Annotated in this window: 60 protein-coding genes (2 of these 60 cut by a window edge); 43 read left to right on the top strand and 17 right to left on the bottom strand. The window is 44.8% G+C overall.

What is annotated here, in order from left to right; all coding sequences use genetic code 11:
- From BCU75_RS12300 to BCU75_RS12245, 12 genes are all read right to left on the bottom strand, one after another.
- Positions 1-1,029 carry the 5' portion of an MMPL family transporter gene (locus tag BCU75_RS12300; protein WP_102474019.1) on the bottom strand. It extends 1,344 nt beyond the left edge of the window, so the window shows 1,029 of its 2,373 coding nt (coding positions 1-1,029); it begins with the start codon at positions 1,027-1,029; the stop codon falls past the left edge of the window.
- Complete coding sequence (locus BCU75_RS12295; RefSeq protein WP_102474018.1) at positions 1,001-1,699, bottom strand: LolA family protein; 699 nt, start codon at positions 1,697-1,699, stop codon at positions 1,001-1,003. Before BCU75_RS12295 ends, BCU75_RS12300 begins: the two co-directional genes overlap by 29 nt.
- Positions 1,686-2,216, bottom strand: a complete 531-nt coding sequence (locus tag BCU75_RS12290) for an acyl-CoA thioesterase (protein ID WP_102474017.1) — start codon at positions 2,214-2,216, stop codon at positions 1,686-1,688. Before BCU75_RS12290 ends, BCU75_RS12295 begins: the two co-directional genes overlap by 14 nt.
- Positions 2,217-2,289: 73 nt before the next feature.
- Positions 2,290-3,837 (bottom strand): HAL/PAL/TAL family ammonia-lyase, encoded by a 1,548-nt coding sequence (locus BCU75_RS12285; RefSeq protein ID WP_102474016.1) that lies wholly within the window; start codon positions 3,835-3,837, stop codon positions 2,290-2,292.
- Entirely contained in the window at positions 3,815-5,614 is a 1,800-nt protein-coding gene (locus tag BCU75_RS12280; protein ID WP_102474015.1) for a glycosyltransferase family 2 protein, read from the bottom strand. The genes BCU75_RS12285 and BCU75_RS12280 overlap by 23 nt, the downstream gene beginning before the upstream one ends.
- On the bottom strand, positions 5,607-5,969 hold the full coding sequence (locus BCU75_RS12275) for a 3-hydroxyacyl-ACP dehydratase (RefSeq protein WP_102311799.1): 363 nt from the start codon (positions 5,967-5,969) through the stop codon (positions 5,607-5,609). The genes BCU75_RS12280 and BCU75_RS12275 overlap by 8 nt, the downstream gene beginning before the upstream one ends.
- A gap of 89 nt (positions 5,970-6,058) precedes the next feature.
- Positions 6,059-7,441 (bottom strand): AMP-binding protein, encoded by a 1,383-nt coding sequence (locus tag BCU75_RS12270; protein ID WP_102474014.1) that lies wholly within the window; start codon positions 7,439-7,441, stop codon positions 6,059-6,061.
- Between the two features lie 6 nt (positions 7,442-7,447).
- The gene (locus BCU75_RS12265) at positions 7,448-8,005 is read right to left on the bottom strand and encodes a septation protein IspZ (RefSeq protein WP_017110150.1); all 558 of its coding nucleotides are present in this window, start codon (positions 8,003-8,005) and stop codon (positions 7,448-7,450) included.
- A complete protein-coding gene (locus BCU75_RS12260) occupies positions 8,005-8,262 on the bottom strand; it encodes an acyl carrier protein (RefSeq protein ID WP_004739745.1) in 258 nt (85 codons plus the stop codon). The genes BCU75_RS12265 and BCU75_RS12260 overlap by 1 nt, the downstream gene beginning before the upstream one ends.
- 10 nt (positions 8,263-8,272) lie before the next feature.
- Positions 8,273-8,533 (bottom strand): phosphopantetheine-binding protein, encoded by a 261-nt coding sequence (locus BCU75_RS12255; protein ID WP_017106334.1) that lies wholly within the window; start codon positions 8,531-8,533, stop codon positions 8,273-8,275.
- A gap of 104 nt (positions 8,534-8,637) precedes the next feature.
- Positions 8,638-9,408 (bottom strand): lysophospholipid acyltransferase family protein, encoded by a 771-nt coding sequence (locus BCU75_RS12250; RefSeq protein ID WP_102474013.1) that lies wholly within the window; start codon positions 9,406-9,408, stop codon positions 8,638-8,640.
- Positions 9,405-10,133 (bottom strand): beta-ketoacyl synthase chain length factor, encoded by a 729-nt coding sequence (locus BCU75_RS12245; protein WP_102474012.1) that lies wholly within the window; start codon positions 10,131-10,133, stop codon positions 9,405-9,407. The genes BCU75_RS12250 and BCU75_RS12245 overlap by 4 nt, the downstream gene beginning before the upstream one ends.
- Before the next feature lie 93 nt (positions 10,134-10,226).
- On the opposite strand from BCU75_RS12245, the gene BCU75_RS12240 reads away from it, so the two are divergent.
- The 3 genes from BCU75_RS12240 to BCU75_RS12230 are packed head-to-tail and all read left to right on the top strand — an operon-like array spanning position 10,227 to position 12,986.
- Positions 10,227-10,616, top strand: a complete 390-nt coding sequence (locus BCU75_RS12240; protein ID WP_019824137.1) for a hypothetical protein — start codon at positions 10,227-10,229, stop codon at positions 10,614-10,616.
- Positions 10,617-10,645: 29 nt separating this feature from the next.
- Complete coding sequence (locus tag BCU75_RS12235) at positions 10,646-11,719, top strand: methyltransferase (RefSeq protein WP_102474011.1); 1,074 nt, start codon at positions 10,646-10,648, stop codon at positions 11,717-11,719.
- 25 nt (positions 11,720-11,744) lie between these two features.
- Positions 11,745-12,986, top strand: coding sequence for an NAD(P)/FAD-dependent oxidoreductase (locus tag BCU75_RS12230; RefSeq protein ID WP_102474010.1), 1,242 nt, complete (start codon positions 11,745-11,747; stop codon positions 12,984-12,986).
- Positions 12,987-13,127: 141 nt separating this feature from the next.
- Here BCU75_RS12230 and BCU75_RS12225 read toward each other — a convergent pair whose 3' ends face one another.
- Positions 13,128-13,634 (bottom strand): hypothetical protein, encoded by a 507-nt coding sequence (locus BCU75_RS12225; RefSeq protein ID WP_004736164.1) that lies wholly within the window; start codon positions 13,632-13,634, stop codon positions 13,128-13,130.
- 139 nt (positions 13,635-13,773) lie between these two features.
- A complete protein-coding gene (locus tag BCU75_RS12220) occupies positions 13,774-14,907 on the bottom strand; it encodes a flagellar assembly protein FlgT (RefSeq protein ID WP_102474009.1) in 1,134 nt (377 codons plus the stop codon).
- Positions 14,908-15,099: 192 nt separating this feature from the next.
- Between BCU75_RS12220 and BCU75_RS12215 the strand changes: the two genes are divergently transcribed.
- Together BCU75_RS12215 and flgP are read left to right on the top strand one after the other, a co-directional pair.
- Positions 15,100-15,735 (top strand): FlgO family outer membrane protein, encoded by a 636-nt coding sequence (locus tag BCU75_RS12215; RefSeq protein ID WP_004736167.1) that lies wholly within the window; start codon positions 15,100-15,102, stop codon positions 15,733-15,735.
- 9 nt (positions 15,736-15,744) lie between these two features.
- On the top strand, positions 15,745-16,176 hold the full coding sequence (gene flgP / locus BCU75_RS12210) for a flagellar assembly lipoprotein FlgP (protein ID WP_004736169.1): 432 nt from the start codon (positions 15,745-15,747) through the stop codon (positions 16,174-16,176).
- A gap of 284 nt (positions 16,177-16,460) precedes the next feature.
- Here the strand turns inward: flgP and BCU75_RS12205 are convergent, their stop codons facing one another.
- From BCU75_RS12205 to flgA, 3 genes are all read right to left on the bottom strand, one after another.
- On the bottom strand, positions 16,461-16,886 hold the full coding sequence (locus tag BCU75_RS12205; protein WP_102474008.1) for a flagella synthesis protein FlgN: 426 nt from the start codon (positions 16,884-16,886) through the stop codon (positions 16,461-16,463).
- A 65-nt stretch (positions 16,887-16,951) separates the two neighbouring features.
- Positions 16,952-17,269: a flagellar biosynthesis anti-sigma factor FlgM gene (gene flgM / locus BCU75_RS12200; RefSeq protein ID WP_102465505.1), complete on the bottom strand. Its 318-nt coding sequence runs from the start codon at positions 17,267-17,269 to the stop codon at positions 16,952-16,954.
- Between the two features lie 178 nt (positions 17,270-17,447).
- Complete coding sequence (gene flgA, locus BCU75_RS12195; protein ID WP_102474007.1) at positions 17,448-18,194, bottom strand: flagellar basal body P-ring formation chaperone FlgA; 747 nt, start codon at positions 18,192-18,194, stop codon at positions 17,448-17,450.
- A gap of 77 nt (positions 18,195-18,271) precedes the next feature.
- Here flgA and BCU75_RS12190 point away from each other — a divergent pair, with 77 nt between their 5' ends.
- From BCU75_RS12190 to flhB, 38 genes are all read left to right on the top strand, one after another.
- Entirely contained in the window at positions 18,272-19,198 is a 927-nt protein-coding gene (locus tag BCU75_RS12190; RefSeq protein WP_004736173.1) for a chemotaxis protein CheV, read from the top strand.
- A gap of 11 nt (positions 19,199-19,209) precedes the next feature.
- Positions 19,210-20,037 (top strand): protein-glutamate O-methyltransferase, encoded by an 828-nt coding sequence (locus tag BCU75_RS12185; protein WP_004736174.1) that lies wholly within the window; start codon positions 19,210-19,212, stop codon positions 20,035-20,037.
- A gap of 255 nt (positions 20,038-20,292) precedes the next feature.
- A complete protein-coding gene (gene flgB / locus BCU75_RS12180; RefSeq protein WP_004736175.1) occupies positions 20,293-20,688 on the top strand; it encodes a flagellar basal body rod protein FlgB in 396 nt (131 codons plus the stop codon).
- A gap of 4 nt (positions 20,689-20,692) precedes the next feature.
- A complete protein-coding gene (flgC, locus tag BCU75_RS12175; RefSeq protein WP_004736176.1) occupies positions 20,693-21,106 on the top strand; it encodes a flagellar basal body rod protein FlgC in 414 nt (137 codons plus the stop codon).
- A 17-nt stretch (positions 21,107-21,123) separates the two neighbouring features.
- On the top strand, positions 21,124-21,837 hold the full coding sequence (flgD, locus tag BCU75_RS12170; protein ID WP_004736177.1) for a flagellar hook assembly protein FlgD: 714 nt from the start codon (positions 21,124-21,126) through the stop codon (positions 21,835-21,837).
- Between the two features lie 49 nt (positions 21,838-21,886).
- Positions 21,887-23,191, top strand: coding sequence for a flagellar hook protein FlgE (flgE, locus tag BCU75_RS12165; RefSeq protein WP_076678112.1), 1,305 nt, complete (start codon positions 21,887-21,889; stop codon positions 23,189-23,191).
- A gap of 271 nt (positions 23,192-23,462) precedes the next feature.
- On the top strand, positions 23,463-24,212 hold the full coding sequence (locus tag BCU75_RS12160; protein ID WP_004736179.1) for a flagellar basal body rod protein FlgF: 750 nt from the start codon (positions 23,463-23,465) through the stop codon (positions 24,210-24,212).
- A gap of 21 nt (positions 24,213-24,233) precedes the next feature.
- Entirely contained in the window at positions 24,234-25,022 is a 789-nt protein-coding gene (gene flgG / locus BCU75_RS12155) for a flagellar basal-body rod protein FlgG (protein WP_004736180.1), read from the top strand.
- A gap of 108 nt (positions 25,023-25,130) precedes the next feature.
- Positions 25,131-25,907, top strand: coding sequence for a flagellar basal body L-ring protein FlgH (gene flgH / locus BCU75_RS12150; RefSeq protein ID WP_102474006.1), 777 nt, complete (start codon positions 25,131-25,133; stop codon positions 25,905-25,907).
- Between the two features lie 94 nt (positions 25,908-26,001).
- Positions 26,002-27,093 (top strand): flagellar basal body P-ring protein FlgI, encoded by a 1,092-nt coding sequence (locus BCU75_RS12145; protein WP_017106350.1) that lies wholly within the window; start codon positions 26,002-26,004, stop codon positions 27,091-27,093.
- 10 nt (positions 27,094-27,103) lie between these two features.
- On the top strand, positions 27,104-28,021 hold the full coding sequence (gene flgJ, locus BCU75_RS12140) for a flagellar assembly peptidoglycan hydrolase FlgJ (RefSeq protein ID WP_102474005.1): 918 nt from the start codon (positions 27,104-27,106) through the stop codon (positions 28,019-28,021).
- A 220-nt stretch (positions 28,022-28,241) separates the two neighbouring features.
- Positions 28,242-30,122 carry a flagellar hook-associated protein FlgK gene (flgK, locus tag BCU75_RS12135; protein WP_076678108.1) on the top strand — a complete coding sequence of 627 codons (1,881 nt, stop codon included), beginning with the start codon at positions 28,242-28,244 and terminating at the stop codon, positions 30,120-30,122.
- Positions 30,123-30,131: 9 nt separating this feature from the next.
- Positions 30,132-31,322, top strand: coding sequence for a flagellar hook-associated protein FlgL (gene flgL / locus BCU75_RS12130; RefSeq protein WP_076678107.1), 1,191 nt, complete (start codon positions 30,132-30,134; stop codon positions 31,320-31,322).
- Positions 31,323-31,745: 423 nt separating this feature from the next.
- A complete protein-coding gene (locus tag BCU75_RS12125) occupies positions 31,746-32,882 on the top strand; it encodes a flagellin (RefSeq protein ID WP_102474004.1) in 1,137 nt (378 codons plus the stop codon).
- Between the two features lie 700 nt (positions 32,883-33,582).
- Positions 33,583-34,716 carry a flagellin gene (locus BCU75_RS12115; RefSeq protein ID WP_004736189.1) on the top strand — a complete coding sequence of 378 codons (1,134 nt, stop codon included), beginning with the start codon at positions 33,583-33,585 and terminating at the stop codon, positions 34,714-34,716.
- Between the two features lie 618 nt (positions 34,717-35,334).
- Entirely contained in the window at positions 35,335-36,465 is a 1,131-nt protein-coding gene (locus tag BCU75_RS12110; protein ID WP_004736190.1) for a flagellin, read from the top strand.
- A gap of 80 nt (positions 36,466-36,545) precedes the next feature.
- On the top strand, positions 36,546-36,971 hold the full coding sequence (gene flaG / locus BCU75_RS12105) for a flagellar protein FlaG (RefSeq protein ID WP_004736191.1): 426 nt from the start codon (positions 36,546-36,548) through the stop codon (positions 36,969-36,971).
- Positions 36,972-36,993: 22 nt separating this feature from the next.
- Positions 36,994-39,021: a flagellar filament capping protein FliD gene (fliD, locus tag BCU75_RS12100; protein ID WP_102474002.1), complete on the top strand. Its 2,028-nt coding sequence runs from the start codon at positions 36,994-36,996 to the stop codon at positions 39,019-39,021.
- Between the two features lie 3 nt (positions 39,022-39,024).
- Positions 39,025-39,330, top strand: coding sequence for a flagellar protein FliT (locus BCU75_RS12095; RefSeq protein WP_102474001.1), 306 nt, complete (start codon positions 39,025-39,027; stop codon positions 39,328-39,330).
- 12 nt (positions 39,331-39,342) lie between these two features.
- A complete protein-coding gene (fliS, locus tag BCU75_RS12090; RefSeq protein ID WP_004736194.1) occupies positions 39,343-39,753 on the top strand; it encodes a flagellar export chaperone FliS in 411 nt (136 codons plus the stop codon).
- A 228-nt stretch (positions 39,754-39,981) separates the two neighbouring features.
- Positions 39,982-41,448: a sigma-54 dependent transcriptional regulator gene (locus tag BCU75_RS12085; RefSeq protein ID WP_102474000.1), complete on the top strand. Its 1,467-nt coding sequence runs from the start codon at positions 39,982-39,984 to the stop codon at positions 41,446-41,448.
- Between the two features lie 185 nt (positions 41,449-41,633).
- Positions 41,634-42,665 carry a sensor histidine kinase gene (locus BCU75_RS12080; RefSeq protein WP_198592583.1) on the top strand — a complete coding sequence of 344 codons (1,032 nt, stop codon included), beginning with the start codon at positions 41,634-41,636 and terminating at the stop codon, positions 42,663-42,665.
- 32 nt (positions 42,666-42,697) lie between these two features.
- Positions 42,698-44,107, top strand: coding sequence for a sigma-54-dependent transcriptional regulator (locus tag BCU75_RS12075; RefSeq protein ID WP_102473999.1), 1,410 nt, complete (start codon positions 42,698-42,700; stop codon positions 44,105-44,107).
- 132 nt (positions 44,108-44,239) lie between these two features.
- On the top strand, positions 44,240-44,551 hold the full coding sequence (gene fliE, locus BCU75_RS12070) for a flagellar hook-basal body complex protein FliE (RefSeq protein ID WP_004736198.1): 312 nt from the start codon (positions 44,240-44,242) through the stop codon (positions 44,549-44,551).
- 16 nt (positions 44,552-44,567) lie between these two features.
- Positions 44,568-46,310, top strand: a complete 1,743-nt coding sequence (gene fliF / locus BCU75_RS12065; protein WP_102473998.1) for a flagellar basal-body MS-ring/collar protein FliF — start codon at positions 44,568-44,570, stop codon at positions 46,308-46,310.
- Positions 46,303-47,364 (top strand): flagellar motor switch protein FliG, encoded by a 1,062-nt coding sequence (gene fliG / locus BCU75_RS12060; protein ID WP_076678098.1) that lies wholly within the window; start codon positions 46,303-46,305, stop codon positions 47,362-47,364. Before fliF ends, fliG begins: the two co-directional genes overlap by 8 nt.
- A 124-nt stretch (positions 47,365-47,488) precedes the next feature.
- On the top strand, positions 47,489-48,289 hold the full coding sequence (gene fliH / locus BCU75_RS12055) for a flagellar assembly protein FliH (protein ID WP_102473997.1): 801 nt from the start codon (positions 47,489-47,491) through the stop codon (positions 48,287-48,289).
- Positions 48,289-49,608 (top strand): flagellar protein export ATPase FliI, encoded by a 1,320-nt coding sequence (gene fliI / locus BCU75_RS12050; protein ID WP_010439337.1) that lies wholly within the window; start codon positions 48,289-48,291, stop codon positions 49,606-49,608. Before fliH ends, fliI begins: the two co-directional genes overlap by 1 nt.
- Positions 49,609-49,627: 19 nt before the next feature.
- Positions 49,628-50,065 (top strand): flagellar export protein FliJ, encoded by a 438-nt coding sequence (gene fliJ / locus BCU75_RS12045; RefSeq protein WP_017076818.1) that lies wholly within the window; start codon positions 49,628-49,630, stop codon positions 50,063-50,065.
- Between the two features lie 182 nt (positions 50,066-50,247).
- Entirely contained in the window at positions 50,248-52,383 is a 2,136-nt protein-coding gene (locus BCU75_RS12040; RefSeq protein ID WP_102473996.1) for a flagellar hook-length control protein FliK, read from the top strand.
- 53 nt (positions 52,384-52,436) lie between these two features.
- Positions 52,437-52,925 (top strand): flagellar basal body-associated protein FliL, encoded by a 489-nt coding sequence (gene fliL, locus BCU75_RS12035; RefSeq protein ID WP_102473995.1) that lies wholly within the window; start codon positions 52,437-52,439, stop codon positions 52,923-52,925.
- Between the two features lie 7 nt (positions 52,926-52,932).
- The gene (gene fliM / locus BCU75_RS12030; protein ID WP_076678095.1) at positions 52,933-53,976 is read left to right on the top strand and encodes a flagellar motor switch protein FliM; all 1,044 of its coding nucleotides are present in this window, start codon (positions 52,933-52,935) and stop codon (positions 53,974-53,976) included.
- Positions 53,977-54,005: 29 nt separating this feature from the next.
- Positions 54,006-54,416, top strand: a complete 411-nt coding sequence (fliN, locus tag BCU75_RS12025) for a flagellar motor switch protein FliN (protein WP_004736208.1) — start codon at positions 54,006-54,008, stop codon at positions 54,414-54,416.
- Positions 54,416-54,874, top strand: a complete 459-nt coding sequence (fliO, locus tag BCU75_RS12020) for a flagellar biosynthetic protein FliO (RefSeq protein ID WP_102473994.1) — start codon at positions 54,416-54,418, stop codon at positions 54,872-54,874. Before fliN ends, fliO begins: the two co-directional genes overlap by 1 nt.
- Entirely contained in the window at positions 54,861-55,790 is a 930-nt protein-coding gene (gene fliP / locus BCU75_RS12015; RefSeq protein WP_198593421.1) for a flagellar type III secretion system pore protein FliP, read from the top strand. Before fliO ends, fliP begins: the two co-directional genes overlap by 14 nt.
- Before the next feature lie 12 nt (positions 55,791-55,802).
- Positions 55,803-56,072 (top strand): flagellar biosynthesis protein FliQ, encoded by a 270-nt coding sequence (fliQ, locus tag BCU75_RS12010; protein ID WP_004736211.1) that lies wholly within the window; start codon positions 55,803-55,805, stop codon positions 56,070-56,072.
- A 6-nt stretch (positions 56,073-56,078) separates the two neighbouring features.
- Positions 56,079-56,861: a flagellar biosynthetic protein FliR gene (gene fliR / locus BCU75_RS12005; RefSeq protein WP_004736212.1), complete on the top strand. Its 783-nt coding sequence runs from the start codon at positions 56,079-56,081 to the stop codon at positions 56,859-56,861.
- Between the two features lie 9 nt (positions 56,862-56,870).
- Positions 56,871-57,671, top strand: the 5' portion of a protein-coding gene (gene flhB, locus BCU75_RS12000) for a flagellar biosynthesis protein FlhB (protein ID WP_102465754.1). It continues 330 nt past the right edge of the window; the window shows 801 of its 1,131 coding nt (coding positions 1-801); its start codon is at positions 56,871-56,873; its stop codon lies off the right edge, out of view.

The following is a 57,671-nucleotide window of genomic DNA, read 5'->3' as shown; positions in this document are numbered from 1 at the left end:
ACCAGCCGCCAAACGATCGGTTAGGTAATGAAAAGAGTAGTCGATGGATACGCCAATTAAGCTGGCACCGAACACCAAACTAAACAGGTGAACCTTGCCGAAGATAGCGACGGTGCTTGCCAGCGCAACCAATAATCCAGTACTGATTGAAAGTAGTGATAAAGCAAGTGGTAGGGCGCTACGAAATGTCAGCCACACCAATAAAATAACACCTGCCAGTGAGCCCAAACCAATGGTACTGATTTCTGATTTCGCGCTTTCGGTTCCGTAATTGGCGTAGAACACCACACCGGTATGTTGCACTTTGACACCAAACTGCTTTTCGATCTGGCGCTCAATTGAATCAAGATCTGGAAGCTGCTCTTGAATCGCTAAACTATAAGGTGAACCTGCCAGAGTCGCCGTCACCAAAATATGAGTTTGTTCATTAGATTGAGCGGTGAGGTATCCCTCTTTTAGAACAAAGTTGCTTGATTGAACGCCAACAGCACTGATGTAGTCGCGAAACAGTAAAAATGGATCCATCGACAGTTCGGCTGCAGTGACGCCTGAAAACGGATTGTACAGAGACTGAATGACATACTGAGCTCGCGAATCCGGCGAGTGGGTCAGCGTCTCTTTTTGTTGCTGGGTCAGAAGTTGAGCTCGGTGACGAAAATAGAAATCACTCCACTGGCTTTGAGTGTTGGCGTTGATTCTGCCTTGAACTTGCTTAAATAGAACATGCTGACTTGAGAAGGCTCTTTGGTTGAGTTTTTTTTCAAAAGCGTCGGTCGCAATCATGGCTTGGTCGATGTCGGGGGCGCTGATGATAAACACCACTTGTTCACTCATCGAGCTGGATATCTGCTGAAAGGCTTGCTCGACCATGGGATCTTGCTGGTTTTCTGGCAGCAATTTCATGATGTTGCTTTCAATAGGTACCGACGAAGAAAAAGCGAATTGTTTGATCAACAATCCGCTAAATAGCATGACGACAACAAGCCAAGCAAGGGCTAGGCTAGAATTGGAATTGTTGCGCTTCAGCATCTGATAATACTTCCGGTCGATGGTTTAATTGGCTAAATTCGATCACCGTGCTGTCTCCACGAATCTCTCTCAACTCAATACGTTCAATATCATTTTTACCTTGCAGCGTAATGGCTTCAAACACCGCGTTCATCGGCGCACTTTTCGGCTTTAGAGTGAGTATCCATCGTGTGTCATCTGAACTTGCGTTTGCACTTTCATCAGTGTTTGTAGCGGTCGCAGACTCAAAATCAAGTGAGAACTGTTCTTGAAGTTTTTGCGTATCCCCGTGGAACACCGACAAGAAGATATGGCTGAAATAAAACGCCATCGGGTTTTCTTTGTCGGTAATGATCTTAGCGGGTTGATCGGCAAACCTTTGGCTCAGTTTGTTATCCGTAAGCACCAAGCTCACAGGAAAGGGGGTAGCTTGTTTCCAAAGCAAACCATTCGACTTGTCTAACAGGAACGTACCTTGTGATGTTAAAGGTTGAGCGAACATTTCCATATTACGTGTTTGAGTGAACTCACCACGCACTATGTTGTTTGCGCTTAATACTGTTTGCAGATCTGAAATAGAGCCAACCGGAGCTGTACTTTCATTAGCAATAACAAAGCTACTCGCCATCATTGAAGCAAGCCCTAGTAGTGCGATGCTGATTTGTTTACGCCCGCGCTTAAACAGACTCATGTTTCACCTTCTGCTGTGTGTTAGATACTTGAGGTTGCTCTGATTGGTGGTCGCTTGATTGCTGCTCAGTTGATTGGGGTAAGGAGCCAAATTGGTGCCAGTGTTCGACTTTATCGATAAACACTTTCGGCGAAGCAAAACACATCTCTTGCTCTTCAATGGTCACCGCAACCTGCATTGTGTGAGCGCGAGTCATACGAGCACCTGTGTTGGCATCGTGAATTTCGTAGTCAACACGCAAGCGGTTTTCCCATTCAGTTAACTTAGCGAATACCTTGATCTGATGATTAAATGGTATCGCTTTGATGTACTTTACGCGCGTGTCGATGATCGGCCACATGTAGCCAGAATCCTTCATCTCATGGTAGTTGTACTCAATCTTATCCATCATGATGCGCCTAACTTCTTCAAAAAATCGGAAGTAGTTGCCGTGATAGATCACGCCCATTGGGTCGGCATCTTGGAATGAGGTGATAAGTGTCACCTCAGATTGTAATGGATGAAGGATTTTAGACATAAATCGCTCTCAACAATATTGCGTAAAGGGTTGGCTACTTTATGAAGTTAACCACTTTATGAGGTTAGCTACTCTATGAGTAAAGTGACCAGTGCTGACTTTGAATACGAGCAATGAAGTGACGTAGATCGCCTTCAAGCGGTCGATCTTCAACAATAAACTCAAACTCTTTGAGTACTTCGTCGCGAATGTGCTTTAGGTTTTCACTCATGTGGTGCTCATCAAGCTCATTGTGGCGCTTACGAAGTTCAAGCGCTTGTGTACCCGCGAGAAGTGATGCTGCCGCTACTTGTTCAGTCAGTTCAAGAACGCGTAAGCAGTCACGAGCCGCAATGGTCCCCATGCTGACTTTATCTTGGTTGTGACACTCGGTTGAACGAGAGAACACGCTTGCTGGCATGGTGTGTTTCAATGCTTCTGCTGTCCAAGCTGAAACGCCAATCTGTACCGCTTTAAAACCGTGGTTGATTGGTTTACGTTCGCCTTCAGCGCCCGTTAGGTTAAATGGCAAGCCGTTGTTGAACTTGTAATCCATCAACTGTGCCATTTGTCGATCAAGTAGGTCTGCAAGGTTGGCTACCGCTGTTTTTAGTGTATCCATTGCCATTGCGATATGACCACCATAGAAGTGTCCACCATGCAGTACGCGCTCATTATCACCATCGATAATCGGGTTGTCGTTGGCACTGTTTAGTTCGTTCTCGATCATCTGGCGAAGCCAAGGCAGAGAGTCTTGAACGACACCGATAACGTGCGGTGCACAACGCAGAGAGTAACGATCTTGCAAGCGGTCACTGTTGCGAGGTGGGCGATCCGCTTGTAGGTCATCACGTAACCACGCTGCAATTTGCTGTTGGCCCGGGTGAGGTTTCACTGCGAAAAGTGCTTCATCGAAGTGGAAGTCATTACCTTGCATACCCACAGACACCATTGCAGTGATCTTAGTCGACAGCTGAGCTAGGTATTCCGCACGTTTGTAGGCGATACAAGCCAGAGCCGTCATTACTGATGTACCATTCATCAATGCTAAGCCTTCTTTTGGCTTAAGCTTGATAGGGTTAAGCCCTAGCTCTTTGTAAACGTCACTAGTAGGGCGAACTTCGCCTTTGTAGATAACATCGCGCTCACCAATCAGTGTGGCCGCCAGATAAGACAGCGGTGTTAAATCACCACTGGCACCAACCGAACCTTCTTGAGGAATACGCGGTGAGATATCTTGGTTGATCAGAGTAACGATCTGGTTGAGCAAATCATGAGTCACACCAGAGACACCTTGTGACAGAGAACACAGGCGCGTTGCTAATACTGCACGAGATTGTTCGTGAGACAGTATTTCGCCTAAACCACAGCCGTGAAAACGTGTTAAATGCAGTGGTAGCTCGTCAACTAGGTTTGGCGGAATTGCAACGGTACATGAGTCGCCGTAACCGGTTGTCACACCATAAATCACGCCTTCTTCTTTCAACAGACGTTCTAAGAAAGCGACACCACGGTCGATTTTCGACGTGAACGCTTCACTTGAGTTCATCGAGGCTTTTGCGCCTTGTGAGATCGCGACAACATCCTCAATCGTGAGGCGTTCGGCACCAAAGGTGATGCTATTTGGATTCTTTTTCGTCATGGTGCTTGCTCAATGTCCAAAAATTAAAAAAGTTGTACCACTGAAGCGGTGCTTTCAGTGTGTAGTGCTCAAGTCGATTTGCGTATTTTTGCACGACTTGCTGTAAAGATTGTTCGCGAGTCTTTCTTGGCAGCTCGATCTTGTCGCTAAAATGCTCGAAATAGACATTAAAGTGCGGCTTAGATTGTGAGTCGTCACGTAGCCCAAATAATAGGAATACTGGCGCTTTGAGAATCGAGGCTAACATAAATGGCCCTTGAGGGAAGGGGGCTTCCTTACCCAAGAACTCAGCCCATACTGAACGGCTCTCTTTGCTGGTGGAAGTTCTATCACCAACAATCACAATCCATTCGCCTTGCTCCAGCTTCTGTTGCAACAAGATGGCGGTGTCTGGCCCCATTGAAGTTACTTGAATCAGGTTTAAATCAGACAGCGGGTTGACCGCTTTCATCACTGAATTAAAACGTTCAGCGTGCTCTGTGAATACCAGCGCATTGATTTTGATGTTCGAGTGTCTGCGACCTAAAGCGCGGCACAGTTCGATATTGCCAAGGTGAGACCCTAGAATCAGCACACCTTGTTGGTTTTCCACCATGCTTTCGAATTGGTCTTGGCCATGAATCGTCAGGTTATCTACCGAGAAATCGCCTTTCCATGCCGCTAACTTATCTAGCATCGTATGACCAAACGAAAGAAGATGGTTATAACTGGTTAATTCAGCTGGTAACTCAATATTCTGTTGCTCAGCGTATGCCTTAAGCTGAAATAGGTACTGTTCTGAGGCGTTTCGCGCACGCTTACCCGTTAGATGGTAGTAACGCATCACACCGCGCAAAATAAGATTAAATACGCCTCGGCCTAACAGGGTGTAAACGGCCAATAACAGTTTGATGCCTAATACTGTGCCGCGCTCTTGAGTGCGAGACCAATGGGGTTGTTCTGACTCGTTCTTGTGTGGTTCAGCCAAGGAATCTTGGTTTTGCCCACTTTTAACAGAATCGGATTTGAAATGACGAGCGATCAGTTTTGGTGCTCTTGGCAGCATGCCGAAGAACAGTCTTGTGTGCATCCAACTGATTTTTACGTTGTCCCACAGTGCATCGAAATGAGAGATACCATTTTCTGGGTAGATAACACGCGTTTCAACGAAGTCGATATCGCAGCCTTCCCAATACAGGCGAACCAGAATCTCGATATCAAAGTCCATTCTCGAACCGACATCGTATTTATTCAGTACGGTTTGCGTCTTATCGATTGGATACGCTCTAAAGCCACACATGCTGTCTTTAATCGAGAGAGATAGGGTTTCTATCCATACCCAGATATGTGTCGCGTAGCGTCCGTAGAGCCTTGCCTTAGGCACGCTCTCATCATAGACAGGCTGACCAGAGATAAGGTGCAGGGGCTTAGTTTGTGAAGCTTGGATTAATGCGGGTAGGGCGTCTAGGTCATGCTGCCCATCAGCATCAATCTGAATGGCATGACTAAAGCCGAGCTCTTGCGCTCGCTTAATGCCCGCTTTTACCGCGCCGCCTTTGCCTTGGTTGTGATCAAGTGTTACCAAAGTCACGCTTGGGCTATCGGCAAGTGGAGTCAGAAACTGTTTGGTCGCGAGTTCACTGCCATCATCAACAATAATGATAGGAAGTTTGAAATTAAGAAGTGATGAGACCACAGTTGGCATGGTTGCACCGTGGTTAAAGCACGGAATTAGGAAGCAAGCCTTGTAGTTGCTTTCTTCAAGTGCGTGTTGAGAAACAGCCTCAGCGCTATTCACTTTTCTCTCCCAGCTTCATTTTGCCTGAAGAGTGAATCTGTTCGCCGTTGTTTGAGGTGTAACTAAAGCTAAGTTTGTCTTTGTCAGCGTCCCACTTGAGTGACAACTGTATGGTCGAGTCTGGCAGGATCGGTTCTTGGAATTTGATGACTTCCATGCCTTTAAAAAAACCAGGGACACTCAGTTCTTGGACTGCGTAGTGAAGTGCCCAATCAATCTGTGTAACACCAGGAAGAATAGGAAAGCTCTTGAAGTGCCCCTTAAAATCGGTGATGTCTCCAGTAATATGGAGTGTCAGGGTCGATTCTTTCTCTGCAGTGTCAACAGCAATGACGTTTGGTTTTCTCTTATCCATAGCGTGTGCTTAGAATCCTTGGGCTGAAAATGGGTGTTGTGACAAAAATATAAAAAGATAACCTCAGTGTAAAATACGATCAGCGGTTTCTATGATTTTACGAGCTGTTCGATATGAGAGGTTAGTCGCTTACCTTGGCTGTTGAGTGGAATCTCATCAACAATGCGATATTTTCTTGGGATAGCGATCGGTTCTAACCATTTTCTAAGTTCTGAACGCAGCATCAACCAGAATTTACCTTTACTCATGGTGGAGAGAGTCGCTTGGCCTTCCTCTGATAATACCAAAACCGACGCCAAGATTAAGCGCTCCGGTTCTTCAAATGGAATGACGACACATTCACTTATCCAAGGCAGTTGCTCAAGTCGCTTTTCGACTTCAACCAGTGATACTCGTTTTTCTTCTATCTTGATCACTCGGTCGGTTCGGCCTTTCAATATAAATTGATTCTCCGAGACCATTTCGCACTCATCGGCGGTTTGATACCAGTTATTGTTATCAATGTAGGGCGACAATAACTTAATGCAATTCTCACTGTTGAGACTTGCCTCAATACAGTCGAAAAGTTGCCAAGGTGTTTGAGCGCTCTCTTGCTGGCGAAATGCGATGCCACCAGTTTCTGTGCTGCCAAAAACCTCAATAGGTAAATGACCAAGCAGATTCTGTGATTGGTGAGCCGATTCAGTGGGTAACGGGCCACCTGAAGAGAACACACCAGCAAGCTGCGCGGTATTGGTCTCATGCTTTAATCGTTTGAGTAGAGCTGGGCTACTGATCAGCACGCTCTGTTTGTTAGCGTGAGATAGGATTTGTTCAGGGTACTCAAGATTGTGTCGAGCAAATGGAACGCCAGAGCATAGCGGCCATAAGATTCTAAACAACAAACCATAGATATGTTGGTGCGAGACGGTGCTGTGAACTCGATTACCTCTGAGCAATTCTCCCCAGTTCTTATCTAGCTGAGCTGTTTCAATATCTAGGTGTTCTAGTGTTTTATGGATTGCCTTCGGTGTACCGCTTGAACCTGAAGTAAATAGGGTCAATTGGATTGCTGCTAAATCAATGGCGGGAAGATTATAGGTTAGAGGCTCTCGTGTTTCGGTGTCTAATAAGGTTTGGATATTGCGAACGTCACTCACCTCAACTTCGCCAATCGAGTCATCAACTAGCAGGCAATCAAACTGTTCACTTAACTCAGCAAGTGCACAAGGTTGGTAGTTACCCGGTAAGATGATGTGTTTGTTAGCTGCTGCACACGCCAAAAATGCTATCGAAAATAGGTAGCCGTCTTGGGTACAAATCGCGACTCGTTGAAAAGGGGGTGAAGATAAAAGGTGTACGAGTCGAGATAAGTCGTCGTTAAATGTTTGCCACGTAATCTCGCTATTGTCGTCAAAGCAGACAATAGAATCAGGCGATCTGTTCTGACTGAGAAGTTCAGACAAGGAAGTGTAAGAGACGGTTTGGGTCATAACAATTTAACTCTGACGAATGCGCTGTCTTACTACCCACTCTCCTGCAAAAAGTAATCCGGCGAATACATAGCTGAGTAAGCCATTGTATAGGGTCCATATTTCAAGAGGTTGGAAGCAGGTGTAAAGAGCGATAGAGCCATTGATAACAAAGAACAGGCACCAAACTTTGGTGACTTTTCGTGTGTAATCAACGCCACTTTGTGGAAGTTCAGGTTCTTGGAGACGAGCAAGACGCTCGATAATTGTTTGAGGTTGCCATAGGCTTGAAGCGAATACAGCCAACATACAAACATTAACGATGACGGGATAATAGGTTAACCAGCCATGCTGCTTGAAGGTTAATCCTAGTGCCAGCAGAACAATTCCGGCACTTCCACTGATCCAAGCTAAGTGTTTTAGCTCTTTGATTTTAGCCTGACCGCCGGTGAAAATACGGACAGCAAAGATAGCGGCTAAGACGATACCAACGGTTTGTAGGCCAAACTTGTTGAGTCCAAAGTAAACCGCTATTGGATAAGTGAAAAGTATGATTGCCGACAGTAAAGTCAGCAGAGGACGCATTATGCGTCCTTCAATAGTTCAACCACAGACTCCACAACGTCATTAACGGTGCGTACTGCTTTGAACTCTTCAGGCTTGATCTTCTTACCTGTGACGTTCTGTAAGTGAACGACCAAATCAACGGCATCAATGCTGTCTAGGTCTAGATCGAGATAAAGGTGTGCTTCAGGAGTGATATCTTCAGCATCAAGCTCAAACAGCTCAATAAGCGCATCTTTAACCTGGTTGTATACTTCTTGTTGGTTAGCTTGTGTCATAAAGATCTGTCTAGTTGTTCGTTTGAGAAGAGATGTAATTCGCTAGATTTTCAACCGACGAGAAGTGCTGTCGAGTGTTTGAATCATCGGCATCGATAACAATGTTGTACTTTTTCTTGATAGCAAGGCCAAGCTCAAGTGCATCAATAGAATCTAGTCCAAGTCCATCACCAAATAGTGGAGCTTCCGTTTCAATTTCATCAATGCTCATGTCTTCAAGGTTCAATGCGTCGATGATCAGTTGTTTCAGTTCGTTGTGTAATGTTTCCACTTTGGCCTACTTAATGCTTTATCTAAATGCTGCTTTAAGGGGGCGATTCTACATTATGCGATGTATTTTCGAAATGCTGATATCGCCTGTTTCTTATTGATTTGCTAAATGTTTTCTTCGGAAGGGAAAATAGTATGTGCAAGATGATGATTAAGGCGTCTTGCTGCCGAAGTTAAGTTATTTGCATTCTCAATAAATGGTGCGACTTCTATTTTACCTTTCACCGCGATATGAAAAAAGGGTTTCGTAGCAGGAACTTGATACCATTTTTTCTCTTTCGTTAAGAATGTCGGAGAAACCGTAATATGAATCACGCGTAAATCGGTTTGTGTTCGAGTGGCAATTTGTGCCGCACCACGTTGTAAGGATGGTTCAATTCCCGGCGTTGTGCGAGTGCCTTCTGGAAAAATTAGCAGGACATTGCCACGTGAAAAGCGTTCTTCACAACGTTCTAAAAGATCGTCAGGTGCTTGATTGGGTATGTAACCCGCCGCTTTAACAATCCTCTTCATAAACGGGTTTTCCCATATTGCCGCTTTGACGAGGCAATCACATTGAGGAAGTTGAGAGGCGATTAGCACATAGTCGATTAAGCTCGGGTGGTTGGCAACGATGATGCAATTACGATCTTCACGTAGCAGTTCGGCACCATCAATTCGATAATCAATCGCACCAGTGAACTTCATGATCTGGCAAAACGCATTGAATGAGAAGCGAATCAGTCGTTGAGCCTTAAGCTCTCTTTGAATGGTGTTTGATGTGGTGAACGCGATCGACGGCAAGATCAAAAAGCTGAGAACTAAGCCACCTAAACCGAATATGGTGAAGCAAAGCCCTGTCGCGAATACTCGCCAATATTGGTCGACTTTGCTCACCTTTGTGTTCCTGATTTGGCGTTATTTGTCCACGACCAAGTTTGATTTTTGCCTGTAATTGTCCAACGCGGTGTCTCCAAAAGGATATATTGCAGCGTTTGTAGGCCTTGCGGTAACTCGGATAATGACTGATTGGTTTCTATTGTTCTAGAGATAGAATATTCATCGCCCGCAGTGATTAGTAAGCCCAGAGCATAATCAGCATAGTGCTGTGTTTCGTATTCTTGGTAGAGCTCAGGTAAAGGTTGGTCGAAGTCAATCACTAGCACACGTTGTAACGGATATTGGTGAAGGTAAAGGTAGGCTTCAATCAGGGCGTTATGGAAAGTATCTTGCCCTGCGGCGATTGAGGTCAGTGGAATCGGAGCTTTAGCTGCAATGGTGGTTAGGCCCGCTGCGGTATTATGTACCGACTGCGAGAACGCCATTGGAGAGGCATCGTCACCTTCGAGTATCGACTGAATCAATGTGGCAGTTCGGTGCAGTTCACCATGTCGGCTGGCAAAAACCAGATAGTCAATCGGGGTGTCTTTTAATAGCGTTAATGCGGTTTGGACGGCAAGCTTACTTTGCAGGCTCATTCGGCGGCGCATCATCGGCGGGATCGCTTTAAATTCAGTTGAGCCATCTTGTGGCCAATCTAAATTCGTGCTCCATGTTTGCCATTCGGCATCGGAATTGAGCCCCGCAGAATTTGCAGACCATTTCTCAATATTAAACGACATTAATTGGGATTGATTTGACATAGAGTATTGATTTGCTTTGGGTCTAACTAAATACTATGCGTGCTTATAAATAAACACAGATAAGGAATTAAAATGAAATTACTAAAAATAGCAGTTTCAATGTTATTCATATTCGTTCTTGCAGGGTGTGGACGTGTCCAGCCTGTAATGAATGTTGAGGATACTCCAGTTGCACTGAATCTTCAAAGTAAACAGGTGAAATCAGCTATTTATGAGTCTGCTGAAAATCGAGGTTGGTTGGTTTCAGAAATAAAGCCTGGCTTGATCCGTGCAGAACTGTATGTTCGTTCCCACCATGCGGTGGTTGAAATTCCTTATAGTGACAAGTTTTACTCTATTCTTTACGTTGAATCAGAGAATTTGAAGTATGACGATGGTGAAATACACCGTAATTACAACCGTTGGGTGAATAACTTAAACGTTGATATTAAACGCAAGCTTGCACAAATGGCTGCAGAGTAACCCTCTATTATTTTAAAGTTAGGTTTTTCGTGTCGGAATATAAATTAGATCCATTCAATGCGTTAGAAGCAAAAACAGAAGCGCAAAAGTTGTCTTTCGCTCCTATTGTTTTTCATACTGCTCGTACACTTCGTGATTTAGATATCTTGAAAGCGTTGGATGACGCAGGCAATGATGGTTTACCAGCAGAGAAACTCTCTGAAATTACGGGCGTATCCGAGTACGGCGTCAAAGTACTGCTCGATATGGCGTTAAGTGCTCATATTGTTACTTGGGATATGCCCAACTATAAAATGGCGAACCTTGGCTTCTATCTTTTGCATGATGGCATGACTAACGCAAACATGGATTTTACTGCCGATGTTTGTTACGCCGCGATGATGCATCTAACTGAAGCGATTGAAGAAGGTACACCTGCGGGTTTGAAAGAGCTGGGTGACTGGGAAACTATTTACCAAGGCTTATCTCAACTGCCAGAGAAAGCAAAAGAAAGCTGGTTCAAGTTTGATCACTTCTATTCAGATCGTTCTTTCCCTGTTTTACTTGAGAAGGTCTTCAGTAAGAAACCTAAATCGCTGGTGGATATCGGCGGTAACACGGGGAAGTGGGCGATGCAGTGTTGCAATCACGACTCAGATGTTGAGATAACGATTGTCGACTTGCCACAACAACTAGAAATGGCAATGGCAAATGCGACACAACATGGCCATCAAGACCGAGTGACGCCATTCCCAGCCAATATGCTCGATAAACAACAAGCGTTGCCGACAGGCGCGGATGTGTGGTGGATGAGCCAGTTCCTTGATTGCTTCTCGCCAATGGAAATTCTGAGCATATTAAAGCGTGTTCGCTCTCATATGTCAGAAGAGGCGACGGTCTATATCCTTGAACTGTTTTGGGATGCACAGAAATACGATGCGGCTTCTTATAGCTTAAACGCGACGTCGCTTTACTTCACTTGCTTGGCCAACGGCAACAGCCGTTTTTACCGCAGCGAAGATTTCTTAGAGATCGTTGAAGAAGCTGGCTTTGAAGTGGTGACCCGTACCGACGATATCGGCCTTGGTCATACGCTTCTTGAATTGAAAGCTGGCGCGCAATAAAAAATAACAAACATGGCTTAAATTAATGAAAAAACTGTCAACTCAAGTAGTGATCATCGGAGCTGGGCCATCAGGGTCTATTGCCGCGTCTTTGCTTCATAAAAAAGGCATCGATGTTCGAGTGATTGAAAAGAGCCTTTTCCCGCGCTTTTCTATTGGCGAAAGCCTATTACCTGCTTGTATGGAAGTGATTGAACAAGCAGGGATGAGCGAAGCGGTGGCTGACGCTAATTTCCAATTTAAAGATGGTGCTGCTTTTCGTAAAAATGGTGTGTACACCGCGTTTAATTTTGAAGATAAGTTCTCTGCTGGGCCGGGAACGACGTTTCAGGTTCAACGAGGCGTCTTTGATAAGGTGTTAGCAGACACTGCCGAGGCGCAAGGTGTTGCCATTGATTATCAACATGAGTTGATGGGCATTAACTTCACTGAAGACAGCACCATTTTAGACGTACAAGTGCTTGATGGAGAACGCTATCAGCTCGATGCGCAATATGTGCTGGATGGTAGTGGCTTCGGTCGCGTGTTACCGAAGATGCTTGATTTAGAAGAGCCATCATCGCTTCCTCCACGCAAAGCTATTTTTACGCACATTAACGATCATATTTCAGCGACGGAGACAGACCTTGAATATGACCGCAACAAAATTCTAATCTCGGTGCACCCAACCAACCCTGATGTTTGGTATTGGTTGATCCCGTTTAGTAACGGTGTGTCTTCGTTTGGTATTGTCGGAGAGCCTAAGTTCTTTGAATCATACCCAGAAGACAAGATTGCCGCGATTAAGCAACTGGCAACAGAAGAGCCGGGTTTGGCTGAGATACTGGCAAATGCAGAGTACCCGAACCTTGCGGGCGAAATTGGTGGTTATTCTGCCAACGTAAAACACCTTGCAACAGACAAGTATGCGCTCTTGGGCAATGCCGGTGAGTTCCTTGATCCTGTGTTTTCATCAGGCGTGACAATTGCCATGAAGTCGGCTCAGTTTGCGGTTGAGTGCGTGGAAAAGCAGCTCAATGGTGAGAAGGTTGATTGGGACCGTGATTATGCGGATGCGCTGATGGTTGGTGTAAACACCTTTAGAACGTATGTTGAAGGGTGGTACTCAGGTACCTTACAGGATGTGATTTTTTATCAAGATCCAAACCCGAAGATTAAACAGATGGTGTGCTCAATTTTGGCTGGCTACGCATGGGATCAAACCAATCCTTATGTGAAAGAGTCAAAGCGTCGGTTGACGACACTGGCAGAGATATGCCGAAGCTAGGTGGTCGATTTAGGGTGTAGCAACATGCTAAAGCACCATGATGACTAGTCTATAAATCACAACAGCCGCAATGCGGCTGTTTTTGTTTCTGGTAAATATGGCAAACTGATTTTCAGCTCACTCGCTCTACTGAGGTAGATACTACTTCAGGTCGATGCTATTCAGTCGTCCCATAAATATAAGCAGCTCAATCACGTCTTTGTGGGCCTCAAGGAGCGCTCGTTTGGTTTGGCTGTAGGCGGCGAGTCGTCCGTGCTTCCTTATAGAACATACTTTGGTTTTGTATTTGTATTCACCACTTTCAGAGAATACACGCCACTTAGCAATGTAGCATTCATCTCTATGTTCAGGATCTGTCTGAGTAGGGTTTGGTTTGAATACTATTTTAGGTTCTAAACTATGCGGTAAACGTGTCATCAGGTAGGGCTCTCTAAGGACTTTTGGCCAAAACTTTCCCCAGAGCTTTCTGCCAAGCTCATCTCTTAACTTGATGGTTTTCTTTAGTGCTTTGTCTTCACCCATACGAACAAAACCTACAGAACGATGTAACACCGTATCTTCAGGAGTATGGATGTGGATTTTAAAAGCGGTTTGGCCTTTCGATATAAATCGATAACCGGTCGCACCAATTAGATTATTCTGGCTCATAGTTTGCTAAATGATGATTATGTTATTAATAAGGTTACGACAAATACGTTAAAACCGAAACTAATCATCATGAAAAAAATAAAGCCTTAACAAAAGTATTAAGGCTTTATTAGAAACTATGAGGCGAGAGCGTCGCTAACTACATGATTTTCTGCATTACATCACCAATTTGAATGCTTCCCGCAAGACTTGGCTGGTCAATCGTGAGTTCAGCTTCGTTCTCATAAACGCGAGAAACGGTCAGTGTGATATCGCTTTGAGAGACTTTATTACGTGGCAAGCCTCGTTGGTCGATAAACGAACCTGTGTGCCACAGTTGAAGTTTGTCGCCTTGTTGAACGCCATGCATTCGACCTAAATCAATGGTCACAGTGTTACCAAATATCGCAGCCACCTCTGGAAGCGTGATTTTGCATGATACTTCTGATTCCAAGTCCAACATAATATTGCGGCTAACGCGAAGCATCATACTGCCGTAGGTTGATGCCCAGAAACGAGCACTACGCGTATCAACCTCACTGGTCTTAGCAAAAGGCCATTTTGCCACTTCACGATAGCTACGGTTGTAAACTTGATGACCTGTTTTGCCATCGAAGACTTGCATTTCTAAGGCAAACTGGCGGTTGATGATGTCATCTTTTAGAAGCTTGGATTCAATGGTCGCCGTTAAATCAGTGATATCACCACCAATAATGTATTGCGCGCCTGTGTCTTGGGCGATCATTTTGATCACTTCCGGTCGGCGCTTGTCGATGTCGTAATTGGTTGTGCCAACAGAAACAAAGCTACGGGACTCTTGAGCTAACTGTCGATCTACGACATGACTGAAATCATCACCAATATTATAGATTCTGCCCATTACAGCTTGTTGTGGGGAAGTCACATCAATGTTTCCGACCAAAAATGTCTTCTTATATTGGCTCTCATGGCAAGCATTTGCCGAAGGGTAGATATCGATCCTTGCAGTGATCATGATATTGCCACTGCGTTTTTTCTCTTTTTCTACCAGGATGTAGCGCACTTCATGGTTGGTAAACTGAAACTCTTTCTTCTTCGCGTCGAGGTAGGGCGTGAGGTTCGCAATGCTACCAATGTCAGCTCCTGAGAACTGGATCGCTTTATATACCGCGTCTTCCAACGCGTGGACTCTTGCAGCTTCCTCTGACGATACGATGGCTGCTGTACCGGTAACCTCATACCAAGAGGCATGAGCACTGAAGCTTATGGTTATCAGTGAACTTATTGAAAATAAGTAAGAAATTATTTTTTTCATCTATTCGTTACCAGTTGGGTATAAATATTGCTTAACAAATAACTATAAGCTTGAAGCTGACTTAAGTGCGTTTTTCTTAATCTGAACCATTAATGAAAAGCAAAGACTGTTCCAACATTGTAATCCATTGAAAAGAATAATGGTGAGAACATATTGGAACAGGTAGCACTAAAACTATCTGGAGATTAGAGAATGAAAAAATGGCTCGTAGTAATGAGTGTCATGTTACTGACATCATGCGCTTATTCGCCGATCTATAACGGCAAGTCTGAGTATTCAGGCAGTCAGTTTATGTTGATGGACAGCCCTCGTCATACCATGGACTTTTTCGTGGAGAGTATGACTGAAGATTTGATCATTTCGAATACGAGTATTTCAGCAAGAACGCCGATTGCGATTACTTCCTTTGTTGACCTGCAACACATGGATACAACAAATTGGTTAGGGAACTCGGTATCAGAAGGCTTCATTCATCAGTTTCAGCGTCGTGGCTTCAAGGTGGTTGATTTTAAAACAACAGGTTCTATTCAAGTGACTCACCAAGGTGACTTTGCGTTAAGCCGCGATTGGAAAGACTTAGCTCAAGAGCAAGATGTACAGTACGTACTAACAGGCACTATGCTTCGTCAAGAAGGCGGTGTGTTAGTTAATGCTCGTGTGGTAGGTATGCAAACTCGTATTGTGGTTGCTTCCGCGCAAGGCTTTCTGCCAGCGGATCGTATTGGTCGAGATCTAGATACTCTGAACAGCATTCGAACTCAAGATGGTGTCATTATTCGTTCTGATCCAACGATGACTCAGCCTTACACAGTTATTCTTCGCCCCTAGGAGTTCGAGATGAAGAAGTTAATATTTGTTGTTGCCGCTTTACTGCTTGTTGGTTGTCAACCATTGCAAAATATGAGGCCGGACGATTACTTAGTTGCTGTTGGTTACGCGAGTATCAGTGAGCAGAAAGGACGTAACGACGAGGAAAGGCGCATTCGTGCGATGAGAGCTTCCAAGATAGACGCTTATCGTGAACTTGCTGAACAAGTGTATGGTATGCGAGTGAGCGGTCGAGCAGAGCTTGAAGATCAACGCCTTGGCACTGAACGTACGTCTGGCGCGGTTGATGGCGTAATCCGTGGTGCAGAAGTCGTACGCAGCTACCCAGTGGGTGATAGCTATGTAACAGAGCTCCAACTAGATATCCGTAAGATGGAACAGCTACGTAACTACGGCGAAGTTCAGGCAGTACCTGAGAAGAGACAACAAACACTGTTCTAGCTTAAGGTGCGTCTAGTTGATTATCTAACTATATTGGCTGCTTTCGCTTTCCAGATGGCGTATCGGCAACCAATAACGGTTATGAATAAGAAAGTGGCAAGTATGAAAATACTTGCCGCTTTTTTGTGTTTATCGTTTTGTTGGGTGCATTTACAGGTTTAGCGAGACTTTTACAGGTTTAAAGAGACTATGACGGTGTAACGAGAAGGGGAGGCTGAGATACAGATACAGATACAGCTACAAATACAAGCAAGAAGGGTGTTGTGCGAAGAAGATTAGCCCAATTAGACTTTTACATTGGTTCCCAGCGTAGAAATTGTATGCGTTTGGCCACCGGCATTGTAAGTCATACCAATTTTACCGTGGCTTTGCTGCATCATATTGCTGAGTTTTTTGAAACTGAGGTGTGCTCGATTCAAGGCTTCACCATTGACTAGGTTCGCTTGTTGGCAGTCGTGCACTATGGACTTGATGGTTGCGACTAACTGAGCAAGTTCAGGGTTCTCGATCAATTCGGAGATATTGGTATGGGTAGCAATTCGTTGATCGGTTGATCTTAGTTGTTCAACAAGGACCACTTTCTCTTTGGCGATTCGCTCAATATCGTTTGATTGTCGGCTCGTAATAGCGGTTTTCTCTGAACTTAGTAATTCAGATAAGGCTTTGGCATTTTGAAGTTGAAAATTAACTAAATCTGCTAGTGCCGCCATAACGTAAACCTATTCATAACCTCATGTACTTTAAGACAGTAACTTCAATGAAAAGTTAGTGTTTCTTAAAGGCCTTTTAATTCATCTTCGAACTTGATCATATTGTCAGCCAGTTTCTCTGGATCGACAGTGTATGAGCCGTTCGCAATCGCTTCTTTTATTGCAGCAACTTTTACAGAGTCAAAGCTTGGTTGTGCTGCCATGTCTTGATGGAGCTGACCAATCGCTTTGCCTTGTTGGCTTAGTGAAACCGCGTCTTTGCTCGCTGGTGATTTAGTTGACACATCAGAACGTGATGCCTCAGAGCTAGAATCAGAGCGTACTGCTGCTCGGTTAGTGGTCGTTAGGGTTTGCCCTGAACGAATATTATCAATGCCTGCCATAGTTAAGCCTTTTTTTTCAAAAATGGGAACCTGTACAGTCAATATCGACCAAGGGTTCGAATACTTTAGCAATTTTTAGCTCAACAGTCGAAAAGGGACAAAACACCGCAGCTGTTATATTTGGCGTTAAAGTTGAGAGCAAAATAACTAACGATACCGTCAATTTAGAAGTAAAGAGTTAAAAGTAAACCGTGACTTCAGACATGCTGGTAACAATACCTTCAATTATACGCTGTGATTTATCATTTTTCACTCTTACTTGATCACCCATTGAGCCATCCGTAAGCGCAGTACCTTTGGTGGTAATGGTCATGCCACCTTTTATTGCCTGTATGATAACCTTCTCGTTTCGGCAGACGACACAGATATCGCCTCTTTCGACAACATCACCTGGTCTCAGGTTCTTTTTTACCTTAGCGCCGATCACTTGTTGAGGAGCAGTAAAACCTTGGCGACGAAACTTGTTAAGCGAAATCATAGCGGTGGTGACATCGTATTGACCAACGATTTCGCCTCTTGCTAGTGAGCGCGTTGTTGTGACGAGAGGTACTGACATTGAAAGACGTACAGGCACGTAAACTCGCCACTCATCAGGAACACATTGCACTAAAACCGTAATGCTACTGCGGGTATTGCTGGTGGTTGAGGCGCTGGTATCGAGAGGAATAGGGCAATCTGTTGATTTGATTCTAGAGTCCACATTTGCTGAATTAACAAAGAGTTCGCCGCCTTGTGGCTGTTCAACCGTCTCAAGGATGTGTTGTTCTGCCGCAGACTGAATCATTTCAATTTGCTCTGGAGTCGCAGCTTGTACAAAAAAACTAAACAATATTGATAAAATGCCGATAAACTTAGCGACAGTTTTAAAAGTAGCTCTACACATTGCTATGGAAAAAAGCGGCAGATTTGTTTTATGATATATCATTCCGTTTCTCTAGTGGTTCGTAGCCTGCAGTAGACTAACACTTTTTATACAAAAAAGTTTGATATGGAGATGAGCTCATGACGGGTATTCTTGATTCAGTGAATCAGCGTACGCAACTCGTCGGTCAAAACCGATTAGAATTACTAACCTTTCGCCTAATGGGGCGTCAGCGTTACGGCATTAATGTTTTTAAAGTAAAAGAAGTACTTCAGTGCCCTAAACTGACAAAAATGCCAAACTTGAACCCACTGGTTAAAGGTGTAGCACACATTCGTGGCCAAACGATTTCTGTAATCGATTTGAGCTTAGCGATTGGTGGCCGTCCTACAACGGATGTTGAAAAGTGTTTTGTGGTTATTTCTGAGTTTAACCGAACCATTCAAGGTTTCTTGGTCAGTTCAGTAGAACGCATTATTAACATGCACTGGGAGTCGATTCTTCCGCCGCCAGATGGTGCAGGCAAAGCCCATTATCTGACTGCAGTCACCAACATTGATAATGAGCTGGTAGAAATTCTTGATGTAGAAAAAATTCTAGCGGAAATTTCACCTGTTGATGAAACAATGGACAGCAAAATTGCTGAAGAAATCGCAGAAGTAGAACAAGGCAAAGAATTGGTTCGCCGTATCTTAATTGCTGATGATTCAACCGTTGCTCGTAAGCAGGTTCAGCGTGCGATTGAGTCGATTGGTTTTGAAGTTATTTCAGTGAAAGATGGTAAAGAAGCCTATGAGAAACTGGTGGAGATGTCATCAGAGGGCAGTATTTACGATCAGATTTCATTGGTAATTTCAGATATCGAGATGCCAGAAATGGATGGTTATACGCTGACTGCTGAGATTCGTCGTCACGCCGAACTCAAAGATCTATACGTAATTTTACACTCATCATTGAGTGGTGTATTTAACCAAGCCATGGTTGAGCGTGTAGGAGCTAACTCCTTCATCGCGAAGTTCAATCCAGATGAGCTTGGTGCAGCGGTAAAAGCTGCGTTAACTAACTAAAAGAGACATTAATGACTGCTATAACAATAAGTGATCAAGAGTATCGCGATTTCAGCCGTTTCTTAGAATCTCAATGTGGCATTGTATTAGGTGACAGTAAACAGTACTTAGTGCGCAGCCGTCTAAGCCCATTAGTCACGAAGTTTAAGCTAGCTTCGTTGTCTGATTTGTTGAGAGATGTAGTAACAGGTCGAAACCGTGAACTGCGCGTGGCTGCAGTCGATGCCATGACGACGAACGAGACACTTTGGTTCCGTGATACTTACCCGTTTGCTGTGCTTGCGGATAAACTTCTACCGGAAATAGCGGCAAATAAACGTCCTATTAAGATTTGGTCTGCGGCAAGCTCTTCAGGCCAAGAAGCATACTCAATGGCAATGACGATTCTTGAGACTCAAGCTCGTAAGCCAGGTATGTTGCCAAATGTATCGATTACCGCAACTGATATCTCAGCAAGTATGTTGGATATGTGCCGCACTGGCGCGTACGACAACCTTGCATTGGGACGTGGACTTTCTCCTGAGCGTCGTCGTACTTTCTTTGAAGATGCGGGCGATGGCCGTATGAAAGTGAAAGATAACGTTAAGCGCATGGTGAACTTCCGCCCTCAGAACCTGATGGACAGCTATGCATTGTTAGGCAAGTTCGACATCATTTTTTGTCGTAACGTGCTGATTTATTTCTCTCCTGATATGAAATCAAAGGTACTTAACCAGATGGCAAATAGCCTGAATCCTGGTGGTTACCTATTATTGGGTGCGTCTGAATCGTTAACAGGCTTAACGGATCGTTTTGAAATGGTTCGCTGTAATCCAGGCATCATCTACAAATTAAAGTAATGAGTGGCACCAGTATTAGGTGCAACGTTACTGCCTAATTTCAAAACCCAGGCAAGTGCTGGGTTTTCTTTTTCCGGCTTAACCTATATCTTTAAGTCAGAGTGACATTCCAATTTACTCTATTTTTTGGCTTGTATATTGCAAGTTTACCCACGAGTAACCTGTAGAAATATTGATAGCCCGCTTTGTTTTAAAAGTTGGTATATATATTGCTTTGGTTATCTCATAACAGTCAGTTCTTGAGTTGAGGTTTACATGGCTATTTCTTTTGACAATGCTTTGGGCATTCACCAACACACGGTTGGTGTACGTGAGCGTAACGCTGAGGTGCTTTCCACCAATATCGCGCAAGCAAACACGCCTGGGTATAAAGCAAAAGGACTAGACTTCAAGAAATCACTGCAAGCGGCAAGTTCTGGGGCAAGCATTGGTCTTAGCCGTACAGATGGTCGGCACATTTCTGCCTCAACAACGGTGAACGGGGAAACGAAGTATCGAATTCCTACCCAACCTGATACAGGAGATGGCAACACGGTTGATTTGGATTTGGAAAGAAACCTTTTCATGCAAAACCAAATTAGGCATCAAGCCTCTCTCGACTTCTTAGGAAGTAAGTTCAAGAATTTAACTAAAGCGATTAAAGGGGAATAATTAGATGAGTTTATTCAATGTATTCAATGTGACTGGTTCTGCGATGAGTGCTGAATCTGTTCGTCTAAATACGACCTCGAGCAACCTTGCGAACGCGGACAGTGTAAGTAGTTCTGCTGAAGAAACTTATAAGGCTCGCCACGCAGTGTTCGGCGCTGAGTTAAATAAAGCACGCAACAGTGGTCACACTGTGCCTGTGAAAGTATTAGGTATTGTGGAAAGCGATAAGCCGCTTAGCGCGGAGTACAACCCGGATCACCCATTAGCGAACAACGAAGGTTATATCTACAAGCCTAACGTGAACGTTATGGAAGAAATGGCAAACATGATTTCGGCATCACGTGCGTACCAAACAAACGTACAGGTTGCTGACTCGAGTAAACAAATGCTGCTGCGTACGCTGCAGATGGGTCAATAAGGATAAGGAGGTAGCACATGGCTGGAATCAACAACAATGTTGGTCAAAGCGGCTTGTCCTATGTTGACCAGCTGAAGAGTCTTCAAGATGGCGCTAAAAAGCCCGACGAAACAACAGGTAAGCAGGATCTTAAACAAGAAGACTTCTTATCTTTGTTGACTAAGCAATTAGCGCAACAAGACCCTTTTAAGCCGGTTAGCAATGACCAGATGATTGCGCAAATGGCTTCATTTGCGACCGTAGATGGCATTGGCAAAATGAATACACAGTTTGAAAGCTTGAATTCATCAATGACCTCTAACCAAGCATTACAGGCATCCTCTTTGGTTGGCCGCGATGTTTTGGTTCCTGGTGCGGCAGGCGTGAAACCCGGTGATGGCGGTATGGCGTCCATGGTTAAGCTTCCTCAGGCAATGGACAATGTAATCGTCCGTGTTGAGAACGAAGTTGGTCAATTGGTTCGCACTTTTGATATCGGTTCTAAACCATCAGGTGACACTCGTGTTGAATGGGACGGAAAAGACGAAGACGGTAACCCATTGCCGGCCGGTAAATACAACGTGAAAGCGTCGGGTTTGCTGGATGGCGAGAACACAGAATTTCAAGTTTCCAGTTATGCAAACGTGAACAGTGTGCTTCTTGGTAAGGGTGATGGCAACGTACTACTCAATCTGGCTGGTTTCACATCGCCAGTACGACTTGCTGAAGTACTAGAAGTTGGTAAAGCGTAGCTCCTTACAGAGTGACTATGCTAGCTAGATAGATTAGGAGAATATTGGAATGTCATATGTAGCTTTAAGTGGTCTATCCGCGGCACAATTAGACCTGAATACAACCAGTAATAACATTGCGAACGCAAACACATTTGGCTTTAAAGAGTCTCGTGCAGAGTTCGGCGATGTTTATTCAAGCTCGTTGTTCACTAACGCAAAAACGACGGCAGGTGGCGGTGCGCAAGCTAGCCAAGTGGCGCAACAGTTCCACGAAGGTTCAAGTATTTATACGAACAACCCAATGGACTTACGTGTAAGTGGTACAGGTTTCTTTGCCGTATCGAAAGACCGCATGGTGCCAGAAATTAACGAATTAACGCGTAATGGTGCATTTCACCTAAATAAAGACAACTACATGGTTACCGCTAACGATGAGTTTCTTTTAGGTTACGATGTTGATCCAAACTCGGGTGAAGTTCTTTCTTACGCGCCAAAGCCTCTCGACATTCCTGCTGAGTTTGGTAAGCCAAAACAGACAGAAAATATTGAAGTAGGAGTTAACCTACCTGCAAACGGTGATCTTAAGGATCCGGCTGCATTTAACTTCAAAGATGCTGATACTTATAACCGTGCAACGTCTTCGACGGTATACGATTCTATGGGTCAGTCTTACAAGTTAACGACTTACTACCTCAAAGATCAGACTCAACCAAACACTTGGCAGACGTACTATACCATGTCAGATGAGAACGGTGAAAAGCCGGTCAACATCACAGGTGGTGATGCGACAAATGCACAAGGTCACGTTGGTCACACAATGAAGTTTAATAATGACGGTACGTTGGCGAGCCTTAATAGTGGTCAGCCAATTAGTTCTGAACCTTTAGGTGCAGGCGCGAATCCAATTGATTTGAACGGTGCTGATCCAACGCAGGTACTTAAGTTTGGTCTAGATTCATCAACTCAGTTTGCCGCTCCATTTGAACTGACTAAGTTCGATGAAGATGGCGCGACAACAGGTTTCTTAACCAAAATCGATTTCGATGAGTACGGTAGTGTTTTAGGTACTTACTCAAATGGTGAAAATGTGATGCTTGGCCGTGTAGGCTTGGTTCGTGTACCCAATGAGCAAGGCCTAGATAAGAAAGGCGGTACTCAGTGGGATTCTACTAATGATTCAGGTTCTAAAATCTGGGGTGAATCGAACAAAGGTTCATTTGGTAGCATCAACAACGGCTCGTTAGAGCAGTCGAATATCGATATGACTCAAGAACTGGTTGATTTGATTTCTGCTCAACGTAACTTCCAAGCGAACTCACGTTCTCTAGAAGTACACAACCAACTGCAACAGAATATTCTTCAGATTCGTTAATCGTTTCGAACGTTTGAATCATCTGCGAATACCCAATTCAATGCTATTGGATTGGGTATTGTTGGTGAATTTGATATGGCTGTTTGCTTTTCTATTTGCCGCCCCTATTGCCGCCCGGTAATGCCTCTGGCAACAATTATTCCTCGATGATCCTTTAGCGATCGCCTTTCTTTGTTCTTTTTCTATTTAAATTGTTGATAAATAACAGTTAAAAATATTGGCACAGTGCTTGCTTTATTAGCCCCAGAAGATGATTTTTTGGAGCAAAATTATGGATCGCGCACTGTTTCTTGCCATGAGTGGCGCTAAGCAAAATATGCAAGCTTTGCAGCTACGTGCTAACAACCTTGCCAACGTAAGTACAACGGGTTTCCGTGCTGATTTAGCACAAGCACGTTCAATGCAAGCGTACGGTGAAGGCATGCCTACTCGTGTTTTCAGCATGACAGAACGTCCGGGTCATAATTTCGCACAAGGTAGTGTGGTCACCACTGGCCGCGATCTTGATGTCACGATACAAGGTGATGGCTGGATTTCGGTAATGGACAACACGGGCCGTGAAGGTTTAACGCGTAATGGTAATCTAAAGGTTGACCAAAACGGTTTGTTAACCAACGCAAGCGGTCACCTGGTGTTAGGTGAGAATGACGCGCCAATCACGCTACCTATTCCTATCAGTAAAGTAGAAATTGGTACAGATGGTACGATTTCGGTGATTCCTCAAGGCGCTCCAGCTGAAGAATTAGCGATTGTTGACCGTATTAAACTTGTACGCCCAGACAACCAAAGTTTGTTTAAAGATACGAATGGTCTATTCCGTTCGAAAAACCCAGATCAGGCATACGAAGCAGATGCAGCGGTAACGTTGCTTAAAGGTGCTATCGAAGGCAGTAACGTAAATGCTGTAGGTGAAATGACCAGCCTAATTGACTTGCAACGTCAGTTTGAAATGCAGGTCAAGATGATGAGCACGGCAGAGGAAATGGACAAGTCGTCTGATTCACTGCTTCGTATGAGCTAATAGAATTTAAAGGAATTTACTATGCATCCAGCATTATGGGTAAGTAAAACAGGTTTAGACGCACAACAAACCAATATCTCAACAATTTCGAACAACCTTGCCAACGCCTCGACCATTGGTTTTAAAAAGAGCCGTGCGGTATTTGAAGATCTGTTCTATCAGAATATCAACCAACCAGGTGGCCAATCGTCTCAAAATACTGAGCTGCCTAGTGGCTTGATGTTAGGTGCAGGTTCAAAAGTAGTCGCAACTCAAAAAGTGCACACTCACGGTAACGCGCAAACGACGTCGAACAGCTTAGATATGATGATTGAAGGCGACGGCTTCTTCCAAGTTGAAATGCCAGACGGTGAAACAGGTTACAGCCGAAATGGTCAGTTCACACTGAACGGTGATGGCGCGATCGTAACGTCGGGTCAAGGTTATGCTCTGCAACCAGAAATCGTTATTCCTGAAGATGCGATTTCGGTGACGGTTGGTAATGATGGTGAAGTGTCTGTTCGTCTACGTGGTGAGCAAAACAACGTCGTGGTTGGCCAAATCACCATTACTGACTTCGTAAACCCAGGTGGTTTAGAGCCAGTAGGTCAAAACCTTTACTTACCAACCGGTGCTAGTGGAGACCCGCAAGAGGGTGTTCCTGGCTTTGATGGCTTAGGTAATATTCGTCAGTCGATGCTTGAAACATCGAACGTCAACGTAACCGAAGAGCTGGTTAATATGATTGAAGCTCAACGTGTCTACGAAATGAATTCGAAAGTTATCTCGTCGGTAGACAAGATGATGAGCTTTGTTAACCAACAGCTGTAACTGATTTATTAGCCGTTTAATTATTGATAATTAATAGATTATTTCCAATTAATTGACGTGTTTCTACTCATTGATCTATTTACCATTGCCTGCTGAGAGTATATCGCCATGAAACGTATTTTTTGTTTAGCTCTGTTTATGTCTATGACGGGGTGTTCTGTTTTGGATCCTATTGAGACTCCGGCAGAAGAAAACGCAACCACAGTGGTTGATGCAGTGGAAGGTGATAAGTCAGCGCAAGAGAGCTCGGGCATTATTGATACACTTCGTGGTCGAACCGATCCAGTTGCTGGTGACCCAGCATGGGCGCCAATCAACCCAAAGCAAAAACCAGAACACTACGCAGCAGCAACTGGCTCACTGTTCAATGTTAACCACATTGGCAGCATGTATGACGACTCAAAACCTCGTGGCATTGGTGACATCATTACTGTGGCGTTAGACGAGAATACTCGAGCGACCAAAAAAGCCAACGCAGACATGTCTAAGTCGAACGATGCAACGATGGAGCCGCTGGCAGTCGGTGGTCAAGAGCTGACTATCGACAAGTACAACTTTTCTTATGATCTGAGCAACACCAACACCTTTGCGGGTGATGCGTCAGCCAATCAAAGTAACAGCATCAGCGGTTACATTACTGTTGAAGTTATCGAAGTCTTAGCCAATGGTAACCTAGTGGTTCGTGGTGAAAAGTGGATGACACTGAACACGGGCGATGAGTACATACGCCTAAGCGGCACCATCCGTCCTGATGATATAGATTTCGAAAACACTATCGCTTCAAACCGTGTTTCTAACGCGCGGATTCAGTACTCAGGTACGGGTGTGCAGAAAGATATGCAAGAGCCTGGATTCTTGGCACGATTTTTTAATGTATCACTGTAGAGCTTAAGGCGGTGTCGATATACTGACAGCCTCTATCATTTAGCCATATTTAGCTAAGCTATTATAAACTAAAGCAATACAGACAGGTTACTCAATGAAAAAACTCACACTCGTACTATTCGGCATGCTATTTCTTGCCACCAGTGCCCATGCTGCGCGTATTAAAGACGTGGCAAAAGTGGCGGGTGTTCGTAGTAACCAACTTGTCGGCTATGGTTTGGTCACAGGCTTGCCGGGTACTGGTGAGACAACTCCCTTTACCGATCAAACGTTTAACGCAATGTTGCAAAACTTTGGCATCCAATTGCCGCCCGGCACTAAGCCAAAAACCAAAAACGTCGCCGCGGTAATTGTTACCGCTGAACTTCCGGCATTCTCTAAGCAGGGTCAGGAAGTTGACGTAACGGTTTCTTCTATCGGTTCAGCAAAAAGCCTTCGTGGTGGTACCTTGCTACAAACCTTCCTGAAAGGTCTAGACGGTCAGGTATATGCTGTGGCGCAAGGTAACTTGGTGGTAAGTGGCTTTAGCGCACAAGGTAACGATGGCTCTAAAATCGTCGGTAACAACCCTAATGTCGGCATTATCTCTAGCGGTGCGACGGTTGAACAAGAGATCCCAACACCATTCGGTCGTGGCGATTACATCACTTTCAACCTCATTCAATCAGATTTCACAACAGCTCAACGTTTGGCTGATGCGGTAAATAATTTCCTAGGTCCACAAATGGCGTCTGCGGTTGACGCGACTTCAGTAAAAGTTCGCGCACCACGTGAAATTAGCCAACGTGTGGCTTTCCTCTCTGCCATCGAAAACATTGAATTCGACCCTGCAGAGGGCTCTGCAAAAATCATTGTTAACTCACGTACCGGTACCATTGTTGTTGGTAAGCATGTTCGTCTAAAAGCCGCTGCGGTAACGCATGGTGGTATGACGGTCGCAATCAAAGAAAACCTAAACGTGAGCCAACCGAATGCATTCTCTGGTGGTCAAACAGTGGTGGTTCCTGATTCAGATATCGAAGTCACCGAAGCTGATGGCAAGATGTTCAAGTTTGAGCCGGGCTTAACGCTGGATGATTTAGTTCGAGCAGTCAATGAAGTGGGCGCAGCGCCTTCTGATTTAATGGCAATCCTTCAAGCACTGAAACAAGCAGGTGCAATTGAAGGTCAATTGATCATTATCTAGGGGATAAAGCATGATTAAGAATAACAATGACATCGGCTTTATTCACGACATTGGTAGTTTAGACCGCCTTCGTCAACAAGCCGTAAATGGTGAAGAAGGCAGCGAAAAAGAGGCACTAACTGCAGCGGCAAAACAGTTTGAATCGATTTTCACTTCGATGCTGTTTAAGTCGATGCGTGATGCGAACTCTAGCTTCAAGTCAGATATGCTGAACAGCCAGAACGAACAGTTTTATCGTCAGATGCAAGATGACCAAATGGCGAGTGAGTTGAGTGCTTCAGGTTCATTAGGCCTTGCGGATATGATCGTAGCTCAGTTAAGCGCGGGTCAAGCAAGTGATGCGACAGAAGACAAGGTTCGCAGTGAAGGTTTTGATACCTCACTGGAAAGACCTCAGTATTCAGGTCGTTCAGAAGAGAGAGCATCTGAAGTTCAATCTGCTTCCGCTGTTAAACAACCAGCATCTTTCGATTCTCCAGAATCGTTTGTTACCTCAATGAAGCCTTACGCTGAAAAAGCGGCGAGCGCACTCGGTGTTGATTCGTCACTGCTATTAGCACAAGCGGCACTTGAAACAGGTTGGGGTTCTAAGATGATTAAGAACTCTTTGGGCAACAGCAGTAACCTATTCAACATCAAAGCAGACAGAAGTTGGAAGGGCGATAAGGTTGCGACTCAAACGCTTGAGTTTCATGGTAAAACAGCCGTTAAAGAATCAGCTTCTTTCCGTTCTTACTCTAATTTCGAAGATAGCTTTAATGATTACGTGAAGTTCTTGAATGAAAATCCAAGATACGAAACGGCGCTACAGCATCAAGGCAATTCAGAGAATTTCATCAAAGGTATTCATCAGGCTGGTTACGCAACTGACCCTAACTATGCAGACAAGGTTTTACGAGTTAAAGCCAAGATTGATGAGATGAACTAGCGTCATCAATCAACATAGAGAGCTTGCTACTGGCAGGCTCTTTTCTTCTCCGTCCCTTCAGCTCTTACGCGTAATCCATAGTTATCTCCTTACACTTCAATAAATTATTGTATTTTAACTCTCCATCATTTGTATTGGCACATATATTGCTTTTATCTTAGTAATATGCGGTTGTAGTTAATCAGTTCATTCTGGTTTTGTTAAGTTTTTTGGGGGCATTATGGCGTCGGATCTTCTGAATGTAGGGGCACAAAGTGTTCTTACGGCTCAGAGACAGCTCAACACCACAGGTCATAATATTTCTAACGCCAACACAGAGGGCTATAGCCGCCAGTCTGTGATTCAAGGTGTGAATGACCCGCGCCAGTACGGTGGGCAAACCTACGGTATGGGTGTGCATGTGGAAAATGTTCGCCGCTCTTGGGATCAGTTTGCCGTTAAAGAACTTAACTTATCGACAACCAATGCCGCCAACAAAGGCGATACCGAAGCCAACCTCGATATGCTATCGAGCATGTTGTCGTCGGTCGCTTCAAAGAAGATTCCAGAAAACCTCAATGAGTGGTTTGATTCTGTTAAGACTCTCGCCGATACCCCGAATGATGTGGGTGCGCGTAAGGTCGTGTTAGAGAAAGCAGGGCTTGTAACTAAAACCTTGAATGAATTTCATGAAACGGTACGTCAACAGTCTGATTCTACGAACAAAAAATTAGAAGTCGGCATAGAACGTGTTAACCAAATTGCGGTTGAGATTCGTGACGTTCAGCGTCTGATGATGCGAACACCAGGGCCTCACAATGATTTACGAGATCAGCACGAAAAGCTGATCAATGAGCTATCTGGCTACACCAAAGTGACGGTAACGCCGCGCTCTAATGCGGAAGGATTTAACGTCCATATTGGTAATGGTCATACCTTGGTTTCTGGTAGTGAAGCAAGTCAACTGAAGCTAGTTGACGGTTTACCTGATACGCATCAGCGTCGACTAGCGATTGTCGAAGGTAAGTCTTTGAAGCCGATTACCAGTAATGATATCGACGGAAAAATTGGTGCCATGCTCGATATGCGAGATGAACATATCCCTGACATCATGGATGAGCTTGGACGTTTAGCGACGGCTTTCTCTGAGAAAGTAAACTCACTCCAATCACAAGGTTTAGATCTCAATGGCAGTGTTGGCCAAGACATTTTCACCGATGTGAACTCTGAGCGAGTGGCGAAATCACGCGTGACGGCTGGTAGCCAATCAAAGGCTGATGTTGCCGTTTATATTGATGACACCTCGGCCTTAAAAGGTGGCGAGTATGGCCTAAAGTATGACGGTAGTGATTATGTCGTGACCAAGCCTGACGGTGAAACGGTAAAAGTCAGCACTAATTCAGCTGGCAATGCTTTTTATCTAGATGGCATGCGAGTCGAAGTTCGAAACCCGCCTGAATTAGGTGAGAAGTTGTTACTGCGTCCAACGCGTAACTTTGCAGCTCAGATTCAGATGGAAACCAAAGACCCTAGAGATATTGCCGCGCAAAGTTATGAGGCATCGACCACGTTCGCGAAAGGCTCCGCAGGGTTCAAGATCTTAGCGGCCGGTCAATTGCGTGAGTTTGAAGTGATTGTTTCACCAAAAGGTGAGCAGTTTGCCGTGACTGACCCGAAAGGCAATATTTTAATGCAGCCGCAGCCGTACCCACCTGAAGGGCCAGTTACGATTAATGGCACGACTTTCGAGTTGACCTCTGGCGCTGTGGCAAACGATAAATTTACGGCAAACCTTGTCCCATCAGAGGGTGATAACGGTAACTTGCGTAAGCTGCAAGATCTCCAAACCGGTAAGATCTTGAATGATGGTGAGTCTACGATTTTAGACCTTTACCACAACTTGAATACCAACACGGGCCTGAAAGCGTCGACGGCAAATCGCTTAAGCGACATTGCCACCTTAGAAAAGGAGTCCGCTCAGGAACGTATTGCTTCAGTGTCGGGGGTTAACCTCGATGAAGAAGCGGCAAATATGATGAAATTTCAGCAAGCGTATATGGCTTCTTCACGCATCATGCAAGCAGCTAATGATACGTTCAATACTATTTTGGCTTTGAGGTAGGAAGTATAAATGTTGAATCGTATTTCTAGCTTCCACAACTACCAATCTGTTCAGAACGACTTGCGCCGTCAAGAGAACAAAATACATCACAACCAAGCACAACTTGCTTCCGGTAAGAAGTTGCAGTCTCCAAGTGATGATCCTCTTGCGACCCACTATTTACAAAATATTGGTCAGCAATCAGAGCAGCTTAAGCAATATAGTGACGCAATCGTCTTGGTTCGTAATCGATTGGAGCATCACGAAGTATTGGTCTCCAACACCGAGGGTTTTGCTGATGAGGCAAAACGAACCGTGATGGAAATGATTAACGGTGCGCTTTCTCCAGAGGACCGTTTAGCGAAGAAACGTGAGATCCAAGAGCTATCAAATAATTTTCTGCATCTAGCTAACTCTCAAGATGAGTCGGGTAACTACACGTTTGCGGGTACTAAGCCGAAGAATCAACCCTTCTTTAGAGATAACCAAGGTAACGTCAGCTATCAGGGCGATGACTATCAGCGAAAGATGCGTGTAGCGAGTAGCTTCGAGATGGCGATGAATGATCCGGGCAGCAAGTTATTTATGGAAATAGATAACCCGTTTGGTGATTACGAACCTCAATACGAGCTTGAACCTGCTTCTGAATTACTTTTGGAACGTGCGACGAACTCAGCTGAAGATGGGTCAACGTATAAAGTGACGTTCGTTGATATGCAGACAGGAAATTATGCTTATCAACTTGAAAAAGATGGCGCAGTGGTGGCCGCGGAAGACTTTGATCCTTCGATTGGCATTGTCTATGAAGGGCTGAATATCCAAATCAAAGGCCAAATCACTAAAGGTGATTCGATCACCTTAGAACCGCGAGAGACTTTCTCTATCTTTGATACGTTCAAAGAGGCGGCTGAGCAGGCTGAAAACCCGGTATCGGATGCATCAGCAACAGCGAAACTGCACCAAGTAACCGAAGAGTTCCACGCTGCGTTTATCCATTTGACCAAGGCGAGAACCGATGTTGGTGCGCGTTTAAGTACGCTAGATATTCAAGAGCAACAGCATGAAGATTTTAAGTTGTCTTTAGCCAAAGCAAAAAGCAACTTTGAAGACTTGGATTACTCGAAAGCCATCATTGAGTTCAATGAAAACTCACGAGCATTGCAAGCTTCTCAGCAAGCGTTTGGTAAAACCAAAGACCTGACCTTGTTTAATTATATTTGATAATTAATCGGTATTTAGTGGTGAACGAACACTCACCATTGAAGTTAGATTCTTTGCCATATGTGCTATGCCGTATGCGCGAATCACTTCAACCTTTGCCGGTTTTTTATACAGGATATCATCTGTTTGAGAATAGCGGCAAAAAGCGGCAATGGGCGAATGAAGATACTTTTTGTTCCCCAAGCTAGTTAAACCAAATCGAGTTAAGTTTTAATTTAAGTGATTGATTTTATGTATATTAAAAATTAATCAAAACAGTATTAAACTTGGCATATAACTTGTATCTGTGTTGGTCATACAATGATTTATACAGATCTTAAACCTTGCATAGGGTTTAGCGAGTAATACACGGTCAGTGCTTATCCATATGAGAGTAAAGCTGGCCGCTTCGCAGAAAATTTGCGAACTCATAAGGAGAGCAAAATGGCTATTAATGTAAGCACTAACGTTTCTGCTATGACAGCACAACGTTACCTGAATAAAGCGTCTAATGATTTAGCGACTTCTATGGAACGTTTGTCATCAGGGCATAAAATCAACAGCGCGAAAGACGATGCAGCCGGTCTGCAAATCTCTAACCGTTTAACGGCGCAATCACGTGGTTTAGACGTGGCAATGCGTAATGCCAATGATGGTATTTCAATTGCACAAACCGCTGAAGGCGCGATGAATGAATCAACCAACGTACTACAACGTATGCGTGATCTGGCGATTCAATCATCAAACGGAACTAACACCGCAGCGGAACGTACAGCGCTTAATGAAGAGTCTTCAGCACTTCAAGATGAGCTAAACCGTATCGCGGAAACGACCTCGTTTGGTGGTCGTCGTCTGTTGAATGGTTCATTTGGTGAAGCATCTTTCCAGATTGGTTCTAGCTCTGGTGAAGCGATGATTATGGGACTCACTAGTGTTCGTGCTGATGACTTCCGTATGGGCGGTACTACGTTCGATTCTGAAAACGGTAAAGATAAAAGCTGGGAAGTACCGCCAACCGCGAGCGACCTTAAGTTTGAATTCAGAACCAAAGCGGGTGAAGACATCGTTTTAGATATCAATACCAAAGCGGGTGATGATATCGAAGAGCTTGCTACTTACATTAATGGTCAATCTGATCTTGTGAACGCATCGGTTACCGATGATGGTCGCATTCAACTATTTGTTGCTGAACCTGACCTTGACGGTGCAATGTCGATCTCTGGTGGCCTCGCATCTGAGCTAGGTATTAAGAGTGAAGGCCGTGCAACATCGGTTCAAGATATCAGCCTGACTAGCGTTGCAGGTTCACAAAACGCAATCAGCGTGATTGATTCTGCAATGAAGTACGTAGATTCACAGCGTGCTGATTTGGGTGCTAAACAGAACCGTCTAAGCCACAGTATTAATAACTTGGCAAACGTTCAAGAGAACGTAGATGCTTCTAACAGCCGAATCAAAGATACGGACTTTGCGAAAGAGACGACGCAAATGACCAAATCACAAATTCTGCAACAAGCAGGTACTTCGATACTTGCTCAAGCAAAACAGTTGCCTAACTCTGCAATGACACTATTGCAATAGTTATTGGTTGAACTTGCTGTTCGTGTTCAGACGTGAGCCATGCAGCAAGGGATACTGGCAAGCATACTTACTATGAGTGTTTAGCTCTCTCATCTCTCACCTGCTATTCATTTTTACGGTAAGAATGCAACGGCGAGTCAGAAATGTGTTCATTTCTCGATGATCTCCACACAGGCTCTGACCTGCCAACTAGCCCCGGTTCTCTCAAAGGAAAAGGGGCTTTTTCCTTTCTGTTTTTTATTTCTCTGTTTTCTATCTTTTTGCTTTCTACCTTTTTGTTTTCCTGTCTTTTGCGTTTCCCGCTGGCTTCTAACTTTAGATTTCTGAACCTTCAGTTTCAATTCAACCCATTTTATTCGTTACAAATGCTTTCCTTGGCTAGATAAATTGCACAGTTTTTAAGCCCATCTGCGATCTTTGGTGATTGATCATTTCTGAGCGTTGACCAACTTGAACGGCAGTTAGCGTATTTTTTGAACAAGTTAAGATTTATACCCGATTAACCCCTATCGCCTTTTTAGAAAAGTGTTAAATTTAACTTACTGATAATTAATGATTTAATATTTTATTTGTGGTTTTTTTAAAGTTTTTCTAAAGCTTCGGGATTTTGAGCCGTTATTAAATGTAACTTTGAGAGAACTACTTGGTTTTCCGAGACGTCGGAAACCGCTATACCGGAAAATCAATTGGAGAAATCACCATGGCAGTGAATGTAAATACCAACGTTTCAGCGATGACAGCGCAACGTTACCTAAACAACGCAAACAGCGCACAACAAACATCAATGGAGCGCCTAGCTTCAGGTTCTAAAATCAACAGCGCAAAAGATGACGCTGCGGGCCTACAAATCTCTAACCGTTTGAACGTTCAGAGCCGCGGCCTTGATGTTGCTGTTCGTAACGCGAACGACGGTATCTCTATTGCACAAACTGCTGAAGGTGCAATGAACGAGACAACCAACATCCTGCAACGTATGCGTGATTTGTCTCTACAATCTTCAAACGGCTCAAACTCAAAATCTGAGCGTGTAGCGATTCAAGAAGAAGTAACAGCACTAAACGACGAACTGAACCGTATTGCGGAAACCACGTCTTTTGGTGGCAACAAGCTGCTTAACGGTACTCACGGTACTAAATCATTCCAAATCGGTGCGGATAACGGTGAAGCGGTAATGCTTCAACTGAAAGATATGCGCTCGGATAACGCTCAGATGGGTGGTAAGAGCTACCAAACTGAGAACGCGAAAGACAAAGACTGGAACGTTCAAGCTGGCGCAAACGACCTAAAAATGTCGTTCACTGATAACTTCGGCCAAGCACAAGAAATCGATGTGTCTGCGAAAGCGGGCGACGACATCGAAGAGTTAGCAACGTACATCAACGGTCAACAAGACTCTGTTAAAGCGTCTGTAACTGAAGACGGTAAGTTACAAATGTTTACCGGTAACAACAAAGTTGAAGGCGAAGTGGCATTCTCTGGCAGCCTTGCTGGCGAACTAGGCATGCAACCTGGCAAAGATGTAACCGTTGATACTATCGACGTAACATCAGTTGGCGGCGCACAAGAATCTGTAGCAGTAATCGATGCGGCACTTAAGTACGTAGACAGCCACCGTGCTGAACTGGGTGCTTTCCAAAACCGTTTCGACCACGCTATCAGCAACTTAGACAACATTAACGAGAACGTTAACGCATCTAAGAGCCGTATTAAAGATACCGATTTCGCGAAAGAAACGACTCAGATGACTAAGTCTCAGATCCTTTCTCAAGCATCAAGCTCGATTCTTGCTCAAGCGAAGCAAGCACCGAACTCGGCACTTAGCCTACTAGGTTAATCGATTGAAATGCCACGTTGACACGTTGGTTATAAGCGTTGTTTATCACAAGCGCTGTTGATCATAAACGTTAACGTTAGGCTTCCACAAATTAGCTCGTGGTGAGAGATGAGCGCTAAACAGACCCAGCTTCGGCTGGGTTTTTTATTGCCTGTAATTTGGCGAAGGTGTATTTGGAAAAGTGCAATGTTGGTAAGCAGGAGCAAAAGCGAGATTCCCTATCACGTTCGTCCCCCGCTGTAGGGAATGACGGAATGTAAATCAACAAATTAAGCCGTTATTCGTTATCCCAGAATCGAGTTGAACGAAATGTCAGGGATCTTTTTTTATTTTTATATTCAATGCCATGCTCATTAATCTAAGACGACGGGAAGTTTTAGCGAATGTCGCCCTATTAATTGAATCCTGATCACATTTTTTCTTGTTGTTGAAAATAATACGAAAAAACTCGCAATTTTTATTAAAGCTTCTAATTAAGGGGCCGTTAAAGGGATTGAGAGAAATGATATGTACCAATGTAAGGTGAGAGAGACACTGGTGCATAAACAAAATTGACATGTATTTGTGTGAGGTGAGAGTCACATAAGTACATTAAAAAATGCCTAAAGGAGATCAACTATGGCGATTAATGTAAGCACAAATGTGTCTGCAATGACGGCTCAGCGCTACCTAAATAGCGCGGCTGAAGGTACTCAAAAATCAATGGAGCGTTTGTCTTCTGGCTATAAAATCAATAGCGCAAAAGATGATGCTGCAGGCCTACAAATCTCTAACCGCTTAACGTCGCAAAGCCGTGGCCTAGATATGGCTGTGAAAAACGCGAATGATGGTATCTCTATTGCACAGACAGCTGAAGGTGCAATGAATGAGTCAACTAACATTCTGCAACGTATGCGTGACCTTTCTCTTCAATCTTCAAATGGTTCAAACAGCAAATCTGAACGTGTTGCGATCCAAGAAGAAGTTTCTGCTCTAAACACAGAACTTAACCGTATTGCTGAAACGACCTCTTTTGGTGGTAACAAGCTTCTTAACGGTACTTACGGCAGCCAATCTTTCCAAATCGGTGCAGATTCTGGTGAAGCAGTAATGCTGACTATGAATAACATGCGTACTGACACTCAAGACATGGGTGGCAAGAGCTACGGCGTTACAGAAGGCAAAGATGCTTCTTGGCGTGTAGCTGCAGGTTCTGATCTGACTATCAAATACAACGATAAGTTTGGTGAAGCACAAGAGTTGTCTATTTCTGCAAAGGAAGGCAACGATATGGAAGAGCTAGCAACTTACATCAATGGTCAGAGCCAAGACGTTAAAGCGTCTGTTGGTGAAGGCGGCAAACTGCAACTTTTCGCTTCAAGCCAAAAAGTTGAAGGTGATGTTGAGTTCGGCGGCAGCCTTGCTGGTGAGCTAGGTATTGGTGCAGCTAAAGACGTTACTGTTAACGACATTGACGTAACATCGGTTGCTGGCGCGAACGAAGCGGTATCTATCATTGATGGCGCACTAAAATCTGTAGATAGTAACCGTGCTTCTCTTGGTGCTTTCCAAAACCGTTTTGATCATGCAATCAGCAACTTAGACAATATCAACGAAAACGTTAATGCATCTAAGAGCCGTATCAAAGATACCGATTACGCGAAAGAAACAACGGCAATGACGAAGTCTCAAATCCTGCAACAGGCGAGTACTTCTATTTTAGCTCAAGCAAAACAGTCACCATCAGCAGCTCTAAGCTTATTGGGCTAAACTTACCTTGGTAAGTAGCGGTAAACTCTACTTTGGTAGGGTTTTACTGTTTGGCTCATAAAGGAGGGAGGGAGAGTGTTATGGAAATACCATCCAACGCATCGAACATCCAGCCTTATGGCTCACCTAATGGCATTAAATTTGCAAGCGATGAAGGTAGTAGTGCGTCGAGCACTTCACGACTGAAAGAAGCAACATCTTATGGCAAGGTAGAAAAATCGAAAGAGCAAGCTACCGAAGCGGCGATTCAATTAGCTCAACATCGACAAGAGTTGAACGATGAAGAGCGAGTCAAGATGGTAGAGAAGGTAAACGAGTTTATCTCCTCTCTCAACAAGGGTGTTGCCTTTAAAGTCGATGAAGAGTCGGGGAGAGATGTGGTTACCATTTATGAGACCACAACCGGTGATATTATTCGCCAGATCCCTGACGAAGAAATGCTTGAAATTCTAAGACGCTTAGCAGCCCAAAACTCAAATAGTAGAATATTTGAGGTGAAGGTTTAAGTCGTATTATTGAGGTGATTTAATGAGTTTTGGCCCAATGGGGATTTCGTCTGGCATGGATATCAATTCCATGGTCAGCAAAATTGTTGATTCGGAGCGTGTACCTAAACAGCAACGAATTGATAATGAACGAACGCGAATCGATACCAGCATTAGTGCCTATGGAAGACTCAGAGAATCCCTTGATTCGATGAAAAACCTGATGACAAACTTTCGTCAGGAAAAAGCTTTTGCTGTGCGAACAGTTGAAAGTACCGATGAAGGTCTTGTCTCTGCAACTGCGACTACCGAAGCGATCGCTGGCAAATATGCCATCGATGTGTTGCAGCTTGCCCAGAGTCATAAAGTGGCTTCTGATGTACTGTCAGAGGACATGAAATTTGGCCCAGGTAAGCTGCAGGTTTCGCTTGGTGATGACAGCTTTGATGTGCAAGTTGGCGACAGATCGAAACTTATCGATGTCGTTAGCAGTATAAACGGCGCGGATAGCAATCCAGGCGTTCGTGCATCTATTATCAATGATGTCGAAGGCCCACGACTTATTGTTGCCTCGAACCAGTCTGGTTCAGATCAGCAGATCAGCATTAATGTAGAGTCTGATGCTGCTAACCCTCTAAAAAAACTCGAATACAAAACTCTAGAAGAGCGCGTGAAGGCGCTTGAGAAAGCGCGCCTTGCTGCTCAAGATGTTCTTGCTCTAACCCCTGCAGGAAAAGCCGTTGAACTCATCGATGAAACGATCGCTAACGATGACCCAAATGCGAGTGAACAACTCGATGAAGACGGCAATGTTATCCCTGCAACCCAAACAGATTCTGCCTCGGATGTTGACGGAGACTCTCAAAGTCTTAGCTACGGCGAGCAAGCTGCAGCCGATGGTCAAGCTGCCCTAGACGCAGCTCAGGCGTCAAAGTCTGTGATGCCCGAAGACAATATCCCAGGTTGGACTGAAACAGCCTCAGGAACTCTTTTAGATTCTTACTACACACCAGAACTTGAGCTTGATGAAAAAGCGATAGAGAAAGCGCCCGATGTGCCTGGGTGGTCAAATGCTGCCTCGGGAACTCTGACCGATTCATACGTGACGCCGAAAGAAGCTCAGCAAAAGCTTGAAGCTGAACAAGCGCGTATCGAAGATCAAATTTCACAAGAAAAAGCCGATCTGGCTGAGAAAGTTCAAAAAGGCGAATTGACCGCGGAACAAGCCAAAAAAATTGAGCGTGCGAAATTAGAACCTGAAGAGCGTGAACTTTTAGAGAAAGTCGATAAAGCGCAAGCTGACCTCAAACAAGCACAACAGTCTTTTGATACCTATAGCGGTATGGCTGAAGTTCAGGCAGGGCAAGATTCAATGGTCGTTCTAGACGGCGTTGCTCAGCTATCTAGTAATAACAATGTGATTGAAGATGCCGTTGAAGGTATCGATATTACGGTGAAAGGCAAAACGCCAAAAGATAAGCCACCGGCCGAAATCGGTGTTGAGTACGACCGTAATAGTGTGCGCCAAGACATTGAAGCTTTCGTTAACTCTTACAATCAGTTTTATCAAGTGTCTAAGAACTTGGCGGGCGTTGATCCAACGACTGGTCAAAAAGGGCCGCTTTCTGGCGACAGTACTGTACGTAATGCCGACTCGCGACTGAAAGGGGTGTTCTCATCAAGTATTGAAGGTGCGCCTGACAATCTCAAATCTTTGACCGAATTTGGTATCACGACCACAAGGCAAGGCTCGTTAGAAATTAACTACGACATGCTTGACCGTCAACTTAACAATAACTTCGATAAGTTGGGTGAGTTCTTTGGCGGCAACAACGGTTTCGCCAAAAGAGTGGAAGATGCGATTCAAGGTATCACAGGTATCACCGGTTCGATTCGTACTAGAGAAAAGAGCTTAGTCGAACAAAACTACCGCTTGGTTGATGACCAAAGTTCACTCGATCGCCGCATGGATAGTCTAGAAAATCGTACACATTCTAAGTTTACTGCCATGCAAGATGCGACTAGCAAGATGCAATCCCAGCTGGGAAGTATGATGAATGCGTTGGGCTAATAGATGAACAACCAGCTACAAGAGCTTTGTGAACTCGATCAATTAATTATCTCTAAGCTTGAATTTAATGAAATTAATGCTGAAGAAATAACGCGGCTTGTCGATAACAGAGAACAGTTATTGCAAAACGTGCTTCAAATAATCGACTCACACCCCGACGTTAAGCAAAGTTCTGAATGGTTTGAAGCCATAACCAGAACCAGAAAATTAGTCGAATTGATGCAGTCTGAGACGAGTCGAGTAGGTAAGACCCTACACAAATATCGTCATGGTGCTAAATCAGTTCAACAATACAAAAAGTTTTTATAAAAGAGGTTTACTATGCGCGGTTCTTTACAGGCATATAAAAAGGTATCAGTGGATAGTCAGCTAACAGCTGCCTCACCGCATAAAATTGTACAAATGCTAATGGCAGGTGCTATCGAGCGCTTGATTCAAGGTAAAGCTGCAATGCAAGCGGGCAACATCCCAGTGAAAGGCGAGCGACTTGGTAAGGCTCTGGATATCATTATTAGCCTACGTAGCTGCCTGTCTATGGACGATGGTGGCGATATTGCGAAAAACCTAGATCAACTTTATGAGTTCATGATCACGCAAATTTCTGCGGCAAATCACAAAAATGACCCACAGCCTATTGATGATGTTATCGATATTATCCGCGAAATTAAGAGCGCTTGGGACCAAATTCCGAACGAATATCACAACTTGACGTCTGCTGACGTAGGTATTTAAAGAAAAACTGCTGTTTTAACCAATCTCATATCCCTTAATTGGTTGGTTGCCTTATTTTTTTAATCAAATAAAATAGAAGCCATTAGATAGCCTAATGGCTTTTTTCGTTGCTGATTTCCTTAATTTGTCCACGTAGACCATAATCATTGATACTTTTCTCTGTTTTATCGATTACGTCGCTCACCGTTTTTCTGCATCGCACCAAAATAAAGGCAATAATTCCTACTTATGCAAGGTTTGGCAAAACTGCTTGTCGTCGACGATAGCGCTCAAGATCGTCACAATTTAAGCACAATATTAGAGTTTGTAGGAGAGAGCTGCGAAGTAATCAGCTCTGAACAAGCACGTAAAGTTGACTGGTCACTACAGTGGGCCGGTTGCATTATTGGTACCATTAAAGGTAAAGGCTTCAACGCATTACTGAATGAAAAGCTTGTTCACGCCAATCACATCCCTTTACTGGTGATTGGTAAAAACAATCACCCGGTTGACGAGCTAACTAACTATGTTGGTGAGCTTGAACTTCCTCTTAACTACCCGCAATTAAGTGATGCATTAAGGCACTGTAAAGATTTCTTAGGCCGCAAGGGTGTTCAAGTGGTGTCTTCGGCACGCAAGAACACACTGTTTCGCAGCCTAGTAGGGCAAAGTGCTGGCATTCAAGAAGTACGTCACTTAATTGAACAAGTCTCTTCTACGGAAGCGAACGTGCTGATTCTTGGTGAATCTGGTACCGGCAAAGAAGTCGTAGCGCGTAATGTTCACTATCACTCTAAGCGCCGTACAGGGCCTTTCGTGCCAGTCAATTGTGGTGCTATTCCACCAGATTTACTCGAAAGTGAATTGTTTGGTCATGAGAAAGGCGCATTTACTGGTGCGATTACCGCACGAAAAGGCCGCTTTGAATTGGCTGAAGGTGGCACACTGTTTCTTGATGAAATTGGCGATATGCCAATGGCAATGCAAGTTAAGTTGTTGCGTGTGCTGCAAGAGCGCTGTTTCGAGCGCGTAGGTGGTAACTGCACCATTAAAGCTGACGTTCGTGTGATTGCGGCAACCCACCGTAATCTTGAAGATATGATCGACGATGACTCGTTCCGTGAAGATCTTTATTACCGCTTGAATGTATTCCCGATTGAAATGCCGGCGCTTCAAGACCGTAAAGAAGATATTCCCCTGTTGCTTCAAGAACTAATGACTCGAATGGAAGCGGAAGGCAGCATGCCTATCTGCTTTACCGCTCGTGCTATCAATTCTTTGATGGAGCACTACTGGCCAGGTAACGTTCGTGAGCTAGCGAACCTCGTTGAGCGGATGGTTATCCTGTATCCGAATAGCTTGGTTGATGTGAATCATCTACCCACTAAATATAGATACAGTGATATCCCTGAGTTCCAGCCTGAATTTAATCGCTTTGTGTCGGAAGAAGAGCAAGAACGTGATGCACTTTCTGATTTGTTCTCAGAAGATTTCAGCTTTGATCAGCAAGATGATCTTGCCGATAACGCGAATGCGCCTCAAGAGTTACCACCAGAAGGTGTTAATTTGAAAGAGCTGTTGGCGGATATGGAAGTGAACATGATTAACCAAGCCTTGGAAGCGCAGGGTGGCATTGTTGCCCGTGCTGCAGACATGCTTGGAATGCGCAGAACCACTCTGGTTGAAAAAATGCGTAAGTATAATCTACAGCGATAGAGCTCAGATTCGTGTTCAGCGGTATCAAATTAAGACGGGTGTTGAGTTAAAACATCGTTTTGATTGAGATAGTAGATAGGGCATAGTCGAGTTGTTGCTTGCTTAACTATGTGATAAATATAGCAAATAGCCTGACGCGTGTTTTACGTGTCAGGCTGTTTTAGTATTTGAGGCAAATTTTTGACATGCACGAATCAGAAAATCAATCACACCTAGATTCAGTTGAACAGCAGGTTGAGCGCTATAAGCAAGTGCTTGATGTGATGCCTGCTGGTGTCATCTTATTAGATACTCATGGGGAAGTAAGAGAAGCTAACCCAGAAGCGCACCGTATTCTTGGTGTTGAGTTAGTTGGTGAGAAGTGGTTTTCGGTGATTCAAAGTGCCTTTGACCCTAAAGACGATGATGGGCATGAGATTTCACTAAAGAACGGGCGTAAAGTGCGTTTGGCGATTTCAGCCTCTACTACTGGTCAGCTTATTCTGATCACCGACCTGACAGAGACTCGTCTACTGCAGTCTCGCGTTAGTGACCTTCAGCGCTTGTCTTCATTAGGTAGAATGGTGGCCTCGCTTGCCCATCAGGTTCGCACGCCGCTCTCTAGTGCGATGCTGTATGCATCAAATCTTGCCGCGCCAAACCTGCCGCCGGCAACAAAAACGCGCTTTCAATCTAAGCTTATGGATAGGCTGCATGACTTAGAGAAGCAAGTGAATGACATGCTGTTGTTTGCTAAAGGTGGCGATAACAAGGTAGTGAAGCCATTTACCGTCGCTGAACTGATCACTGAATTTCACCCAATGGTGGAAGCAGCATTAAAATCGAACCAGATTGATTACTGCCAGGAAGTGGAAGGCGAAGAGACTCAGATGTTTGGCAATGCTAACGCTATAGCTTCTGCTCTGAGCAACCTAGTTTTGAACGCGGTTCAAATTGCGGGTAAAGAATCGCAGATTGATGTTTTTTTTAGGCCCGTAAACGGCGAGCTTAAGATATCCGTACAAGACAGTGGCCCCGGCGTACCGAAAGAGCTTCAAGGTAAAATTATGGAACCCTTCTTTACCACTCGTTCGCAAGGTACGGGTCTAGGTTTAGCCGTTGTACAAATGGTCTGTCGAGCACATGAAGGTCGACTGGAATTGATATCAGAAGAGGGGGATGGCGCGTGTTTTACCATGTGCCTGCCGCTGGAAAGAAGCGCTTCTACTGAAGACTAATAAGTTTAACTGAATTTACACTGGAGAATCCTATGGCTCAAAGCAAAGTGTTAATCGTCGAAGATGATGAAGGTCTACGCGAAGCCCTTGTCGACACTCTCGCGCTTGCTGGCTATGAATGGCTAGAAGCGGATTGTGCGGAAGATGCTCTGGTAAAATTGAAATCGAACTCCGTTGATATTGTTGTCTCTGATGTACAGATGGCAGGTATGGGCGGCTTAGCACTGCTAAGAAACATCAAGCAGCATTGGCCAAATCTACCAGTATTGTTGATGACAGCGTATGCCAACATTGAAGACGCCGTTGCCGCAATGAAAGAGGGCGCGATAGACTATATGGCAAAGCCATTTGCGCCTGAAGTACTGCTCAATATGGTGAGCCGTTATGCTCCCGTAAAGTCGGATGATAATGGTGATGCCATCGTTGCCGATGAGAAAAGCATCAAGCTAATGATGTTGGCCGACAAGGTGGCTAAAACCGATGCCAACGTGATGGTGCTAGGGCCAAGTGGTTCAGGTAAAGAGGTCATGTCTCGCTATATTCACAACGCTTCGAGCCGCAAAGACGGTCCGTTTGTTGCGATTAACTGCGCCGCGATTCCAGATAACATGTTGGAAGCAACACTGTTTGGCTACGATAAAGGCGCATTTACTGGTGCTATTCAAGCTTGTCCTGGTAAATTTGAGCAAGCTCAAGGCGGTACTATTTTGCTGGATGAGATCAGTGAAATGGATCTTAGCCTACAAGCGAAACTGCTGCGTGTGTTACAAGAGCGCGAAGTTGAACGTCTTGGTAGCCGTAAGAGTATCAAACTGGATGTCCGTGTTCTGGCAACCAGTAACCGCGACCTAAAGCAGTATGTTTCTGAGGGGAATTTCCGTGAAGATTTATACTACCGCCTGAATGTATTTCCAATTACTTGGCCAGCACTATGTGAACGTAAAGGTGATATTGAACCGCTTGCGAAACATTTGGTTGAGCGTCATTGCACCAAACTTGGCATGCCAGTTCCTGTTCTGTCCGAGCAAGCCATCACTAAACTTGTCAATTATCCGTGGCCGGGTAATGTGCGTGAACTAGATAATGTCGTGCAGCGCGCTCTTATTTTGAGTGAGCAAGAAAATATTTCAGGTGAGCACATCTTACTTGAAGGTGTCGATTGGCAAGACGCAAGTGGCCTACAGCAAATTGTTGAAGGTAACAGTGTTGCTGCGCCAGATATTAAGCCGATTGCTGAAGCGAACCCGATTGGTAAAATTGTGGCTGCTAGCGAAGGGCTTGGAAATGAGCTTCGAGATCAAGAGTATGCGATTATTCTTGAGACGTTGATCGCTTGTAATGGCCGACGTAAAGAAATGGCAGAAAAGTTGGGCATTAGTCCTCGTACATTGCGCTATAAGTTGGCGAAAATGCGCGATGCTGGAATAGATATCCCAAACTGAGGATAGATTAGTAGTGTCAGCTTTCTGACTAGTGTAATACGATATCTAGTCAATTTAATGTGTGGCACGCTAATTGCTCTTTCAATAATACAGCTAAATAGATAGTCATAATTTTGACTCCTGAGGTAGTAGATGAGAATAGATGGTTTACAAGGCGAAATGCAGGCAATGATGGTTGAAGCTGCTAGCGCGCGTCCTGCTGCAACGGGGCAAGCGGTCGGTGCAGATTTTGGCAATATGCTGACGCAGGCCATTAATAACGTGAACTCATTACAAAAGACCTCAGGTGATCTTCAAGCTCGTTTTGATAGTGGCGACCAAAGCGTGTCTCTATCGGACGTGATGATTGCTCGTAATAAATCTAGTGTGGCTTTTGAAGCGACGATCCAAATCAGAAATAGATTGGTCGAATCGTACAAAGAGCTGATGAATATGCCGGTATAAGTTGGGTAATTAAATAGTGGCAGATAATAGTCAAACAACAGATTTAACCGTAAGCGATAGCAATGACCACGCACTCATTGCAGGTTCTGAGCTTGATGGAGAAGGGCAAAACCCCGATCTAGGTGAACGCAGTTCCTCTAAGTTCGATATGGCCGTCGGTGATCTCGATTTACTTCGTCAGGTCGTCTTAGTCCTTTCTATTTCTATCTGTGTCGCGCTGATTGTGATGCTGTTTTTCTGGGTGAAAGAGCCAGAAATGCGTCCATTAGGGGCTTATGAAACAGAAGAGTTGATCCCCGTCCTCGATTACTTGGATCTGCAAAAGATCGAATACACTCTTGAAGGTAACACTATCTCGGTACCGGCTAGTGAGTACAACTCATTAAAGCTTAATATGGTACGAGCGGGTTTGAACCAAGAGCGAAATGCCGGCGATGACATTCTCATGCAAGACATGGGTTTTGGTGTATCACAACGTTTAGAGCAAGAACGCCTTAAATTAAGCCGTGAAAGACAGCTTGCGAAAGCCATTGAGCAGATGAAACAGGTACGTAAAGCTCAGGTTTTACTTGCGTTACCAAAGCAGAGTGTCTTTGTACGTCACAATCAGGAAGCTTCCGCTTCCGTATTTCTAACTCTTAAAACGGGTAACAACCTTAAGCAGCAAGAAGTTGATTCTGTTGTGGATATGGTCGCTAGTGCCGTTCCGGGAATGAAAACTTCACGTATTACAGTGACTGATCAGCATGGCCGATTGCTGAGTTCAGGCTCTCAAGACCCAATGTCCGCAGCACGTCGTAAAGAACATGAATTAGAGCGTAATCAAGAGCAAGCGCTACGTGAAAAAATTGACTCTATCCTAATTCCTATTCTTGGGTTTGGTAACTATACCGCTCAGGTTGATATTCAGCTTGATTTTAGTGCTGTGGAACAAACGAGAAAACGTTTTGATCCGAATACGCCAGCGACTCGAAGTGAATACACGTTAGAAGATTACAATAACGGCAACACTGTAGCTGGTATTCCTGGCGCTTTGAGTAACCAGCCTCCTGCTGATGCTTCAATTCCCCAAGATGTTGCTCAGATGAAAGACGGTTCAATGACGGGGCAAGGCTCGGTTCACAAAGAAGCGACCCGAAACTTTGAATTAGACACAACCATCAGCCATGAACGTAAACAGAGTGGTACGGTTAACCGCCAGACAGTATCGGTGGCGATCAAAGACCGTCAATCACTGAGCCCTGATACGGGCGAAGTGGTGCACACGCCAATCCCTGCGAGCGAAATCAATGCGATTCGTCAGGTACTGATCGGTACTGTTGGCTTTGATGAAAATCGTGGTGATTTACTCAATGTGTTAAGCATGCAGTTTGCGCCACAAGTGACAGATGTTGTCGCTGATGTGCCAATTTGGGAGCATCCAAACTTCAATGATTGGGTACGTTGGTTTGCGAGTGCGTTGGTTATCATTGTTGTGGTATTGGTCCTTGTTCGCCCTGCAATGAAGAAACTGCTTAACCCTGCAGCGGACGACGATGATCAAATGTACGGCCCTGATGGTATGCCAATTGGTGCCGACGGTGAAACCAGCTTAATTGGTGGTGATATTGAAGGTGGTGAGCTGTTTGAATTTGGTTCAAGCATCGACTTACCTAACCTTCATAAAGACGAAGACGTACTGAAAGCAGTACGTGCACTTGTAGCGAATGAACCAGAGCTAGCAGCTCAAGTAGTTAAGAATTGGATGGTAGATGGCTAACGAAATAGTTCCACAACAAACGGAAGGCGGTGAAGTGCTTGATGTCTCTAGCGTGGATATCGGTTCTATCTCAGGCGACGAACGCGCTGCGATCTTGCTGCTAAGTTTAAATGAAGAAGACGCTGCTGGTATTATTCGTCACCTAGAGCCAAAGCAGGTTCAGCGTGTGGGTAGTGCCATGGCGCGAGCTACTGATTTATCCCAAGAAAAGGTAGGTGCGGTTCACCGAGCCTTCTTAGACGATATTCAGAAATACACCAACATTGGTATGGGTAGTGAAGACTTCATGCGTAATGCGCTAGTCGCTGCTTTGGGTGAAGACAAGGCGAATAACCTTGTTGACCAAATCCTTCTTGGTACTGGCTCGAAAGGTTTGGATTCACTTAAGTGGATGGATCCTCGTCAGGTGGCGAGTATCATCATCAACGAGCACCCTCAGATTCAAACCATTGTGTTGTCGTACCTCGATTCTGATCAGTCGGCTGAAATTCTGTCTCAATTCCCGGAAAGAGTTCGTCTGGATCTGATGATGCGTATCGCTAACCTTGAAGAAGTTCAACCTTCGGCTCTTGCTGAATTGAATGAAATCATGGAGAAACAGTTTGCGGGTCAAGCGGGTGCTCAAGCTGCCAAAATTGGTGGCCTGAAAGCGGCGGCTGAGATCATGAACTACATGGACAATAACGTGGAAGGCGTCTTGATGGATCAAATCCGTGATCAAGACGAAGATATGGCAACGCAGATTCAAGATCTTATGTTTGTCTTTGAAAACCTTATCGAAGTTGATGACCAAGGTGTTCAACGACTGCTGCGTGATGTTCCACAAGACGTTCTACAGAAAGCGCTTAAAGGTGCTGATGACGGTCTACGTGAGAAGATCTTCAAGAACATGTCTAAACGTGCTGCCGATATGATGAGAGATGACATTGAGGCGATGCCGCCAGTAAAAGTCTCCGACGTGGAAGCGGCTCAAAAAGAGATATTGGGTATTGCGAGGAAGATGGCAGACAGTGGCGAGATTATGCTGTCTGGTGGCGCCGACGAGTTCCTTTAATACAGAAACCTCAAAGCCCCACACTGTTGGGGCTTTTCTTTATCCAATCTCGAACCACAGATTAACCCCGTTCAACGGCTTGAATTTACAATGCGGCTGGACGCACTCATAGGTAGGTACTGATATGTCAGGTGATAGAAAACGCGGCTTCCTTCGCCCAGAAGAAGATAATACGGTTGCCCAACCTCAGAAATGGGGGCTGCCTGACTACACCTCTGATGTGAACAAACAAGCCAAAGAAACGGCTTTTAATTACGATCCTAGTTGGATGCCGACAGTTGAAGAAGCCATAGAAGACGAAGAGCTTGTTCTGACTGAAGAGCAAATCGAACTGATTAAGCAAGGTGCTTATCAGGAAGGGCTTCATCAAGGCCAAGAAGCTGGCTTTAAACAGGGTTACGAAAAAGGTAAAGAAGAAGGGTTTGCTGCAGGCCACGAAGAAGGCAACCAAGCCGGCAAGCTTGAAGGCGTGACTGCTGGTCAAGAGTACATTCAGCAGCAAGTTGCCATCTTTATGGGGCTAGCCAACCAGTTTTCTCAACCGTTAGAGCTGATGAACGCTCAGGTAGAGAAGCAATTGGTGGACATGGTACTGACCATGGTCAAAGAAGTGGTTCATGTTGAAGTGCAAACCAACCCACAAATCATATTAGATACCGTCAAAGAATCGGTCGAGTCGTTGCCGATCTCTGGTCATGCGATCACATTGAAGCTTAACCCCGAAGACGTTGCGATTATTCGTTCTGCGCATGGAGAAACTGAATTGGATTGCCGCAATTGGACGTTAGTTGCAGAGCCGGCACTCAACCGTGGTGACGTACAAATCGAAGCGGGTGAGTCGAGCGTTAACTACCGCATGGAAGACCGTGTGAAAAATGTCATTCAAAACTTCTGCGGCGCAAACCGTCATCAGGGCCATGAGTAATGCTTGAATTAGCAAATCGTCTTAGCCAATACAAAGTCGAAGGGCTAAAATCGCGACCAATTGCCTCTGGTAAGTTAGTACGCGTTGTTGGCTTAACGCTTGAAGCGACCGGCTGTAAAGCACCCATCGGCAGCCTGTGTTTAGTAGAAACCATGTCTGGTCAGATGGAAGCCGAAGTCGTCGGCTTCTCTGGCGATAACTTATTTTTGATGCCGAGTGAACAAATCACTGGGATACTACCTGGCGCTCGTGTGACCCCCGTGACCACTGAAAGCGGTATCCCTGTCGGAATGGAATTGCTTGGCCGAGTGATCGACGGGGTGGGTAATCCACTTGATGGGCTAGGTCCAATCTATACCGAACAACGCGCTTCATTTAACGCTGAGCCAATCAACCCTTTAGCTCGAAAACCTATCTCTGAACCGCTCGATGTTGGCTTGAAGGCCATAAACGGTTTGCTGACGGTAGGTAAAGGTCAGCGTATTGGTCTGTTTGCTGGTTCCGGTGTCGGTAAGTCGGTCACGCTCGGGATGATGACTCGAGGCACAACCGCGCAAGTGGTGGTGGTAGGTCTAATTGGTGAGCGTGGACGAGAAGTTAAAGAATTTATTGAAGAGATTCTTGGCGAAGATGGACGCAAACGATCTGTGGTGGTCGCTGCTCCTGCGGATTCATCGCCACTGATGCGATTGAAAGGTTGTCAAACGGCACTGGCTGTAGCTGAGTACTTCCGCGACCAAGGTTTAGATGTTCTTTTATTAATGGATTCATTGACCCGTTTTGCTCAGGCTCAGCGTGAAATTGCTCTGTCTGTGGGTGAGCCGCCAGCAACCAAAGGTTATCCGCCATCAGTATTCGCCAAGCTTCCTGCGCTGGTGGAACGTGCGGGTAACGGCAACGATGAACAAGGTTCTATCACGGCTTTCTTTACCGTTTTAACTGAAGGTGATGACTTACAAGACCCCATTGCCGATGCGTCACGAGCGATTCTTGATGGTCACATTGTTTTATCGCGTGAGATGGCCGATGCCGGACATTATCCTGCGATTGATGTTGAGAAATCCGTCAGTCGTGTTATGCCGCAAATCACCACCGAAGAACATGTATTGATGTCGAAAGCGGTGCGCCAAGTACTGTCTATTTGTCGTAAAAACCAAGATTTGGTATCGATTGGCGCTTACAAACCGGGGACTGATCCTGCCATTGATAGTGCCTTCACCTTGAAACCGAGGTTGGACGAGTACTTACAACAAAAAATGAAAGAAACGGTTCCCTATGACATGTGTGTCAACATGTTGAAACATGTATTGGGTGGCTAACGAGTGAATAAGGTTAGTCATGGATAACGCATTAGAATTTTTGCTCGATCAAGCCAAGGATCAAGAGAACCAAGCCGTATTAGCGCTCAACAAAGCGAATTCGGAGCTTCAAGGTTACTATGAGCAGGTCGCTCAGATTGAAAAGTACCGACTTGATTACTGTCAGCAACTTATTGATCGCGGAAAAGCTGGACTCACAGCGAGTCAGTATGGTCACTTGAACCGTTTCTTAACTCAACTAGATGAAACATTATCTAAACAGAGAGAAGCGGAGCACCATTTTAAAAACCAAGTCGACAACTGCCAAAACTACTGGATGGAGCTACGTAAAAAGCGTAAATCCTACGAGTGGTTGATGGAGAAAAAACAGAAAGAGAAGGCAAAGCTGCAAGATCAAAGAGAACAAAAGCAAATGGATGAGTTCTCGACGCTGATGTATGGCCGAAAGAAGATGTGATCCTAAGCCCTGAATGACGAAGGTGTTGCCGTTCAGATTGTGAGAACAGAACTAATAGGCATGTTTCTTGCTCCGTTTTATATAAAATTGCGCGTTATGCCCAGCAAAGGCATGAAAAGCACCCGACTTTCTTTTTGTTGTCCGATTTATGGCAGCAAAGCTAGTAGATAGAGCTTGTATATATGAATGTTAGCCTTTCCTCAAATTCAGCGACCAACAAAACGTCATCGTTGTTGGACACCGGTTCTGCCTCTTCAAAGGTAGAAGAGACCGGCGACTCTAAAGGTTTCTTAGAGTCTTTTAAAGAAGCGCTAGGCTTTGAAGAAAGTGACAGCAAAGCGGCAGTAAAAGACACTGATGGCGCCTCAACATCAGACGAAAAACAGACCTCTGCGGAAGACGCAGTATCGGCTGAAAAGACTAAAGGTGATTCAACTGAGTCTAAGATCGCTGATGAGGCTAGCGAAGCTCAAACCAAGCAAGCTACAGCAGCGACGGATGTTGAAAAAACGGCTACTAGCAACACCGCTACTGAACAGACGTCTGAACTAAATTCACAGTCAAGCGATAAAGCCTCGTCGAAACCTTCTGATGACGATACCTTGGCTGCGGCTCAGCCCAAAGGTGACCAGTCCCAGAAAGCTCAGGTCAATAGTGATTCTGATTCACAATCCGCAGAGCTGAATGCTCAGGGGGCATCTCAAGCTAGTGCTGTGATGAGTGAAGGCAATAAATTGCTTGGTCAGTTGGACGAGGCAAACAAAACACTGAATCAGCCTGACAACGGCAAAGGCTTGCCTCAGCAAGTGAAGGCAGATGAAGCACAAGACAAGATTGTAGGTGCAACCGCTGTGGGCGTTCTTGCGACCGACACCGTGGGTAAACCGGCACAACAAACCAATGTAACAAATCAAGAAAACGGTCTTGAGGTCGATTCTGAAATTGCCGTGCTTACCGGAGGTAAGGGTGTTTCACAGTTAACTGATGATGAAATTCGACAGTTGATGGATAAAGGCGTTACTCCAGAAAAAATTGAAGCGAGTATGAGTCGAGAGTTGAGCCAAAAGAACGCGGCCAGTGCGGTTGCTGCTGATCAGAATCAAGCACTCTCAGCAGTGGATATGGAACTTGCAAAACAGGTTGATGCCCATACTAAAGCGTTAAACCAATTGAATGGACAGATTGAATCAGAGCAGTCTGTTGTCGATGGTCTGGTTCAAAAGCAACAAAGTGGCGCTAAGTTGACGGTTAATGAGCAAGCTGCGCTGGCTCTAGCAACCTCTAACTTAGAAGTATTGAATCAAGAGCTAACCAATATTCAACAGCAAGCAACGGCTTTACTAAGCCAAGCTCCGAACGTGAACAGCGCACCTGGTGAACCCGCCACTATTGATTGGGACAACACTGATTCAAGCGAAACCAAAGCCTTAGCTGCGGTGGCATCAACAGCGGCAGTAGCGATGGCGGCACAACAAATACCAGCGCAGGCCGCTTCTCAATCAGCAAACAATGCTCTTACGGATAAGGCGGCAATGCTACACGCCAATAATGCGCATGCGGCTCAACAGGTAACGGCTCAGCAATTGGCTTTTCAACAAGGGAATGCCGCTCCAATGCAGCAGCAAGCGGCCATAGACCCTAGCTTAACGGCACAAAACCTAGCGATGAATGCAACGCCAGCTGCAACAAAAACAGGTTCGACTGATGCGCTTCTTAAAGCGGGCGCTGGTGCTGCTGCATTGTCTGGTTTGGGTAAAGCGGGTGCTAAAGATGATTCTAAAGATTCGACCTTTGCCCAGCAGATCGCTTCTGCGGCTGGCACACAAGGTACAGCAACGCTTGGTTCAGCACCTACGCGAGCTGAAATTCAGGCTGCTCAACAGGCACCCTTACAGCTAACTAAAGAGTTAGCGAACGAGCAGGTAGCGGAAAAAGTACAAATGATGATGTCTAAGAATCTCAAGAACTTGGACATTCGTCTCGACCCACCAGAACTAGGTCAGATGAAAATTCGAATGACCATGAATAATGATGTGGCGAATGTGCACTTTACGGTTAGCAATCAACAGGCAAGAGATGTGATTGAACAAACCTTACCTCGCTTGAGGGAGATGCTTGCTCAACAAGGTCTACAGCTAGCCGATTCGTCTGTCCAACAACAGAGCTCTGGTCAGGGGCAAGATAGATACAACAATGGTGAGCAACAATTCGGCGCTAACCGCACAAATGATGGCCAAGGTGATGAAAACCTTGATAGTGGCAGCAATCTTGAATTGAATGTCGCATCAAAGCGTGATGGAATTAGTTATTATGCCTAATATCAGGCTAAGAACGCTTAGTTAATCGAAAGAACAGGAAGTTAGAGCAAAATATGGCAGAAGAACAAGATGCACCCAAAGGGAAGAGTAAGCTCCTCCTCATCATTATCGCAGTTATCGTGTTATTACTGGGCGGTGGTGGAGCTGCATTTTTTTTAATGGGATCTGATGATGAGTCAGCGGAATCGGCATCTTCAATCGATGTTCAATCAACGGCTTCCGAACCTGTGGCATATGTTAATATTCCTCAGCCTTTCCTATTCAATGTGACGGGTGATAAAAAAAATCGTTTAGTTCAGATAAAAGCACAGATGATGGTACGTGGTAGCAAGAATGAAGAGTTAGCTCGTTACCACTCACCACTCGTAGAAAGCACTCTACTGGCCACTTTCGCTTCAGCCACGGTTGACCAATTACGTTCACCAACTGGGCGAATTGAACTGCGTGATAAGGCAACAGAAGATATCAAAGCAAGTTTGACCCAGGCTGTGGGGCAACCTGTGATTGAAAAAGTGCTATTCACTGATTTCGTGATTCAGTAGGTAACTTGTGACCGATTTATTAAGCCAAGACGAAATTGATGCGCTATTACATGGCGTTGATGATGTCGAAGAAGTTGAAGATAGCGTAGAAGCTGATAACGATAGTGCTGTCAATTTCGACTTCTCTTCACAAGATCGAATTGTTCGTGGTCGAATGCCGACCCTTGAACTTATTAATGAGCGCTTTGCACGTCATTTGCGTATCAGTTTGTTTAACATGTTGCGTAAAACGGCTGAAGTGTCGATCAATGGCGTACAAATGATGAAGTTTGGTGAGTACCAAAACACATTGTATGTACCCACCAGTTTAAACATGGTTCGTTTCCGCCCATTAAAAGGCACAGCGCTCATCACCATGGAAGCTCGTCTCGTTTTCATTCTTGTAGAAAACTTTTTTGGTGGCGATGGCCGTTTCCACGCCAAGATTGAAGGCCGTGAATTCACGCCAACTGAAAGACGAATTATTCAGTTACTGTTGAAAATTGTTTTTGAAGACTACAAAGAAGCTTGGTCTCCAGTGATGGGGGTTGAGTTTGAGTACTTGGATTCCGAAGTGAACCCAAGCATGGCGAACATTGTGAGCCCAACAGAAGTGATTGTTGTGAGTTCATTCCACATTGAAGTGGATGGCGGTGGTGGTGATTTCCATGTTGTGATGCCTTATTCGATGGTTGAGCCGATCCGTGAACTGCTTGATGCCGGTGTTCAATCAGACAAAATGGAAACCGACGTTCGCTGGAGCACAGCACTGCGTGATGAAATCATGGATGTCCCCGTCAACTTTCGTGTGAACTTGTTAGAGCAAGATATTTCCCTACGTGATTTGATGGAGTTGCGCCCTGGGGATGTTATTCCAATGAACATGCCTGAGCATGCGACGATGTTTGTCGAAGAACTGCCGACTTATCGTGTGAAAATGGGGCGTTCTGGTGAAAAACTTGCTGTACAGATTTCGGAAAAAATTCGAAGACCAAGTGTGGTCAAAACTGATCTCGCTTTTCTAGGCAAAGACTTAATGTCTGAACTAGAAAATAGCGATGATGATGAATAGCAGCATAGATAAAAGTATAGGAATTGGTAATGGAACCTAGTGAAGATCAAAAGCTAGCAGACGAATGGGCTGCAGCACTTGGTGAAGACCCTTTAGCACCGTCAATTGACGTTGATGATGTGCTTGCGGCACCACTTGATGAACTAACCGATTCATCGTCTCCTATTTCTGAAGATGAGCGTCGTAAACTGGATACCATTATGGATATCCCAGTGACTATCTCGATGGAAGTTGGGCGTTCTCAAATCAGTATCCGTAACTTACTTCAATTGAACCAAGGTTCGGTTGTAGAGCTCGATAGAATTGCAGGTGAGTCACTGGACGTGATGGTTAACGGTACCCTGATTGCTCACGGAGAAGTGGTTGTGGTGAACGACAAATTTGGTATTCGTTTGACTGACGTAATTAGCCAAACAGAACGAATTAAGAAGCTACGTTAATGCGCTTTTTGCCAAAAAGTTTGGTGGGCTCGTCTCGTGGGATAGCTGGTTTGTTTCGTGAAATCACAAGCTTGTCCTGTGGAATACTGGGAATAGGGCTGTTGTCTGTGCCTTCTATTGCCTTTGCCGCGCCTCCTTCTCTTGATTTAGCGACCACTTTTGGGTCGCTAATTTTCGTTATCGCCTTCATCTTATTTATTGCTTGGTTACTCAAGCGAATGCAAGTGCCTGCGATGTCGAATCAACAAGGTTTGGCTATTGTTAGGCAAATTCCTGTTGGTACTAAAGAACGCATTGCGATTGTGCAAGCCGGTGATGAACAGTTCTTAGTAGGCATTACCACACAATCAATTCAGCTGATCTCTAAGCTCGATAAACCTCTTACTCAGGAGATGCTGGAAAAAAGTACATTTTCAAGTCAGCTTTCCCAGCTAATTAAAAAAGATGCAAACAAGTAACGGACTTTTTACCTCATCTTACCTTTGCCAAATCGGATCTTTTCGAGTGGTAAAAGCGTTGTTGGTTCAGCTCATCTTCCTCTGTTCTTTAGTGTTCAGTGTTTCGGTATTTGCACAGGCTGAAGATGGCACTGTCATTCCAGCAAATACAGCAGGCTCAGAGTCGGTTACCATCAGCACGATGGAACAAGACCAAGCTAAATCGCAAACCATGACGACTGGTAGTTTAACGGGTAATGGTGGTGGCATCCCTGCCTTTACCATGACAACCAACGCCAATGGCGGTGAAGACTACTCGATCAATTTACAGATATTGGCCTTAATGACCATGCTTGGCTTCTTGCCGGCAATGGTAATTTTGATGACGTCGTTCACCCGTATTGTGGTGGTAATGTCTATTTTGCGTCAGGCAATGGGTCTCCAACAAACGCCTTCAAACCAAGTGATTATTGGTATCGCGATATTTTTGACCTTTTTCATCATGTCACCAGTGATCAATCAAGTTAATGAGCAAGCGGTTCAGCCTTATCTCAATGAACAAATATCGGCGCGACAAGCGTTCGACGTTGCCCAAGGCCCGATCAAGTCTTTCATGCTCAAACAAACCCGCATCAAAGATCTAGAAACTTTTGTTGAGATTTCGGGTGCGGAAGTGACTAACCCAGAAGATGTTTCAATGGCAGTTTTGATTCCAGCGTTTATCACATCGGAGTTGAAAACGGCTTTCCAAATCGGCTTTATGCTGTTCTTACCTTTCTTAATTATCGACTTGGTGGTCGCCTCGGTATTGATGGCTATGGGTATGATGATGTTGTCACCGATGATTGTATCGTTACCATTTAAGTTGATGTTGTTCGTTCTTGTTGATGGTTGGAACTTGATACTCTCCACTCTCGCCGGCAGTTTTGCCTTGTAGCTGGGGGGAATAATGAATCCTGAAATATTCGTAGAGTTGTTCCGAGATGCACTTTGGATGGTACTGATAATGGTATGTGCCATTATTATTCCTAGCCTATTGATTGGTTTAGTCGTAGCGGTTTTCCAAGCTGCGACATCTATCAACGAACAAACATTGAGTTTCCTACCGCGTTTGATCGTGACGTTATTGGCGTTGATGATGTTTGCTCACTGGATGACTCAGATGATGATGGAGTTTTTTTTCGAACTCATCGAACGCTTACCCCAAGTTCTGTATTAAACCAATATGGAATACCCAACGAGCCTTGTACTAGAGTGGTTAGCCAATTATTTTTGGCCATACACTCGCATCTCAGCCATGCTGATGGTGATGACGGTAACAGGGGCACGCTTTGTGTCGCCGCGTATCCGTCTGTATTTAGGTTTGGCGATCACCTTTGCGGTGATGCCCGCAATCCCAGCTGTTCCTAAAGAGATTGAGCTGCTGTCCTTTCAAGGATTCTTGACGGTATTTGAACAAATCGTGATTGGTGTCGCCATGGGGTTTGTTACGCAGTTTTTGATTCAAACTTTTGTTATGCTCGGTCAGATTTTAGGTATGCAATCAAGTTTGGGCTTTGCCTCTATGGTTGACCCAGCAAACGGTCAAAATACGCCAGTACTTGGCCAACTGTTCATGCTGTTGGCGACCATGTTTTTCTTGGCGACCGACGGCCACTTGAAAATGCTGCAATTGGTGGTGTTCAGTTTTAAAACTTTGCCGATTGGCAGTGGCTCTTTAACCGCCGTCGATTTCAGAGAGCTGGCACTGTGGCTTGGCATCATGTTCAAAACAGCATTAGCGATGTCGTTATCGGGCATTATTGCGCTGCTGACGATTAACCTTTCATTTGGTGTAATGACACGTGCAGCACCTCAGCTAAACATATTTTCTTTGGGTTTTGCATTTGCGCTACTCGTGGGTCTGTTACTTTGTTGGTACATCCTTGGCGGATTGTTTAGCCACTATGAGCTATTTTGGATACAAGGCGAGCAACAGATATGTCGTCTAATCCGGTTAGATTGCTAGGAGACTGAAATGGCAGAGTCAGACGGTCAAGAACGCACAGAAGACGCCACGCCCAAACGCTTGCAACAGGCCAAAGAGAAAGGGCAGGTTGCAAGGTCAAAAGAGCTGGCGTCAGCATCGGTATTGATAGTCGGTGCGATTTCTTTAATGTGGTTTGGCGAATCGATGGCGAAGGCTTTGTTCGAGGCCATGCAACGCCTATTTTCTCTGAGCCGCGAGGAGATATTTGATCCTAACAAACTCCTCGAAATTGCGGGTGGCGCATTAGTAAACCTGCTGTTCCCGCTGTTCTTGATTCTCATTACTTTGTTCGTTGCTGCTGTAATTGGCGCAGCGGGTGTTGGTGGCGTCAATTTCTCAATGCAAGCGGCTATGCCAAAGGCGTCTAAGCTTAATCCTTTGAGTGGTATTAAGCGTATGTTTGGCCTACAAAGTTGGGTAGAGCTGCTGAAATCTATCCTGAAAGTGGGTTTAGTATCGGGCATGGCCATTTACCTGATTCAAGCTTCTCAGCACGATTTAATGCAGTTGAGCATGGATGTGTACCCGCAAAATATTTTTCATGCTTTGGATATATTACTCAACTTTATTCTGTTGATCAGTTGTTCTCTACTCATCGTGGTCGCCATTGATATCCCATTCCAGATCTGGCAACACGCCGATCAGCTGAAGATGACCAAGCAAGAAGTCAAAGATGAGTTCAAAGACACTGAGGGTAAACCCGAAGTTAAGGGTCGTATTCGTATGCTGCAACGAGAAGCGGCTCAACGTCGAATGATGGCTGACGTTCCTCAAGCGGATGTGATTGTG

Source organism: Vibrio splendidus (assembly GCF_002873455.1).
GTDB classification, from domain to species: Bacteria; Pseudomonadota; Gammaproteobacteria; order Enterobacterales; family Vibrionaceae; genus Vibrio; species Vibrio splendidus_J.
The sequence above is the reverse complement of the archived record's forward strand: the minus strand, read 5'-3'. Positions and strand labels throughout refer to the sequence as shown.

Excerpts from the sequence above, each read along its gene's own strand:
- fliE (WP_004736198.1), top strand. The coding sequence starts at position 44,240 with ATGAGAATAGATGGTTTACAAGGCGAAATGCAGGCAATGATGGTTGAA.
- BCU75_RS12225 (WP_004736164.1), bottom strand. The coding sequence starts at position 13,634 with ATGAGCCAGAATAATCTAATTGGTGCGACCGGTTATCGATTTATATCG.
- BCU75_RS12115 (WP_004736189.1), top strand. The coding sequence starts at position 33,583 with ATGGCAGTGAATGTAAATACCAACGTTTCAGCGATGACAGCGCAACGT.
- fliI (WP_010439337.1), top strand. The coding sequence starts at position 48,289 with ATGCTTGAATTAGCAAATCGTCTTAGCCAATACAAAGTCGAAGGGCTA.
- fliD (WP_102474002.1), top strand. The coding sequence starts at position 36,994 with ATGAGTTTTGGCCCAATGGGGATTTCGTCTGGCATGGATATCAATTCC.
- flaG (WP_004736191.1), top strand. The coding sequence starts at position 36,546 with ATGGAAATACCATCCAACGCATCGAACATCCAGCCTTATGGCTCACCT.
- BCU75_RS12125 (WP_102474004.1), top strand. The coding sequence starts at position 31,746 with ATGGCTATTAATGTAAGCACTAACGTTTCTGCTATGACAGCACAACGT.
- flgB (WP_004736175.1), top strand. The coding sequence starts at position 20,293 with ATGGCTATTTCTTTTGACAATGCTTTGGGCATTCACCAACACACGGTT.
- BCU75_RS12040 (WP_102473996.1), top strand. The coding sequence starts at position 50,248 with ATGAATGTTAGCCTTTCCTCAAATTCAGCGACCAACAAAACGTCATCG.
- BCU75_RS12220 (WP_102474009.1), bottom strand. The coding sequence starts at position 14,907 with ATGAAAAAAATAATTTCTTACTTATTTTCAATAAGTTCACTGATAACC.
- flgC (WP_004736176.1), top strand. The coding sequence starts at position 20,693 with ATGAGTTTATTCAATGTATTCAATGTGACTGGTTCTGCGATGAGTGCT.
- fliO (WP_102473994.1), top strand. The coding sequence starts at position 54,416 with ATGCGCTTTTTGCCAAAAAGTTTGGTGGGCTCGTCTCGTGGGATAGCT.
- BCU75_RS12215 (WP_004736167.1), top strand. The coding sequence starts at position 15,100 with ATGAAAAAATGGCTCGTAGTAATGAGTGTCATGTTACTGACATCATGC.
- BCU75_RS12185 (WP_004736174.1), top strand. The coding sequence starts at position 19,210 with ATGACTGCTATAACAATAAGTGATCAAGAGTATCGCGATTTCAGCCGT.
- BCU75_RS12110 (WP_004736190.1), top strand. The coding sequence starts at position 35,335 with ATGGCGATTAATGTAAGCACAAATGTGTCTGCAATGACGGCTCAGCGC.
- BCU75_RS12075 (WP_102473999.1), top strand. The coding sequence starts at position 42,698 with ATGGCTCAAAGCAAAGTGTTAATCGTCGAAGATGATGAAGGTCTACGC.
- BCU75_RS12245 (WP_102474012.1), bottom strand. The coding sequence starts at position 10,133 with ATGTCGTTTAATATTGAGAAATGGTCTGCAAATTCTGCGGGGCTCAAT.
- fliP (WP_198593421.1), top strand. The coding sequence starts at position 54,861 with ATGCAAACAAGTAACGGACTTTTTACCTCATCTTACCTTTGCCAAATC.
- fliN (WP_004736208.1), top strand. The coding sequence starts at position 54,006 with ATGGAACCTAGTGAAGATCAAAAGCTAGCAGACGAATGGGCTGCAGCA.
- BCU75_RS12270 (WP_102474014.1), bottom strand. The coding sequence starts at position 7,441 with ATGACCCAAACCGTCTCTTACACTTCCTTGTCTGAACTTCTCAGTCAG.
- BCU75_RS12145 (WP_017106350.1), top strand. The coding sequence starts at position 26,002 with ATGAAAAAACTCACACTCGTACTATTCGGCATGCTATTTCTTGCCACC.
- flgP (WP_004736169.1), top strand. The coding sequence starts at position 15,745 with ATGAAGAAGTTAATATTTGTTGTTGCCGCTTTACTGCTTGTTGGTTGT.
- BCU75_RS12295 (WP_102474018.1), bottom strand. The coding sequence starts at position 1,699 with ATGAGTCTGTTTAAGCGCGGGCGTAAACAAATCAGCATCGCACTACTA.
- fliL (WP_102473995.1), top strand. The coding sequence starts at position 52,437 with ATGGCAGAAGAACAAGATGCACCCAAAGGGAAGAGTAAGCTCCTCCTC.
- flgL (WP_076678107.1), top strand. The coding sequence starts at position 30,132 with ATGTTGAATCGTATTTCTAGCTTCCACAACTACCAATCTGTTCAGAAC.
- BCU75_RS12205 (WP_102474008.1), bottom strand. The coding sequence starts at position 16,886 with ATGGCGGCACTAGCAGATTTAGTTAATTTTCAACTTCAAAATGCCAAA.
- BCU75_RS12095 (WP_102474001.1), top strand. The coding sequence starts at position 39,025 with ATGAACAACCAGCTACAAGAGCTTTGTGAACTCGATCAATTAATTATC.
- BCU75_RS12240 (WP_019824137.1), top strand. The coding sequence starts at position 10,227 with ATGAAATTACTAAAAATAGCAGTTTCAATGTTATTCATATTCGTTCTT.
- flgG (WP_004736180.1), top strand. The coding sequence starts at position 24,234 with ATGCATCCAGCATTATGGGTAAGTAAAACAGGTTTAGACGCACAACAA.
- fliQ (WP_004736211.1), top strand. The coding sequence starts at position 55,803 with ATGAATCCTGAAATATTCGTAGAGTTGTTCCGAGATGCACTTTGGATG.
- fliG (WP_076678098.1), top strand. The coding sequence starts at position 46,303 with ATGGCTAACGAAATAGTTCCACAACAAACGGAAGGCGGTGAAGTGCTT.
- BCU75_RS12080 (WP_198592583.1), top strand. The coding sequence starts at position 41,634 with ATGCACGAATCAGAAAATCAATCACACCTAGATTCAGTTGAACAGCAG.
- fliS (WP_004736194.1), top strand. The coding sequence starts at position 39,343 with ATGCGCGGTTCTTTACAGGCATATAAAAAGGTATCAGTGGATAGTCAG.
- fliR (WP_004736212.1), top strand. The coding sequence starts at position 56,079 with ATGGAATACCCAACGAGCCTTGTACTAGAGTGGTTAGCCAATTATTTT.
- flgA (WP_102474007.1), bottom strand. The coding sequence starts at position 18,194 with ATGATATATCATAAAACAAATCTGCCGCTTTTTTCCATAGCAATGTGT.
- flgE (WP_076678112.1), top strand. The coding sequence starts at position 21,887 with ATGTCATATGTAGCTTTAAGTGGTCTATCCGCGGCACAATTAGACCTG.
- BCU75_RS12160 (WP_004736179.1), top strand. The coding sequence starts at position 23,463 with ATGGATCGCGCACTGTTTCTTGCCATGAGTGGCGCTAAGCAAAATATG.
- flgJ (WP_102474005.1), top strand. The coding sequence starts at position 27,104 with ATGATTAAGAATAACAATGACATCGGCTTTATTCACGACATTGGTAGT.
- flgH (WP_102474006.1), top strand. The coding sequence starts at position 25,131 with ATGAAACGTATTTTTTGTTTAGCTCTGTTTATGTCTATGACGGGGTGT.
- flgD (WP_004736177.1), top strand. The coding sequence starts at position 21,124 with ATGGCTGGAATCAACAACAATGTTGGTCAAAGCGGCTTGTCCTATGTT.
- flgK (WP_076678108.1), top strand. The coding sequence starts at position 28,242 with ATGGCGTCGGATCTTCTGAATGTAGGGGCACAAAGTGTTCTTACGGCT.
- BCU75_RS12230 (WP_102474010.1), top strand. The coding sequence starts at position 11,745 with ATGAAAAAACTGTCAACTCAAGTAGTGATCATCGGAGCTGGGCCATCA.
- flgM (WP_102465505.1), bottom strand. The coding sequence starts at position 17,269 with ATGGCAGGCATTGATAATATTCGTTCAGGGCAAACCCTAACGACCACT.
- fliH (WP_102473997.1), top strand. The coding sequence starts at position 47,489 with ATGTCAGGTGATAGAAAACGCGGCTTCCTTCGCCCAGAAGAAGATAAT.
- BCU75_RS12290 (WP_102474017.1), bottom strand. The coding sequence starts at position 2,216 with ATGTCTAAAATCCTTCATCCATTACAATCTGAGGTGACACTTATCACC.
- BCU75_RS12260 (WP_004739745.1), bottom strand. The coding sequence starts at position 8,262 with ATGACACAAGCTAACCAACAAGAAGTATACAACCAGGTTAAAGATGCG.
- BCU75_RS12085 (WP_102474000.1), top strand. The coding sequence starts at position 39,982 with ATGCAAGGTTTGGCAAAACTGCTTGTCGTCGACGATAGCGCTCAAGAT.
- BCU75_RS12285 (WP_102474016.1), bottom strand. The coding sequence starts at position 3,837 with ATGACGAAAAAGAATCCAAATAGCATCACCTTTGGTGCCGAACGCCTC.
- BCU75_RS12275 (WP_102311799.1), bottom strand. The coding sequence starts at position 5,969 with ATGGATAAGAGAAAACCAAACGTCATTGCTGTTGACACTGCAGAGAAA.
- fliJ (WP_017076818.1), top strand. The coding sequence starts at position 49,628 with ATGGATAACGCATTAGAATTTTTGCTCGATCAAGCCAAGGATCAAGAG.
- BCU75_RS12265 (WP_017110150.1), bottom strand. The coding sequence starts at position 8,005 with ATGCGTCCTCTGCTGACTTTACTGTCGGCAATCATACTTTTCACTTAT.
- BCU75_RS12190 (WP_004736173.1), top strand. The coding sequence starts at position 18,272 with ATGACGGGTATTCTTGATTCAGTGAATCAGCGTACGCAACTCGTCGGT.